Source organism: Lacrimispora sp. 210928-DFI.3.58 (genome assembly GCF_020554865.1).
Lineage (GTDB): Bacteria > Bacillota > Clostridia > Lachnospirales > Lachnospiraceae > Enterocloster.
In genome coordinates this window covers 1-57,671 of sequence record NZ_JAJCIC010000003.1, presented here as the reverse complement: position 1 = coordinate 57,671, position 57,671 = coordinate 1, and the positions used below count along the sequence as shown (strand labels likewise).

The 57,671-nt window shown below is 41.2% G+C and carries 58 protein-coding genes (1 of these 58 running past the window's edge); 4 read left to right on the top strand and 54 right to left on the bottom strand.

Going from position 1 to position 57,671, the window contains the following annotated elements:
* The 18 genes from LIZ87_RS02780 to LIZ87_RS02695 form a co-directional block, all read right to left on the bottom strand.
* Positions 1 to 54, bottom strand: partial view of a tyrosine-type recombinase/integrase gene (locus tag LIZ87_RS02780; protein WP_022146408.1) — the start only. 1,188 nt of this gene lie to the left of the window's left edge; 54 of the gene's 1,242 nt are visible here — the first part of the coding sequence; the start codon lies at positions 52 to 54; its stop codon lies beyond the left edge, outside the window.
* An 11-nt stretch (positions 55 to 65) separates the two neighbouring features.
* Positions 66 to 320, bottom strand: coding sequence for an excisionase (locus LIZ87_RS02775; RefSeq protein ID WP_024853349.1), 255 nt, complete (start codon positions 318 to 320; stop codon positions 66 to 68).
* Between the two features lie 11 nt (positions 321 to 331).
* Positions 332 to 550: an excisionase gene (locus LIZ87_RS02770; RefSeq protein ID WP_022146406.1), complete on the bottom strand. Its 219-nt coding sequence runs from the start codon at positions 548 to 550 to the stop codon at positions 332 to 334.
* A gap of 12 nt (positions 551 to 562) precedes the next feature.
* Positions 563 to 781, bottom strand: coding sequence for an excisionase (locus LIZ87_RS02765; RefSeq protein WP_022146405.1), 219 nt, complete (start codon positions 779 to 781; stop codon positions 563 to 565).
* Positions 782 to 874: 93 nt separating this feature from the next.
* Positions 875 to 1,096: an excisionase gene (locus LIZ87_RS02760; protein WP_022146404.1), complete on the bottom strand. Its 222-nt coding sequence runs from the start codon at positions 1,094 to 1,096 to the stop codon at positions 875 to 877.
* Positions 1,089 to 1,649: a type II toxin-antitoxin system PemK/MazF family toxin gene (locus LIZ87_RS02755; RefSeq protein ID WP_195993838.1), complete on the bottom strand. Its 561-nt coding sequence runs from the start codon at positions 1,647 to 1,649 to the stop codon at positions 1,089 to 1,091. Before LIZ87_RS02755 ends, LIZ87_RS02760 begins: the two co-directional genes overlap by 8 nt.
* A gap of 105 nt (positions 1,650 to 1,754) precedes the next feature.
* A complete protein-coding gene (locus tag LIZ87_RS02750; RefSeq protein WP_055291085.1) occupies positions 1,755 to 2,342 on the bottom strand; it encodes a hypothetical protein in 588 nt (195 codons plus the stop codon).
* 556 nt (positions 2,343 to 2,898) lie between these two features.
* Positions 2,899 to 3,624, bottom strand: coding sequence for an ImmA/IrrE family metallo-endopeptidase (locus LIZ87_RS02745; RefSeq protein WP_002594700.1), 726 nt, complete (start codon positions 3,622 to 3,624; stop codon positions 2,899 to 2,901).
* Positions 3,625 to 3,754: 130 nt separating this feature from the next.
* Complete coding sequence (lexA, locus tag LIZ87_RS02740; protein ID WP_015530046.1) at positions 3,755 to 4,330, bottom strand: transcriptional repressor LexA; 576 nt, start codon at positions 4,328 to 4,330, stop codon at positions 3,755 to 3,757.
* 212 nt (positions 4,331 to 4,542) lie between these two features.
* Positions 4,543 to 5,310, bottom strand: a complete 768-nt coding sequence (locus LIZ87_RS02735; protein WP_002594697.1) for a zinc ribbon domain-containing protein — start codon at positions 5,308 to 5,310, stop codon at positions 4,543 to 4,545.
* A gap of 240 nt (positions 5,311 to 5,550) precedes the next feature.
* Entirely contained in the window at positions 5,551 to 6,552 is a 1,002-nt protein-coding gene (locus LIZ87_RS02730; RefSeq protein WP_227145192.1) for a helix-turn-helix transcriptional regulator, read from the bottom strand.
* Positions 6,553 to 6,572: 20 nt separating this feature from the next.
* Positions 6,573 to 7,001, bottom strand: coding sequence for a hypothetical protein (locus LIZ87_RS02725; protein WP_008118560.1), 429 nt, complete (start codon positions 6,999 to 7,001; stop codon positions 6,573 to 6,575).
* 47 nt (positions 7,002 to 7,048) lie between these two features.
* Positions 7,049 to 7,468: a nuclear transport factor 2 family protein gene (locus LIZ87_RS02720; protein WP_003864537.1), complete on the bottom strand. Its 420-nt coding sequence runs from the start codon at positions 7,466 to 7,468 to the stop codon at positions 7,049 to 7,051.
* A gap of 69 nt (positions 7,469 to 7,537) precedes the next feature.
* A complete protein-coding gene (locus LIZ87_RS02715) occupies positions 7,538 to 8,008 on the bottom strand; it encodes a hypothetical protein (protein WP_015530037.1) in 471 nt (156 codons plus the stop codon).
* A 26-nt stretch (positions 8,009 to 8,034) separates the two neighbouring features.
* Positions 8,035 to 9,561, bottom strand: coding sequence for a Y-family DNA polymerase (locus tag LIZ87_RS02710; protein ID WP_173746323.1), 1,527 nt, complete (start codon positions 9,559 to 9,561; stop codon positions 8,035 to 8,037).
* Between the two features lie 53 nt (positions 9,562 to 9,614).
* The gene (locus LIZ87_RS02705; protein WP_015530035.1) at positions 9,615 to 10,550 is read right to left on the bottom strand and encodes an Mrr restriction system protein; all 936 of its coding nucleotides are present in this window, start codon (positions 10,548 to 10,550) and stop codon (positions 9,615 to 9,617) included.
* A complete protein-coding gene (locus LIZ87_RS02700) occupies positions 10,551 to 13,691 on the bottom strand; it encodes a type I restriction endonuclease subunit R (RefSeq protein WP_035402033.1) in 3,141 nt (1,046 codons plus the stop codon).
* A 31-nt stretch (positions 13,692 to 13,722) separates the two neighbouring features.
* Positions 13,723 to 14,595: a hypothetical protein gene (locus tag LIZ87_RS02695; protein ID WP_008118517.1), complete on the bottom strand. Its 873-nt coding sequence runs from the start codon at positions 14,593 to 14,595 to the stop codon at positions 13,723 to 13,725.
* 57 nt (positions 14,596 to 14,652) lie between these two features.
* On the opposite strand from LIZ87_RS02695, the gene LIZ87_RS02690 reads away from it, so the two are divergent.
* A complete protein-coding gene (locus LIZ87_RS02690; protein WP_055215134.1) occupies positions 14,653 to 15,264 on the top strand; it encodes a restriction endonuclease subunit S in 612 nt (203 codons plus the stop codon).
* Here LIZ87_RS02690 and LIZ87_RS02685 read toward each other — a convergent pair.
* Positions 15,253 to 15,777, bottom strand: coding sequence for a restriction endonuclease subunit S (locus tag LIZ87_RS02685; protein WP_117460451.1), 525 nt, complete (start codon positions 15,775 to 15,777; stop codon positions 15,253 to 15,255). The genes LIZ87_RS02690 and LIZ87_RS02685 overlap by 12 nt on opposite strands.
* Before the next feature lie 10 nt (positions 15,778 to 15,787).
* Entirely contained in the window at positions 15,788 to 16,771 is a 984-nt protein-coding gene (xerA, locus tag LIZ87_RS02680; RefSeq protein ID WP_055161155.1) for a site-specific tyrosine recombinase/integron integrase, read from the bottom strand.
* Between the two features lie 118 nt (positions 16,772 to 16,889).
* Here xerA (LIZ87_RS02680) and LIZ87_RS02675 point away from each other — a divergent pair, with 118 nt between their 5' ends.
* Positions 16,890 to 17,525, top strand: coding sequence for a restriction endonuclease subunit S (locus LIZ87_RS02675; protein ID WP_066559564.1), 636 nt, complete (start codon positions 16,890 to 16,892; stop codon positions 17,523 to 17,525).
* On the opposite strand, the gene LIZ87_RS02670 is transcribed toward LIZ87_RS02675, so the two are convergent.
* Complete coding sequence (locus LIZ87_RS02670; protein WP_015530032.1) at positions 17,522 to 18,043, bottom strand: restriction endonuclease subunit S; 522 nt, start codon at positions 18,041 to 18,043, stop codon at positions 17,522 to 17,524. The two genes, LIZ87_RS02675 and LIZ87_RS02670, sit on opposite strands and share 4 nt — an antisense overlap.
* 10 nt (positions 18,044 to 18,053) lie before the next feature.
* Positions 18,054 to 19,037 (bottom strand): site-specific tyrosine recombinase/integron integrase, encoded by a 984-nt coding sequence (gene xerA, locus LIZ87_RS02665; RefSeq protein WP_023920531.1) that lies wholly within the window; start codon positions 19,035 to 19,037, stop codon positions 18,054 to 18,056.
* Positions 19,038 to 19,155: 118 nt separating this feature from the next.
* On the opposite strand from xerA (LIZ87_RS02665), the gene LIZ87_RS02660 reads away from it, so the two are divergent.
* Positions 19,156 to 19,695: a restriction endonuclease subunit S gene (locus tag LIZ87_RS02660; RefSeq protein WP_211237381.1), complete on the top strand. Its 540-nt coding sequence runs from the start codon at positions 19,156 to 19,158 to the stop codon at positions 19,693 to 19,695.
* On the opposite strand, the gene LIZ87_RS02655 is transcribed toward LIZ87_RS02660, so the two are convergent.
* From LIZ87_RS02655 to LIZ87_RS02635, 5 genes are all read right to left on the bottom strand, one after another.
* Complete coding sequence (locus LIZ87_RS02655; RefSeq protein WP_023920528.1) at positions 19,684 to 20,208, bottom strand: restriction endonuclease subunit S; 525 nt, start codon at positions 20,206 to 20,208, stop codon at positions 19,684 to 19,686. The genes LIZ87_RS02660 and LIZ87_RS02655 overlap by 12 nt on opposite strands.
* On the bottom strand, positions 20,192 to 21,763 hold the full coding sequence (locus tag LIZ87_RS02650; RefSeq protein ID WP_023920526.1) for a type I restriction-modification system subunit M: 1,572 nt from the start codon (positions 21,761 to 21,763) through the stop codon (positions 20,192 to 20,194). Before LIZ87_RS02650 ends, LIZ87_RS02655 begins: the two co-directional genes overlap by 17 nt.
* A 19-nt stretch (positions 21,764 to 21,782) precedes the next feature.
* The gene (locus tag LIZ87_RS02645) at positions 21,783 to 21,992 is read right to left on the bottom strand and encodes a helix-turn-helix domain-containing protein (protein WP_002587820.1); all 210 of its coding nucleotides are present in this window, start codon (positions 21,990 to 21,992) and stop codon (positions 21,783 to 21,785) included.
* 186 nt (positions 21,993 to 22,178) lie between these two features.
* Complete coding sequence (locus LIZ87_RS02640; RefSeq protein WP_023920524.1) at positions 22,179 to 22,394, bottom strand: hypothetical protein; 216 nt, start codon at positions 22,392 to 22,394, stop codon at positions 22,179 to 22,181.
* 154 nt (positions 22,395 to 22,548) lie between these two features.
* Positions 22,549 to 22,884, bottom strand: coding sequence for a helix-turn-helix domain-containing protein (locus LIZ87_RS02635; RefSeq protein ID WP_002594686.1), 336 nt, complete (start codon positions 22,882 to 22,884; stop codon positions 22,549 to 22,551).
* A gap of 226 nt (positions 22,885 to 23,110) precedes the next feature.
* On the opposite strand from LIZ87_RS02635, the gene LIZ87_RS02630 reads away from it, so the two are divergent.
* Positions 23,111 to 23,563 (top strand): hypothetical protein, encoded by a 453-nt coding sequence (locus tag LIZ87_RS02630; protein ID WP_008118497.1) that lies wholly within the window; start codon positions 23,111 to 23,113, stop codon positions 23,561 to 23,563.
* 64 nt (positions 23,564 to 23,627) lie between these two features.
* Here the strand turns inward: LIZ87_RS02630 and LIZ87_RS02625 are convergent, their stop codons facing one another.
* From LIZ87_RS02625 to greA, 27 genes are all read right to left on the bottom strand, one after another.
* A complete protein-coding gene (locus LIZ87_RS02625; RefSeq protein WP_023920522.1) occupies positions 23,628 to 25,331 on the bottom strand; it encodes a lysozyme family protein in 1,704 nt (567 codons plus the stop codon).
* A gap of 39 nt (positions 25,332 to 25,370) precedes the next feature.
* Entirely contained in the window at positions 25,371 to 26,138 is a 768-nt protein-coding gene (gene srtB, locus LIZ87_RS02620) for a class B sortase (RefSeq protein ID WP_023920520.1), read from the bottom strand.
* Between the two features lie 6 nt (positions 26,139 to 26,144).
* Positions 26,145 to 26,546, bottom strand: a complete 402-nt coding sequence (locus tag LIZ87_RS02615; RefSeq protein ID WP_023920518.1) for a DUF6075 family protein — start codon at positions 26,544 to 26,546, stop codon at positions 26,145 to 26,147.
* A gap of 13 nt (positions 26,547 to 26,559) precedes the next feature.
* Positions 26,560 to 28,890 (bottom strand): VirB4-like conjugal transfer ATPase, CD1110 family, encoded by a 2,331-nt coding sequence (locus LIZ87_RS02610; RefSeq protein WP_023920516.1) that lies wholly within the window; start codon positions 28,888 to 28,890, stop codon positions 26,560 to 26,562.
* Positions 28,883 to 29,248 (bottom strand): PrgI family protein, encoded by a 366-nt coding sequence (locus LIZ87_RS02605; protein WP_023920514.1) that lies wholly within the window; start codon positions 29,246 to 29,248, stop codon positions 28,883 to 28,885. Before LIZ87_RS02605 ends, LIZ87_RS02610 begins: the two co-directional genes overlap by 8 nt.
* 135 nt (positions 29,249 to 29,383) lie before the next feature.
* A complete protein-coding gene (locus LIZ87_RS02600) occupies positions 29,384 to 30,220 on the bottom strand; it encodes a hypothetical protein (RefSeq protein WP_023920512.1) in 837 nt (278 codons plus the stop codon).
* 73 nt (positions 30,221 to 30,293) lie between these two features.
* Positions 30,294 to 30,656: a hypothetical protein gene (locus LIZ87_RS02595; protein WP_015512775.1), complete on the bottom strand. Its 363-nt coding sequence runs from the start codon at positions 30,654 to 30,656 to the stop codon at positions 30,294 to 30,296.
* 19 nt (positions 30,657 to 30,675) lie between these two features.
* Positions 30,676 to 32,484 (bottom strand): VirD4-like conjugal transfer protein, CD1115 family, encoded by a 1,809-nt coding sequence (locus LIZ87_RS02590; RefSeq protein ID WP_227145190.1) that lies wholly within the window; start codon positions 32,482 to 32,484, stop codon positions 30,676 to 30,678.
* Positions 32,471 to 32,674, bottom strand: a complete 204-nt coding sequence (locus tag LIZ87_RS02585; RefSeq protein ID WP_008789327.1) for a hypothetical protein — start codon at positions 32,672 to 32,674, stop codon at positions 32,471 to 32,473. Before LIZ87_RS02585 ends, LIZ87_RS02590 begins: the two co-directional genes overlap by 14 nt.
* Before the next feature lie 12 nt (positions 32,675 to 32,686).
* A complete protein-coding gene (locus LIZ87_RS02580) occupies positions 32,687 to 33,571 on the bottom strand; it encodes an LtrC-like protein (RefSeq protein WP_227145188.1) in 885 nt (294 codons plus the stop codon).
* A gap of 6 nt (positions 33,572 to 33,577) precedes the next feature.
* Positions 33,578 to 34,372, bottom strand: coding sequence for a PcfB family protein (locus tag LIZ87_RS02575; RefSeq protein ID WP_015530022.1), 795 nt, complete (start codon positions 34,370 to 34,372; stop codon positions 33,578 to 33,580).
* Complete coding sequence (locus LIZ87_RS02570; protein WP_227145186.1) at positions 34,356 to 35,741, bottom strand: relaxase/mobilization nuclease domain-containing protein; 1,386 nt, start codon at positions 35,739 to 35,741, stop codon at positions 34,356 to 34,358. The genes LIZ87_RS02575 and LIZ87_RS02570 overlap by 17 nt, the downstream gene beginning before the upstream one ends.
* Positions 35,732 to 36,073: a plasmid mobilization protein gene (locus LIZ87_RS02565; protein ID WP_002594670.1), complete on the bottom strand. Its 342-nt coding sequence runs from the start codon at positions 36,071 to 36,073 to the stop codon at positions 35,732 to 35,734. Before LIZ87_RS02565 ends, LIZ87_RS02570 begins: the two co-directional genes overlap by 10 nt.
* Positions 36,036 to 36,194 carry a DUF3789 domain-containing protein gene (locus tag LIZ87_RS02560; protein ID WP_087203228.1) on the bottom strand — a complete coding sequence of 53 codons (159 nt, stop codon included), beginning with the start codon at positions 36,192 to 36,194 and terminating at the stop codon, positions 36,036 to 36,038. The genes LIZ87_RS02565 and LIZ87_RS02560 overlap by 38 nt, the downstream gene beginning before the upstream one ends.
* Positions 36,195 to 36,329: 135 nt before the next feature.
* Complete coding sequence (locus tag LIZ87_RS02555) at positions 36,330 to 36,749, bottom strand: DUF3846 domain-containing protein (protein WP_002594669.1); 420 nt, start codon at positions 36,747 to 36,749, stop codon at positions 36,330 to 36,332.
* Positions 36,746 to 37,708, bottom strand: coding sequence for a DUF3991 and toprim domain-containing protein (locus tag LIZ87_RS02550; RefSeq protein WP_227145184.1), 963 nt, complete (start codon positions 37,706 to 37,708; stop codon positions 36,746 to 36,748). Before LIZ87_RS02550 ends, LIZ87_RS02555 begins: the two co-directional genes overlap by 4 nt.
* Before the next feature lie 20 nt (positions 37,709 to 37,728).
* On the bottom strand, positions 37,729 to 45,048 hold the full coding sequence (locus tag LIZ87_RS02545) for an N-6 DNA methylase (RefSeq protein WP_330663449.1): 7,320 nt from the start codon (positions 45,046 to 45,048) through the stop codon (positions 37,729 to 37,731).
* Between the two features lie 25 nt (positions 45,049 to 45,073).
* Positions 45,074 to 45,349 carry a hypothetical protein gene (locus LIZ87_RS02535; protein WP_002594666.1) on the bottom strand — a complete coding sequence of 92 codons (276 nt, stop codon included), beginning with the start codon at positions 45,347 to 45,349 and terminating at the stop codon, positions 45,074 to 45,076.
* 12 nt (positions 45,350 to 45,361) lie between these two features.
* Positions 45,362 to 45,658, bottom strand: a complete 297-nt coding sequence (locus tag LIZ87_RS02530; protein WP_015512770.1) for a hypothetical protein — start codon at positions 45,656 to 45,658, stop codon at positions 45,362 to 45,364.
* Between the two features lie 161 nt (positions 45,659 to 45,819).
* Positions 45,820 to 50,070 carry a SpaA isopeptide-forming pilin-related protein gene (locus tag LIZ87_RS02525; RefSeq protein ID WP_227145179.1) on the bottom strand — a complete coding sequence of 1,417 codons (4,251 nt, stop codon included), beginning with the start codon at positions 50,068 to 50,070 and terminating at the stop codon, positions 45,820 to 45,822.
* A 285-nt stretch (positions 50,071 to 50,355) separates the two neighbouring features.
* A complete protein-coding gene (locus LIZ87_RS02520; protein WP_055057186.1) occupies positions 50,356 to 51,306 on the bottom strand; it encodes a ParB/RepB/Spo0J family partition protein in 951 nt (316 codons plus the stop codon).
* Complete coding sequence (locus LIZ87_RS02515) at positions 51,263 to 52,087, bottom strand: ParA family protein (RefSeq protein ID WP_227070168.1); 825 nt, start codon at positions 52,085 to 52,087, stop codon at positions 51,263 to 51,265. Before LIZ87_RS02515 ends, LIZ87_RS02520 begins: the two co-directional genes overlap by 44 nt.
* A gap of 534 nt (positions 52,088 to 52,621) precedes the next feature.
* A complete protein-coding gene (locus tag LIZ87_RS02510; RefSeq protein WP_002594660.1) occupies positions 52,622 to 52,801 on the bottom strand; it encodes a hypothetical protein in 180 nt (59 codons plus the stop codon).
* Entirely contained in the window at positions 52,798 to 54,183 is a 1,386-nt protein-coding gene (locus tag LIZ87_RS02505) for a zinc-ribbon domain-containing protein (RefSeq protein ID WP_148885532.1), read from the bottom strand. The genes LIZ87_RS02510 and LIZ87_RS02505 overlap by 4 nt, the downstream gene beginning before the upstream one ends.
* A gap of 147 nt (positions 54,184 to 54,330) precedes the next feature.
* Positions 54,331 to 54,708 carry a hypothetical protein gene (locus LIZ87_RS02500; RefSeq protein WP_008374225.1) on the bottom strand — a complete coding sequence of 126 codons (378 nt, stop codon included), beginning with the start codon at positions 54,706 to 54,708 and terminating at the stop codon, positions 54,331 to 54,333.
* 225 nt (positions 54,709 to 54,933) lie between these two features.
* Entirely contained in the window at positions 54,934 to 56,880 is a 1,947-nt protein-coding gene (lysS, locus tag LIZ87_RS02495; protein WP_227145177.1) for a lysine--tRNA ligase, read from the bottom strand.
* Positions 56,881 to 57,006: 126 nt separating this feature from the next.
* Complete coding sequence (greA, locus tag LIZ87_RS02490; protein ID WP_178315672.1) at positions 57,007 to 57,489, bottom strand: transcription elongation factor GreA; 483 nt, start codon at positions 57,487 to 57,489, stop codon at positions 57,007 to 57,009.
* Positions 57,490 to 57,671 lie beyond the last annotated feature (182 nt).

Here is a 57,671-nt window from a genome sequence, read left to right as displayed (position 1 = left end):
TTCTCCCGTGCGAAGAACTGTCCTTGTTTTATCTTTTCGTTTTGGTCTTGCCACGGCTGTTCCTCCTATATTTCATTCCTGCTATTTAAAAATTCCACAAATTTGTCGATGATGACATACACCTGATAACCGTCTGTCGTCATAAAATTGCAATCTTTCCTTTTCATCAGCTCTCGTATTTTTCCCCTTCCGATACCTGTATAAGCGGCTGTTTCATTTACCGACAAACATTTCTTTTTCCAAAATGGCTGCTCTTTTTTCTTTTCTATAAGGCTTTCCCGATAAGCAATCATTTCTTCATCTGCAAAATCCACATTCATCGTTCCACCTCCTAAATCTCATACATTTTTTCAATGTACTCATCAAACAATTCTCTTTTTATCATTCGGCGTTTTCCCACCCATAACACAAATGGACAGTCAGCAAACCTTGTCATTTCACGAAGTTTTTCTCTGCCAATGCCGGTATAGGCAGTAGCTTCATCAATGGTCAGATACGGCTTATGCCATATCGGTACTTCTAATCTTTCTTTTTTTACTGGATTACTCACAATAATACCTCCTCATATCGAATACTGCTTTTTTATAAATTCAACAAATTCTTCTCTCTTGATAAGTCGCTTTGAGCCATTCCATAAAACGAACGGACATCTTTCATTATCGGTAAGCTGTCTGATTTTTCTGCTTCCAACACCTGTATAAGCTGCGGCTTCATCAATTGTAAGCATTACTTTCTCCCAAAGTGGGACATTATAGATTGTTTCATCTTTTTCGTTGTTCATATGCTGTAACCTCCTTTGCGTGGTTACAGCATACTTAAAAATCTACGCTGAGCCAACGATGCGAATTTGCTCATCGCAGATTTGACTTTTTCATTAAATAGAATACTGATTTGCAATATATTCCTCAAAAATTTTTCGCTTTATCATTCGGCGGCTTCCTATCCAAAGTACAAACGGGCAATCTTGCTTTTCCGTCATTTCATAAAGTTTTCCTGTTCCAATATTGGAATATATAGATGCTTCTTCAATCGACAAATTAGGCTTATGCCAAAGAGGTACATTATAACTCAGCTTCTTTACACTGCTATTAGACATTCTTGCACCTCTTTTCTTTCTTGGATGAATATCTGTCGGTAACAACATAATCCCAACCATCCCCATCACACTTATCACATCTGTCTTTTCGCTTTGCAAATGGGTCAAGTCGCCTTACAATATAGTCCGGATTGTGGATGTAATCATTCAGGCACTTCGAGCATAGACAACGAATATTTTCTTTCCCCTCCGGCTTGTAAACCCAAAGTCCAAAAGTCTTTTTCAAAGTTGCGTTTATCTGCCTAAAAAGTTTATCGTCATCTACCGTACCTATGTATTCACGCAAATCCTCTCTATTGACTGTCCGTATCTGCTCCAGAAGAACCATTGACGGTTTCTTCAGTCCAAACTCCTCGCCAAGAATAATGTGTGATGGCAAATATCTTTTCTTGATTACACTTGTAACCGCTGCAACAATAATCGTTGGAGCATTCTGGTTATAATCGTCTGCCTGAACGACAAGCACCGGACGCTCTCCGCTTTGTACTGAACCACTGTTATCTCCAAAGTCATAGTAGAATAAATCCCCACGACAAATCATTTTTTCTTTCATATGCATAACCTCACAAGAATCTAATTTTTAAAGTGTCATTCGTATCCGGAATGAAATAACCCCTTCACTCATTTGGACAAAGGGTGCTGAAATGCACACCCAAAATCAGAGATTTTCATAAAATTTGATAAAGTTTTTCTTCGCCGCTGCAATAGACTTATCTACGGAGCTGTAATATACGCCCTCCTGCTTTGCAATCGCTCTGGAACTCAGACCGCAGCACACATTCTTCATAAGGCGTTCCCTTTGAAGTGGCTGCAACATTGAAAGTGCTATCCTTGCTTTCCTGATTTCACACTGACGCAATTCTTCTCTTTCCAGTTCAAGCCTTTCTTCCTCTGCTCTTTCAAACGGGTCGTCAAACATAATGGCAAGTTCTTTATGGAACTGTGAGGACATTTCATCGTCATATCCATAGCAGTCAAGTGTGCGACTGCTTCTCTTTGCATACTTGTCCTCATTTCGGTTTGCATCGTCAATTACCTCTCCCTGTGCAATGGAAAGATGAACAAACGGAGAATATCTTTCTATAACAAGGGGATACTTCTCCCAAAGCTCTTTTACCGATAATTCCGTAATAATCGCCCATCTTTCAGCTCCGGTATAACCGTTATATTCGTATTTAAGATTTATCAGTTTACAATCCTTTACAAATAATTCTTCTTGTTCTGTTAATGTAAGTTTGTTTTTCATTTCCGTAATCTCCTTTGAATTTTGAAAAATTGATAAGTTTCAAAATTCGGAGATTACGGGTACTCAGCTATCTGGCACTGCCATACGTTATAAAACATAAAAGTCCTTTCCCAAGTAAGGGAAAAGACCTAATACTGCACGAAGCATAATCGAATAAAACAGCAACAAAAAAAGCACCGTCGAATCTGGACAGCAAAGAATACTTCTATTCTTCACTTATCCGGCTTCGTACGGTGCTTGGTAGTTTAGCAAATAAATTGCTTATCTCCGCTTACTCGATTAGAAATCGTTTCGATATTTACTTGTAATCTTCATCGCCTGCAATTCCTGCCATATCCGTTCCTACGGATTCTGCGGAAGTAAGCGAGATTTAAGATATGGACATTCTTGCATTTCTGACACTTCACACTCAAATGTCCGGTTGCGTCTGAAAAAACTCTTTGTATCCTGAACCCACAAGTCGGGCAGAGAATATCACGCTCTTTCAGACTTTCTGCTTCTACTCTTGACAGAAGCAATCTCTTTTGTATTTCAGGTGCTACCTGAGTCTGTAACCTCATTGTGAAACACCTCCCAGATTTAACTCATTGGAAATGTACTCAAGGATATTGTGATACTCAAATAGCCCCATATCTCTCAATCTGATAACCAAGGCTGTATAAGATACTCCGATATAAGCTGCCATTCTGCGGATAACTGCTTTATCCTTTGAAGTAATGGTATTATCGCCATAAACTCTTATCGGATTTGACTGATTATATTTCGCCAAGGCATTTTCAATAATTCTTCTCGGCATAAGAAGCGAAGCTCCCATTGTATCTGCCTGCCACTCAACAGACGCAAACATCTGAGCCAGTTCCTCTTTGGAATAACTACGCTCACTGTCATACTCTGCATGAAAGCGTCCTTCACTCGGCATTGCATACATCTTACTCAAGATATGATGTGACGCTTCGTGTGCCATTGTAAATCTGCGACGTCCCTGCTCCTTTTCAGCAAGAAGAAATTTATCAAGTACGATGGTATCTTTCGGGAAAACAAAGGGAATAATTTTTCCGTCCTGATGTACCAGCAGTGGTGTTGCTCCATCTGCCAGAAAACCAATCCTGCCTGCATCATCTTCTGCGAAAGAAGCGTATTCAATTCGTAACATAAGAAATTCTGTAATGAAATGTTCTATGTCGATGGATTGAATCACTCGATTGCTAAACTTATTAGCATAAGCTGTTATCAAGCCTTCGCTGATTTCTTCCAACTCGGCTCTTGACATATAAATACTCAAGTTGTGTCCACCTCCGACTCCACCTTGTCCGGCGGTGCAACTCCTCCGGCAAAGTTCTGTTGTATTTCCGCACTATCCAAATTGATTAGATAGCGAATTCCTTCAAGTGTTCTCATTCGTCTGTCCTCTGCTATAGTTCTTTGATGATGTGACAAGCCACACCCTGAATGCAGCACTCATCTACAATGATGTCTTTCATCTTCTTATTTTCCGGATGGAGAATGATTTTCTTATTCTCATCATCTCTGAAGTAACGTTTCAATGTATTCTGATTATCCACAAGGGCAACTACTATATCGCCCTCATTGGCTTCTACCTGCTTTTTGACAACCACAAGGTCGCCGTCATCAATCCCTGCTTCAATCATAGACTGACCGCTTGCTCTTAATATAAAGAAATCTCCTTTGCCGAAAATAGCAGTAGGAAGTGATACATATTCTTCAATATTTTCTTCCTCATACTGAGGACTACCACAAGGAATAGAACCTACAATCGGTGTCTGTGTCTGTTCGCCACTGTACTTACGGGTCACATTGGTGCGAATCTCCTGCCCGTCGTACTCAATCATATTCTTCTCAGCCATTTCTACCAAGTATTTGTATGCTGTACCTCTGGCAATACCAACAGCTTCAGCAATCTTTGTAGTCGATGGGGATTGTCTGTTTTGCAGGTAATAATCCTCGATATATTTTTTTATCTCACTCATAAGTTCAGGACTCTTGCTTCTCATACCTGCACCTCGCTTTCTTTTCTATCGGAAGCAGTTTGCTTTCGATAGTTTTATTATACCTGATACGAAAAATTTTTCAAGTAGGTTTTTCGCAAAAGAAAAGAGGTGTCGCAATTTGCTAACACCTCAAAATTTCTTTGCTTGCACTGAAATCATTAACTCCAATGGCTTACTATTTTTCTCTATCCTCATCTTTTCTTATACAATACAAGTTCCGGATTCTTACCGTCTTCTTCATAAGTGCAAATAAGAATAAAATCCATATCTGCAACAACGCCGAAACATCTATCGCCGCCGTATTCACATTCAAGCTGATTGCCCAGATATGTCTTTGCCTCATTCAAAAACTTAGCCGCTTGCCCATTCGGAAGCCGGTACTCAAGATTCACATACTTTCCCACAAGGGTATTCAGTTTTTCCACCTTTGGCATTCCGTCAACATTCAATTCGTTAATTTCATTGATTAACTTTTTCTTGAATTCTTCAAACTGACCGTTATCACTAAGCTCATCATATTTCTTCCAGTAATCCAAAGTAGGAAGCAGCTCTTTCATATAAGAACGGGCTTGTTCCTCCGTGAAATTCTCGCTTACCATATTCTTAACACAAACTTCAATCAAATCGTCCATATCATTGTAAGTATATGTTCCATCGGCATAACACCACTTACAATAGTCCTCGTTGAAAGAACCGTCGTGATTGTGTCCGATAATATCATCATCTTCAAGCGGCATTCCGCAGCATTGACAAATAAGCTTTCTCGGTGAGCCTAAAAGTGTATTTATGGAAACATCTAATACTTTTGACAGCAATTTCAATGTTTCCGTATTCGGAACTGTTTCTCCGTTTTCCCAACGTGAAACTGCCTGACGACTTACAAAAACTTTTTCTGCAAGCTCATCCTGCGACATTCCCTTTTGAGTGCGAAGTTCAAGTATAACCTGTTTTGTATCCATTATGCAGTACCTCCCTTACACCTTTATTATAGTCTCACGCATTATCTCAAACAAGCAACTCGCAGTTGCTGTCCTTATTACTCAGCTTTTTCGTTCACGGCTAACAAATTTTCACAATAATAGTTTGGGTCGGTTGTATCCGCAGACGGATAAACTTCAAACTCCACGCCCTCGGCATATTCATACTGCGAGCTTTTCAAGAAGATTCTGCCGTTTCTTGACATCGTATGCTTTGGAGTGTTAGATTTCCTGTTCTTTGTTTTCTTTTTGCTGCATACCCTCATCGGCTTGTGCAATCATCTGCCTGTACTGTTCTTTCACACTTTCCGGTGCAAGTATTTGTACCTTGCCATTAAAGCCAAACACCCAACCAAAAAAGGTCGGACTGGCTGATACTTCGGTCTGTACTCTGAAAGAAGTCATATCATACGCAAGAGTTGTCACATCTTCTCCAAAACGGTCAACCATTGTTTTCATCAAGCTGTTATCACACCGTAAATCCACAAGAACTTTCTCGCCTGAGAACATAAAGAAAACTTCCTTTGTGTAATTCTCAATATCAAAATCATCCGGCATAGGAATAATATCTTTATCCAATATCTCCGGCTTGGAAGCAATACGGTCTACCCTGAAATTGATAACCTTGCTTTTCTTCTCTGAATATCCGAGAACATAATAATAGTCCCCACACCAGAGAAGTTTATACGGGCTGAGCTTATACACTTCGCCCTTGTTCTTCAGAACCTTTTTCTTTAATCCGGTATAATCATAATACTGAAAAGAAATCTGTTTACCTGTATTGATGGCATCGTTTATAGCGTCAATGATATAATATATCTGCTCATTATCCGGCTTAATTCGATTGACCACATAGTTATTACGCTTCAACTTTGCCACCTGCCCCGGACTGGTCATCGTATGTATCTTCTCAATCAGCGTTTTGCTTTTCTTCTTTGTAATAAACTTCGATGACTCCACTGCATCTATCAGCAGTTTCAGTTCCGGCAATTCAAACTTACGACTGGCTACAAAGTATTTGCTCTGAGTAGAATGGATAGTAACAATATCCATTCCAAACTCCTGAAGTGCAGCAATATCTTTTGTGACCGTCGTTCTATGTGCAGATATTCCGTATTCATCATTCAATATATTGATTATCTGCGTCGTCGAAAGCGGATGTTCCTCGTCCGTTCGTTCCTCTAATATTTTCTTTAAGTATAATATTCTCGGCTTTGTTTCCATTGTTTGCCCTTTCCAAGCTATTACTCATATAGTCCTTTGAACATTTCTCCCTGTATCACGCTGATTTGTTCAGTCGGAATTACTGTTTCATCCTGCATAATCAGTTTGCGTTCAAATTCATCAATCTTTTTCACTATGCCGGAATGCGTGAGATATGCTCCTCCGGATTTTTTATCATCAGGCACGAAATAAGTTATTGATATTTCCTGTTCTGTGCCGATATTATCTCTAATCATATTTAATTGGTCATTTAATTTCATAATGACTTCATCGCTTAACTCTAACCGTTCATCTGTTAGCCTTGCAGTCTCTTTAATGGCTGCATCGTGTCCTGTAAGTGCCGCAAAAGGTGCAAACTGTGCTGCTCTGTCGTGAAGTGACATACGAGGATGGTTCTTCGATGTCGGATTCGGCAGATTGATTATATCGTCATAGGAATGTTCATCCATCTGTTACAGCACCTCCTTTGCTCGACAAACTTGAATTTATAGTCCTCTCAAAACCAATTTGCTTTTTCTTCTCGAAATACGGGAATATCACTATCTCGATATGGATTGTAATTATGAAGATTGCAACCAAACTCTTTTAATGATTTTATTTTGTTATCCTGTGTCCATACAATTAAAGATATTCCGTCAAATTCTTCAACATTTCCATTATTCATTTTGCTTTTAAAATACCACTCCACGATTGTTTGATTTCCTTGATGAAAAAATTGCTTAATCTCCCAGACAAGAACACTTCCGCGTGTATTCCATTCGTCAAACCAGTGCTTTACCGTTTTGCGGTTTTCATATTTAGGACTCCAACTCTCAGTATATACAACATCATCTGTAAAAATATTGTCAATTCCTAAATCTGCTTTCTTAATCCACATATCAAACCATAATCGGATAATTTTTTCTCTCTCGTTCATAAAGTACCTCCATAACTTTCGATTTTTCGTTCTCAGCGACTTTCCAATAAATGGGAATTTTATAACTTATCAATCCCAATATAATATTATCATATGGTCTATCTTCTTGCGGTCAGTCAACTCTATAATATGAGGATTATTCTCTTCCTGAGCTATAATCCATACTTTATAGTTTCCACATTCATCACTATCTCCAACAAAAGAAATATTACTTGGTTCAGCAACACCACTTTTTTCAATATATCTCTCTATTTGGGAAATAGGTAAAACTGTGTCAATCCAAAGAGCATCGGCGTATGTTGATTTTTCTCCTTTACTATTTGTGATTTCATAGCCATAAGTAGATACATAAATTACACTATCTGAGTCAGCAGACTTAATCTGTGCTACAAAGTTTTGTAAAGGATTAATATCTTCTTCGTCTAAACAAAAGCTATTATAATCCTTACTTTTTTTATCAAAGTAATTATCAAATCCCATCAGAACATCATCATTCAAATCAAATTTTCTTGAATTAAAAACTATTTCTAATATGCCCATATTTTATTCCTCAAATTTCAGTTTGTTTAAGCCTTATGACCGCCGATTTGCTCGTTTCGGTCTTTGGCGGTTGCACCTTCTTCAAGGTTCATTCCCTTCAACACAGCATTCTTGCCAAACTTCTTTTTGATACTCAGCATTGCTTCTTGCATACGCCTTTCTCGTTCTAATTTTTCTTCTTCCTCCGCCTGCTTCTTCCTCTGTGCTTCGTAATCGGTAAAGAGGTCGAGTTGCTGGTATTCATCTTCCTGCTTGACGGATTTTTCATCAACAAGTTTATTCGCTGTGATTGTTATTCTGCGTACAAGCAAATGCTCGTCAACTATCCTGTCATACAAGTCCATCACGGCGTTGGTAATCAATCGAGTAGAGGAAGTCTTTTTCTCAAGATTCGCTGTTCCGTGTGCGTGCTTTGGAACTTTGCGTCCATATCGGTCAATCGTAACCTCGCCTTTGTATTGATATTTTAGGTTCGGATTACTTAAATTCTCAATATCATAGCCGATTGTCAACACAAGCTGGTCAGTTACAAGTCCTTTATCCACCAAATCAAGCACCATTTGGTCGGTCATTTCTTTTACAATCAACTTTGCCTTTTCGTAATCATATGGACAGTGCAACACCTGACCGGAAGATACACTGTTTGTTTCCGGCTTATATGCTTTGACCTGCTCCATTGTGCAAGGCTCATATCCCCAAGCGTGGTCTATGAGCAGTTCCGCATTGATACCGAACAGCTTGTACAGCAATTCCTCGTTATACAGTTCATTCGGCTTTCCGATAGAACATCTTGCAATATCGCCCATTGTATAAAGTCCGTGTTCCTCTAACTTCTTCGCATAACCATTTCCGACTCTCCAGAAATCGGTTATCGGGCGATGACTCCACAATTTCCGGCGATATGACATTTCATCCAATTCAGCTATTCGCACACCGTCCTTATCCGGCTCAATATGCTTTGCCACAATATCCATCGCAATCTTACACAAGTACATATTCGTGCCGATTCCGGCTGTTGCTGTGATTCCAGTCGTTTTCAAAACATCCTGTATCATCGTCATGGTAAGTTCCCTTGCGGTCATCTGATAGGTATTCAGATACTTTGTTGCATCTATAAATACTTCATCAATCGAGTAAGGGAAAATATCTTCCGGAGCAATGTATTTCAAGTAAACACTGTAAATCTTGGTACTGTACTCCAGATAGTATGCCATACGAGGTGGTGCAACGATATAATCAATCTCCAATGCTGGATTCGCATTTAATTCTGTACTGTCATCAGATGAACCAGTAAATGTACGATTTGGTGCTTTCCATCTTCGGTTGTTATTAGCTTCTTTTACCTTTTGCACGACTTCAAACAAGCGTGGTCTGCCGGGTATCCCATAACTTTTTAATGACGGAGATACCGCAAGGCAGATGGTTTTCTCTGTCCTGCTTTTATCTGCAACCACAAGATTTGTTGTCAAAGGGTCACGATTTCGCTCTTTACACTCCACAGAAGCATAGAATGATTTGAGGTCAATTGCGATATAGGTCTTTTGCTTTGCCATCATTCTATGCTCCCTTCTAAAATTCCTTCGAGTAAATTATGCTATCGTTAGTGTCAATCCTCGGTATAAAAACCATCCAATACATATGTTGTGACTGGTGTTATATACAATTCATATTTAATAACCAGTCTGATTAAATCATTTCCGTCAATCAGTGTTATCGGCGTACCTTCTCTCGCAGCCTCTCTTGCCTTATTGGTAAATCGGCTATTAGTAATAAATACTCCATAATCGGCTTGATATTTGTTCATCGCCCCAAGAAATTGATTGATATCCGGCTCACTCACTGGATTTGAATTAAATCTTTTACACTGAATAACCACTCTGGTTGTTCTAAAATCATCGGCATCTACGTGATATCCATAACCATCAATACCACCATCATTTGACACCTGAACGCCTTTGTTGGTAAACTCCACTCCCATCTTTGTAAGAAGTGCTCGTGAAAATTGTTCAAACTTTGCTGGAGACATATTAGCGATTGCACTCTGAAGTTTTACCTTGAAATCATCTAACAATTCGTCATCTGTGGATTCATTCTCCTCGTCTTCAACCTCCAGTGTTTCTACTGGCTTGTTTTTCGATTTGTTCTTAGTCGAATGTTCCTCCCAATAGCTTCGAGCCTTATCCCTTACTTCTGTCTTAACATCAAAATCTGTTAAATCTACATTTGCTCCATCTTGAGTAAGTGTAATCTTTGGATTGAATTTCACATAAGATATGAGTCCGACATAACTAAGCTCTTTAATAGCAAAATTAAACTTAAAATCAAATTTTTTGTACTGATTTCCTGTTTTATTAGATGTATATAGTTTCTGTTCAAATTCAGCAATATGCTCATCTAACTCACTAATTCTGTCTCTAATTTCAGAACGCTCTAACTGTCCACCTGCTTCCTGAAGGACTTGAAGGATTGGTTTAATAAGGTATGATACTTGTTCTTCTGTATTTAAATCGTCATAAAACATATTTACATTTACACCTCTCATTTACTGTGCATACTTCTTGAAATTCTCTGCCTGCTCAAGAACTTCCTTGTAAACATCATCAATGGTTACTGGCGGATAGCCGAACTCATCAAGCAGCAATATCAAATCCACTTGCAAGTTTGCCTTAATATCATCACGGGCAGACCAATCAGTATAGCGTGACTTATCATCAACAATCAACTTTATCCTCTTGGATAGTTCAATCATTTTATCGTCCGGATATTCAAACTCAAACTTCTTGGAAACTGCTTTCAAAATATCATAGAAAGCTTTTTCTTCATAATCTATACCCATATTCTTGAAGGAGTTCTTTTCTGTTTTCAGTTCAGACAACAACTGTGCAAGCTGCTCCGCAACATCATCAAGGACTTCGTTGGCATACGCTTCATCACGACGACGGTTATTATACTCATCAACAACTTTCTTGAGTCTGTCTGCAAATTCCACACCCATAATCTTATTGACTTTCTTAAACTCGTCAATCGCCTGAGAAAGAAGTCTTTGAAGTATCTTGATTTTCGTATTCGGCAACTGAATAGCATTTATCTTATCCATATACTCATCGCTGAAAATGTCCACCGATATATGCTTTCCGGTTTCAAATAATTCCTCAATGCCATCAGACTGAATTGCACCCTCAAGCATTTTGCGGACACGAGCGTTCATCTGCTCAATATCCGGTGCATCGCCTTTTGTCAGCTTGAAAAGGATAGAACGGACAGCACAATAAAAATGGATATAATCCTTATCTTCATCAGAGAATTTCTCACTTGAACTACAAAGATTAAATGCCTGCTTCATTCTCTTGACTGCTGCCATAAATCTTCTTTCCAGTTCTTCAGACAACTGCACATACTCAACTGCACGATTCAGGCAGGCAAGCTGTTCAGTAGGAGAACCGTTGAAGAAATCACTACTGTTAAAGTTGTGGAACATCTGACCAAGAACTTCTAACTGGTCTTTTACAATCGTGATAGACTGCTCCACACCTTCAAATTCTTCGCTCTCAAAATTCGTATATTTCTTGAGGGCAGTGTTCATATTTTTCTTAATACCTATGTAGTCAACAATTAAACCTTTATCTTTGCCCTCGCATACACGATTTACACGAGAAATCGTCTGAATAAGGGTATGCTGCTGAATAGGCTTATCAATGTAAATCGTATCAAGCTCCGGCACATCAAAACCAGTCAGCCACATATCTACAACAATGGCAATCTTAAAGTTTGATTTCGGATTTTTGAACTGACGGTCAAATTCTTTCCTATCCTCTTTTGTGCCAAGCATATCAAATAAGTCTTTTTCATCATCTTTATTACGAGTCATAACCAACTTGATTTTTTCCATTGGCTTCAACTCTTTTTTATCTTTCTCACTCAGAACAACACCATCATCACAAATCTTCTTTTCTGTCCATTTCGGTCTGAGTTCCTTTACTATCTTATAGAAATCGTATGCTATATTTCGGTTGGAACATACAAACATTGCTTTGCCTGCTACGGTTGCACCTTCTGCCACACGGGTTTCATAATGCTTGATAAAGTCCTCTGCAACAGCACGAAGTCTATCAGGGTCGCCAATAATAACTTCCATTTTGGCAACTGCTTTCTGACTTTCTTCTACTTGATGTTCATTTGCTCCCTCAAGCTCACACTGTGCATAATATTCTTCAATCTGTCTTACCTTGTCCTGATTAAGCATAACCTTAGCTGCACGACCATCGTAAACAAGATTAACTGTAATACCGTCCTTAACAGCTTCCGTCATTGTATATGCGTCTACAACACCACCAAAGACTTCGATTGTTCCATCAACCGGAGTTCCGGTAAATCCAACATAAGTTGCATTTGGTAAGGAGTCGTGCAAATACTTGGCAAAGCCATAGGTTTTCTGAACACCTGACTCTGTAATCTTAACCTTTTGGTCGAGATTGATTTGGCTTCTGTGTGCTTCATCAGAAATACAAATAACGTTCGTTCTGTCTGTAAGAAGCTGCAAATCCTCTGTGAATTTCTGAATGGTAGTCAGATAAACGCCGCCACTCTCTCGTCCTTGAAGCTCCTCACGAAGTTTCTCACGGGACTCAATACTTACAACCGTTTCATCCCCGATATATTTCTTTGAACCTACAAACTGTTTGGAAAGCTGGTCGTCAAGGTCTGTTCTGTCCGTAATAATAAGAATAGTCGGAGAAGAAAAGTATTTGCTTTTCATCAGCATACGGGTAAGAAAAAGCATTGTATAACTCTTGCCGCAGCCTGTCGCTCCAAAGTATGTACCACCTTTACCATCTCCTTCGGGGCGAAGATGAGCCTTGATATTCTCATACAATTTATTTGCCGCAAAGAACTGTGGATAACGACACACTATCTTCAAATCCTTATCTGAGTTATCCGGAAAATAAATAAAATCTTTAATAACTTCAAGCAAACGGTCTTTTCGGAAAAGTCCTTTTACCATTGTCACAAGGGAATTGATACCGTCCAGTTCTTTATCGTCTGAGTTTATCTTTCTCCACGCATAGAAGAAATCATATGGGCTGAAGAAAGAACCATATTTATTATTTGCTCCATCACTGATAACAACAAACGCATTGTATTTGAAAATCTCTGGAATATCTCTACGGTAACGGATTGTAAGTTGCTTATATGCGTCCATTATGGTCGTATTCTCTTGTACCGCACTCTTAAATTCAAGAACAACAACAGGAATACCATTTACGAACACAATGCCATCCGGAATACGCAACTGATTATTTACGCCTTCAATTTCAAACTGATTAACCGCTTTGAAAATATTGTTTTCGGGAGTGTCGAAATCAATAAGTTCAATATAGAGGTCTTTCTGCGTTCTATCCTCACGGTTAAGAATAAATCCATCGCAGAGCAACTTAAATACAGCTTTGTTTGCTTCATAAATTGTACCGGAAATATTACGCAGCATTAGAATGACACTATCCACCTCACTCGGTGTGATACCATCTTTCGCATAGCGATTATAGAGGTATTGCTTCAGGTCGTCCGTAAGCAGAACCTCCGTCCTTTCTCTGTGTATCTGGTCGCCACTGACATAGGTGTACCCCTCGTCTTTGAACAACTCCATTATTGACATTTCCAATGCGTGTTCATTAAAATTTGCCATTGCGTTCACTCCTTTGGTATTCTGCATCAAATTATGATGCAACTACACTTGTATAATAAGCATTATAAAGTGCTTGTACTGTTTCATAATATTTATCTTCATAAGTTTCTGCTTGTGCGTCGGTATACTCTAAGAAAAACTGACAATCAACATCTTCGCCAAACTTATTATTTATAATTGTTGCTATATTCTCAACAAGTTCCATCATCCACATACAAACGGTTTCTTCTCTTGTGTGTGCTAGACTTTGATATTCCCATACATAATCAATCGGAGGTATAGGTGTTTCCTTATCAAAATCCATTTTTTTATCTACGAAATAATAGAAATATTCATCAATATACTCTCCAATAGATATTTGAGCCACATTCAAAATCATCATCAGACGATTTTCTTTATTTATAGGTTCAAAGATATTAGGAGTGCCGTTCCATTCTAATTCTCGGTATCTATCATAGCTTCGATGAAAATATTTTGCTCCATCATACAAATAATCCCTTCCCAAATTATATTTCTCTATATCTTGCTGAAGTTTATCTATACATCCCTGTAACCAATACTTTCCCGTAAATTGTTTAATCTTATATCCGGCTTGATTTAATATCTCATTTTGTAATTCTTCAGAACACCGGCAGTATTCCGAATAAATTTTCCTTGTATGCTTTTCAAGCGGATATAGATTAGCTGCTATAATACACCACGGCAAATAATCTCTTTCCTCTTGATTATCAATTAGAAAAAGTCGAGCTTTTTCTTGCAATGCTATACGTTCCTTTTCGCATTGCAATTTCTGTATTTCCTTTTCATGTCGTGATTGCAACCAATAAATCAAAAAAGAAACTGCTATTGTTGCCACCAGTGACAATACTCCGATTATAATCTGAATTATATCTGCTAATGACATAGGTTCCTCCTTGTAAATGATAATTTAGTTGCAACTTTACAGATTATATATAAAAAAATGTTTTTGGAATCACAAAACACATATATAACAAAACCTCTTGCAGATTTATGTTCCAAAATAGGTAGTGGTGCAACTCCTAAAGGTGGAAAAGCTGCATATTTTGATAAAGGAATATCGCTAATCCGTAGTATGAATGTTTTTGACTATTTCTTTTCGTATCCGGAGTTGGCTCATATCTCTCAAATTCAAGCAAATGCGTTGGCAAATGTGGAAATACAACAGGCAGATGTATTATTTAATATAACTGGAGTATCAGTTACCCGATGTTGTGTAGTTCCTGATGATGTTCTGCCCGCCAGAGTCAACCAACATGTAATGATTATCCGACCATATAAAGGTAAAAATATGAGCTATTATATAATGTGTACTTTATGTACATCTGAAAATAAAGCAAAATTACTTGGTATTGGTCAATCCGGTTCGACTCGTGAAGCAATAAATAAACAAGAACTTGAAAGGTTTGAAATTCCTGTACCTTCAGATGAGGAACTTGAAAGGTTTGGGGAAATAGCCACCAAAATTTATGCTTTAATTTTTTCTAATACAAATGAAATACGAATGCTTTGTGATATGAAAGATACACTTTTAACCAAATTATCAAGCTACTAAATTATCATTTATCTTCTGTTTCAAAGCTATTCTATCGGTTATTGTCTTGTAGGCTTTCACGATTTTTCTCTGCTTTTCAATATCTGGTACTGGAAGTTCCACCTTACACATTTCCTCCCAATCCATTACTTCACGTACACTGCCGTGCGATTTAAAACGAGCATATCTATCAAATTCAGGGCGGCTAAACCACAACATTAAATATTCCGGCAAAAGTTTCTCTGTATCTATCACCTCAAATACTGTATAAACATTGCTTACAAGCCCTTCTTCATAATCTTCAAGCAATGCAATAGCGATTTTATCTCCTCTACGAGAGGTATCTGGTATATATGTGAATTGTCCTTTTTTAACTATCTTATACTTTGTAAAATCTGTCCCAACAGTATTTGCAATAGACTGAATAAACTGCTTTTGTACAGAAACACCTAAGAGATTTTCTTTTTTTCCTTCCTTATTGCGAATATCTACCTGTCGTATATATTCCCCAAGAAATCTGTATCCTTCTTTCATTCCTACCACCTTAACCAATGTATTTTCTATGAGCAATTTTCACATTACTCTGCTTAACCATTGCATATTGCAATGTAGTATCTATTCTTTTATGTCCCAAGAGCTGCTGAAGCTGCTCTATTGGCATTCCTTTGTCTATTGCCATTGTCGCAAGTGTTCGCCTGAATTTATGAGGGTGTACCTTATTTAGTCCCAATCGTTTTCCAAGCTGTCGTAATCTCACTTCAATACCTCCGATATTCATTCGATTATACGGAAATTGTAATGATACAAAAAGTGCCGGATTATCGTCCTTTCGGCTATTCAAGTAGTTCTGCAAATGTATTTTTGTTCTTGCATCAAAATAAACTATTCGCTCTTTATCCCCTTTACCGAAAACAACACATTCTCTTTCGTTAAAATCTATATCCTCACGATTTAGCAACACCATTTCTCCGACACGCATACCCGTTGAGGCAAGCATATCAATCATTGCCAAGTCCCTGAGTTCCTTGCAATTATCCCTCATCAATTCAAGTGCTTCATCAGAGTAGGTTTCTTTAATGTTCGTTCCGGTCTTAACCTTATGTATTCGCCTGACCGGACTTTTCAAAATATAATCCTCGTCCTCAAGCCAAGAGAAAAAACTGGAAAGTATTCGTCTTATATTATCTATCGTAACCTTACTTGATTTTTTCTTAGCCTGATACTCGGTCAAATAGCAACGAATATCGTCGGTCACAATATATTTGATACCCTTTCCAATGCCATCAAGCATCGATTGTATCGTTGCATTATAGTATTTCAAGGTTTTCTCCGAACAGCCTTCAATACGCTTTGCCGATAGGAAAGATTCTACTAAATTCTGTTCTGAAAGTTCCTTATCTCTTTCTGTCTTTGTTACCTCATAATCAAAAAGTGTATGCTGCAACACCTCTTGCAATCTTTCTGTCTGTGCGTTATTCAGGTAAGGTAACATTCCTTGAATAACATCTGTAATTAGGTTCTTTTTCATAGTCAATTCTCCTTTTGTTTTTTAAGAGAACGACTACCAGTGGCAGTCCCTTGTTTTAACTCCCGCCACTGATGGGAGTTCTATTGTAAATGATAATTTAGAAGAAACTGCTCAATCATTGTTTCAGGAGCAATTTGCAGCTTTTTATAATGAAAATGAACTACCAGATGGTTACAGTATTGCTACATTAGATAGTCTTTGTTCAATTAAAGGTGGGAAACGACTCCCTGCCGATGGCGAACTGCTTGATACTCCAACCGCACACCCATATATCCGTGTGCGTGATTTGGGAAGCAATCGGTATGTGTGTCTGACCAATCAATTTCAATATATTGATGAAGAAACACATTCTGCTATATCACGGTATATTGTCAATACTAACGATATTGTTATTTCTATCGTTGGAACTATTGGCTTGATAGGAAAAATACATACTTCGCTCAACAATGCAAACCTTACTGAAAACTGCGTTAAACTGGCTAATATTCATACGGTTACCCCTGATTATCTTTACTATACTCTTTGCTATAAAAAGCAAATAAAAGAGATTGAATTATTAACAGTTGGTGCAGTTCAATCTAAGTTACCGATGTACAATATACAGTCAATGAAAATCCTCGTACCCCCAGCAGAAGTTATAGAGGACTTTCAACATAAATTCGATATATTTAATGAGCAAATCGAAGCAAATACTATCGAAATTCAAAGACTTTATGAATTGCAATCTGTTTTATTGGCAAAGCTGGCATATTAAGCCGCTAAATTATCATTTATCTTCTGTTTCAAATCTATTCTATCGGTTATCGTCTTGTAGGCTTTCACTATTTTTCTCTGCTTTTCAATATCTGGTACTGGAAGTTCCACCATACAAAGCTCATTCCAATCGAAAATCTCTCTTACGCTTCCGTGTGACTTATACCTTGCATAACGGTCAAATTCTGGTCGGCTGAACCAAAGCATAAGATATTCAGGGTCAAGTTCCTCTTTATTTTCAACTTCAAAAACTGTATAAGAGCTTGAAATGATACAATCTTCTTCATCTAAATAAGCAATAGAAATTTTCTCTCCATTTCGTGAAGTAACGGGTCCGTATGCAAACTGTCCCGTTCTGACTATCTTATAATTCGATAAATCAGTTCCTACAATATTTGCGATTGAAGGAATAAATTTTTTACTTATACTTACGCCAAGCAACTTTGTTACGGCTAAATTCTTATTACGCTCGTCCACAAGTCGAATGTAATTGCCTAATATCTTATATCCTTTTTCCATTCCTACCACCTTAACCAATGTATTTTCTATGAGCAATTTTCACATTGCTCTGCTTGACCATTGCATATTGCAATGTCGTATCTATTCTTCTATGCCCCAAGAGCTGCTGAAGCTGCTCTATTGGCATTCCTTTGTCTATTGCCATTGTTGCAAGTGTTCGCCTGAATTTATGAGGGTGTACCTTATTTAATCCCAAGCGTTTTCCAAGCTGTCGTAATCTCACTTCAATACCTCCGATATTCATTCGATTATACGGAGATTGTAATGAAACAAAAAGTGCTGGATTGTCGTCCTTTCGGCTATTTAAGTAATTCTGCAAATGTATTTTTGTTCTTGCATCAAAATATACTATTCGCTCCTTATCGCCTTTGCCGAAAACCACACATTCTCTTTCGTTAAAGTCTATATCCTCACGATTTAGCAACACCATTTCTCCGACACGCATCCCCGTTGAAGCAAGCATATCAATCATCGCCAAGTCCCTGAGTTCTGTGCAATTATCTCTCATCAATTCAAGTGCTTCATCTGAATAAGTTTCCTTAATGTTTGTTCCGGTCTTAACCTTATGTATTCGCCTGACCGGACTTTTCAAAATATAATCCTCGTCCTCAAGCCAAGAGAAAAAACTGGAAAGTATTCGTCTTATATTATCTATCGTAACTTTACTTGATTTTTTCTTTGCTTGATACTCTGTCAAATAACAACGAATGTCGTCAGTTACGATATATTTGATACTCTTTCCAATACCATCAAGCATTGACTGTATCGTTGCATTATAGTATTTCAGAGTTTTCTCAGAACAGCCTTCAATACGCTTTGCCGATAGGAAAGATTCTACTAAATTCTGTTCTGAAAGTTCCTCATCTTTTTTTATCTTTGTTACCTCATAATCAAAAAGTGTATACTGCAACACCTCTTGCAATCTTTCTGTCTGTGCGTTATTCAGATAAGGTAACATTCCTTGAATAACATCAGTGATTAGGTTCTGTTTCATAGTCAATTCTCCTTTTCTTTTTTAAGAGAACGACTACCAGTGGCAGTCCCTTGTTTTAACTCCCGCCACTGATGGGAGTTCTATTGTAAATGATAATTTAGACGATACTGCTCAAACATTGTATCAAAAATATTTTGAGTCCAACTCAGATAAATCTTCTTGGAAACAAGGCACTGTTGGCGATGTGTTGCAACTACAAAGGGGGCATGATTTACCTCGAACTGAAATGACTGGTGGTAAATATCCCGTTGCAGGTTCAACCGGAACAATTGGGTATCATGATGAGTTTACTGCTGAAGCTCCTGTTATTGTAATGGGACGAAGCGGCAATATTGGCAACCCAAGATTGTACCTTTGCAACTGTTGGACACATAACACATCGCTCTATGTAAAACAAATTTATGAAGCAGAACCGTTGTGGGTATTTTATTTGCTCAAAAATCTAAATTATGATGGCTTTGTTGGTGGTAGTGCAGTTCCTACATTAAATCGAAACGATGTTCATGCTTATGGAATAGCAATTCCACCACTTGAATTACAGAAATCTTTCTCCCAAAAGGTTATGAGCCTTATTTATTGCAAAGAAGAAAATCTTTCTGAAATAGAAAAACTGCAAGAATTGCAGAAAATAATTCTTACAACAATGTCAAGCCGCTAAATTATCATTTATCTTCTGCTTTAAAGCAATTCTCTCCGTAATTGCCTTATAACTGTTCACTATTTCAAGCTGGTTTTCAATAGGCGGAATAGGCAATTCTAGTCTGCATATATCATCCCAAGTAATCCCACCACGAACGCTCCCGTCAGTATGTAACCAACAAATTCGGTCAAATTCCGGTCTGCGAAACCACATCATCAGATAATCTTCATTCAAAATGCTGTTATCTACTACCTCAAACATAAAATACGCCGGAGAAACAATAGCAGGTTCTTCTTCATCATACAATGCAACCGGAAGTCGTTCATCACGACCAACGTGCATTGGATTACACGCAAACTTTCCTTTTGTTATCAGTTTATATTTACTCAAATCCGTACCAATGACATTTGCAACCGACGGCATAAAGAACTTGTCTATGTTAATTCCCAAAACTCTGTCTGTTATGCTTTCTCTGTTCCGAGTATCAATCAGTCGGATATGGTTTCCTAAAATATCATAATTCGATTTCATATCCCAACTCCTTAAATACAGCAAGCAAATCTGATTTAGATTTTTCCTCTTGAGCAAGAAGTTCTTTGAGTTCTCCCTGCAATGATTTCATTTTGGTATCAAAGTCGATGTTCTCATCACGGTTGACAAACTCAATATATCTGCTCGGTACAAGAGTAAATCCTTTTTCCTTTACTTCATCAAAAGAAGCAGAATAGCAAAATTCCGGCACATTCTCATAAGTTTCCTCATAGCCTTCCTGCTGCCAGTTATGATATACACTTGTAACTTTGGCTCTATCTTCCTCTGTCAATTCAATGTACTTCTTCTCATAAGGACTGCCCATCTGTCGTAAATCCATAAAGAGTATTTCATCTTCTCGATTACGATAGCGTTTTAGCTTTCCATTCTGTTCCACGACACGAGCCTTTTTATTCTTATTGAGTACCCAAAGGGTAACGCTGATGTCTGTGGTATAGAAAAGGTTTCTCGGAAGAATAATGATTGCTTCTACCAAATGATTTTCTATAAGCTGCTGTCTGATTTTTAACTCTGTACCATCATCAGATAATGCACCATTGGCAAGCAAGAAACCTGCTACACCGTTTTGAGAGAGTTTGGAAACAATATTCAGTATCCAACCATAGTTTGCATTACTTGTCGGCGGAACTTCATAGCCGTTCCAACGAGGGTCATCTACAAGCTCATTTTCGGCTCTCCACTGCTTCTGATTGAAAGGCGGGTTTGCCATAATGAAATCTGCTTTAAGGTCTTTGTGCTGGTCATTGGTAAATGTATTGGCTGCCATTTCTCCAAGATTTGCAGAAATACCACGGATAGCTAAGTTCATTTTTGCCAGTTTGAAAGTGGTATTTGTGTATTCCTGACCGTAAATAGACACTTTCTTTTTATTACCGCTGTGTGCTTCTACGAACTTGATGGACTGCACAAACATACCGCCCGAACCGCAACAAGGGTCATAAAGTATTCCATCGTAAGGCTCAAGCATTTCGGCAATCAGGTTTACAATACACTTTGGTGTGTAGAACTCTCCTTTACCTTTTCCTTCTGCAAGAGCGAACTTACTAAGAAAATACTCATATACACGACCTATAATGTCGTTCTCTTTATCATCAGTGTTGATACGATTGATTTCATCAAGCAAAGAAGCCAACTTTGCCGTATCAATATGTAAGCGGGAGTAATAGTTATCCGGCAAAGCACCTTTCAGTGCCGGGTTGTTCTTTTCAATCGTATAAAGTGCTGTATCTATCTTCAGGGCAATATCGTCCTGCTTTGCATTTTCAATAATGTACTTCCAACGGCTTTCTTCAGGAAGATAGAATACATTTTCCTGAGTATAAAACGGCTTCATATCCGCATACTTTTCGCCGTGTGTAGAAATAATCTTATTACGGCATTCCTCAAACTTGTCACTGGCAAATTTAAGGAAGAATAAACTCAGAACAACGTGCTTATACTCCGCAGGCTCAACAGAACCTCTCAGTTTATCAGCACTTTTCCAAAGTGCTTCTTCCATTGATATTTCTTTCTTTGGTTTAGCAGCCCTTGCCATCTATAATTACCTCCGTGTTTTAATCTTCGTCTAAAATAACTTCGCATATATCTCCAATATCACAATGAAACACCTGACATATCCTCATCAGTACTTCAAGAGATACTGGCTCATTCTTATTTATCTTCGTTGCAGCGTATGATGTAATTTCGGCTGCACGCATTAAATCCTGTCTTTTCATTTGATTGTCAATCATAAGTTTTTGAAGTTTGTTATAGCATATCTTCATCAGTAACACCTCTTCATCTTATAATTCTTCTTCGTTACAGTTAACCATTTAACATTATATATTAAATTTTCAGGCATTTCAAGATTTCAGACAGAAATGTAACCTTTCAGACACTAAGGTGTCACTTTTTGCAAACACCTAATGCAACTCTTCTAAAGAATAATAAAAAAGAGATGCCGAAGCACCTCAATTATACATTCTATTATTAACATTCAACGCAATCATTGCTATGACCTTTTCTATCGGCGGCTCTTTTCCGTCCGGTGCAACTGCTTTCCAAAAAGCGATTGCTTCCGGTTCAGCACTTTTCATTGCTTCCCGAATGGCAAACTTCATTTCCTCTTTTACTGCTTTTTCGGTTGTTCCATTTTCTTTTGCTATTTGTCTGAAAATGTCGTTCACTTCTACTTCCTCCTATGTCTATTAGTATGTGTCTATCACTGACAGTTGTTGTTATAGCATATTCTCTCTGTCGAAGTCCCGAAAAATTTGTCGATAGCAGAAATTTTTTATACCGAAAAAAGAAAGCTCGTCGATTAGGACGAACTTCTGTGTTTTATGGAAGTATTTGCTTTGATTGCTTCACAAGTGTATCTATAACTTCATAAATTCTGTTTCTATCTTCAGGAGCAAGTTTTTCAAGCTTCTCATTAAGCATTGAGTTCTTGACTGTATATCCCGTTTCCAGGACATCAGTAAGAACCATATCCGATGATACACCTAAAGCATTTACTATCTTTATGAAAGTTTCGAGTGACGGAATTTTCTCTCCACGCTCAACCATACCAATATAATTTGTTGTCAAATCTGTTTTCTCAGCCAAATCTTCTTGGCGTAATTTCCTCGCAAGTCGGAACTTTCTTATATTCTTGCCGATTGTATCGAGCTTCATCACATCACCTCCCTTAGTGTGTTTCCATAACTAATAGTATAGGTTAAGTTGATTTCAAATCACACGCACCCAAAGGAAGTCAAACCAACTATTAGTGATGATTCCAAACTGTTTTTATGTTATACTATAAAAGTAGTAATTCACGATTGTTAATGGCGAAAGACAAATCACAACCCAAGAGCCAAGTTAAACAATCTCCATAGAATAAACTTAGGGGTAAAAAGGAATGGACGAACAAAAGATAATATTCAGTAATCGGTTTGAAAAAGAGAAATTTGAGGATTACAAAACAGATTTGGGAACTGGCAACACAATCACTCCTGACTTTACGGAAGCTGATGATTTTTTAAAATTTATACAGAAGAACCGCAGAAGTGTTCCAAGTAAAGAGCGAATTGCTGACAAGGATAAATTTATCAAAACCGTTTACGAACTATCCAATAGCTTTGAAATTGACGCTGACCTGATAGAATTTGCCGAGGGATATATCGCCAACATCTATGTAGATTATGCCTGCTACACTGGATATATCAAGAAGCTGTTAGCAATTCTTTTTATCCTTGCCGATGATATTTCCTTTTTAGACGGCAGTAAAGAAAATGCCGATATGCTTTTTAGCTTCACTTATCACACACACCATATTTTCCTGAATAACAGAGAAACAACTGATTTCTCATAATGTACCCGATGGCTACTCAACTGAGCAGCCATCTTTTCAATTTTCCAGACACCGTCTGGAATTTTTAATATGCCGGAATACCGTATCCATAGATATTGCTGCTTCCGACTGCGTACTGTCTTTGCTTGCAGGCGTCGCCTGAGTTGCCCTCTACGGTATAAACTGTGCCATTCTCACACTTCTCTACGATACCAACGTGGTCTGTTGTACCGTCGCCTTCCCAATCAAAGAAGATAATATCTCCTACCTTTGGTTCATAAGTGCGGTCTTGCCATTTCCCATTTGACTTAAACCAGTTTGCACCATCCACGCAACCTGCAAATTTCGGAACAAGTCCGCTTTCAATATACCCGCATTGGTCAGCACACCAAGATACGAAGCAGGCACACCATTCCACTCGACTATTAAAGCCGTACCAGCTCCAGTAAGGTTGTCCGCCCTGATTGCCTAGCTGTGTCAAGGCAACCTCAACAATCGCCTGATTACCTCCGGCAGTAAAGGCTCGCCCATACGGATAGTATCTCAAAACGTGAGCCGGATATTGGGTATCTCCATAACTGTCCCAACCAAGCCTTTGTGCCTGCTGAGTGGAAAACTCCACTGCATTGGCATAAGAATAACCGCCATACTTTGTTTTTGCCCAAGAAATATACCCATTACCGAAGTTGTAGCCTTGCAAGGCAAGTTTGATATGCTCCATATCTATCGGACTTTCCACTTCTGCCGAAGTAAGAGCCGCTTTCAATTCCTGAACTCCACACTGGATAGAATATTCAGGGTCTTTAATTCCATTAGGTTCGTGCGGATACCTTGTATTGAAACTTCCCTCTGCTGCCTGCATAGGGTCAAGTCCTCTGCCACCGCTTTCCTGCATCATAACCGCCTTGATAAGTTCCACATACTCAGGAATGCCGTACTCTTTGGCATACTTCTGTATGATGGGTTCATAGGCTTCTACCTCTGCACTTACCGGAGTATAGGAATTACTGTCACTTCCTCCTCCAAACATTGCTACGGCAGCACCAAACAGCACGACAATCATAATAATCAGAACCGCTATCCAACCGCCTGCGGCGATTGCTGCTACAAGTGCTTTTGTCCCTGCAATAATCGCTTTGACTGTCGCAACAGTAGCTTTCGCTGTGGCTTTAACGGTATCTGCTGTGGCTTTCGCCGCTTTCTTTGCCGTCTGAGCCGCTTTCTGTGTTGCTTTGGCTGTTGTTTTTGCTGTTTTCTGTGCTATAATGGCAGCTTCTTTGGTGGTCTTAATAGAAGTCTTTGCCGTTTGTTCTGCGGTCTTGACCGACCTTTGAACAGTATTGGTTGCACCTTTCGATACGGTCTTGACTGTCGTATTTCCTGCCGACCTTGCAGACTGTTTAATTGTTTTCTCCGTACGCTCCAGAGTTCGGATGCTCTGTTTTCCGACAGGATTGACCGATTGTTTCTGAAGCTGTTTCTCTGCACGCTTGGTCTTGAAATTCTCAATTCCCGTTTTGGCTTTCTGATAATTCTGCCTTGTTTCACGCACACCCCATCTGCCGACTTTATCCGCACGGTATGCAGTTTCGTGAACAGCCCTATCCGTTGCCGCTTCGATTTTATCGGAAGCATATTCCTCTGCGGAATTTTCCGAAGCATTGGTGGAATGTTCTGCCTTATCTTTCGTCATCACATAGGCTTTCTTCATTCGCTCCGTGGCAACTGCTGCCTTATTTATGGTCTTGATTGTACCTTTGCTTGTATCTCTTGTTTTTATATCAGCCATCGGTTTCCTCCTTTCTCGAAAAATAATAGAGAGTGGGGTTTAATCCACTCTCTTAGCGACAACAACAAGCCTGCCATTGTTTCTTGAATATTCACAAGTAGAAAGAGAAATCAGCTTGTCGCCATATTCTGCCGATACTCCGGTATCATACAAAGAAAGTTCCTTGCACTTAACAACATACGCATCAAACTCTGCCGCATTTTCTGCGTCCGTAAACTCATAATACTTAAAGCTATCGGAGCTGTCTGTATAAACGACTGTCTTAAAGACTGCAATCACTTCATACCGGTGTCTGTCCGTCAGTGTATCAAAGGTAATCGTCTTATGACCTTCCCAAAAGCTCTTGTTTCTGTACTTCATCAGTCCCGTAAACATCGAGCCGTCATTCATATGGTGTCCGTATATAATGATGTTGTCTGAAGGTTTCTGCACATCACAATTTTCCTGCACATATGGACAGCCATAAGCGGAATAGGTCTTATCAAACTTGTGCTTCAGGTAGAAGTTCGGCTCATTTACAGACTGCACGACCGGATAGTTGATATTGGTATCCTCAACCTTTATCCAACCCACCATATCCTCATTCTGCCGATAGAGTTCAAGATATTCCGCAAGATAGTCCTTATCTTCCGAAAACGTCACGCCCTCATTTTCCTTTTGCGGCTCGTCCTCCACAACCTCCGCAAGGTTATCATAGACTTCATTCTGCTTGGCAGAGTCAATGTGATTACGGATAATAAAGAAGGTGCTTACAGACAACACTACCGTAAACACCATTGCAATAATAATATAGATTTTTCTGCTCATTTTCTCTTACCTTTCCATATCATTTCTCTTAGGTGGAGTCAAATCTCTGCAATACTCCGGATACCTCAACTTGATACCCTCCATAAAATACGGAGCATATCCGCAACAGAACAGTTCCTCCGGTGTATAGAGATTTTCCCTGCCTTCTTCCGTAAATCCATTCCAGAGATTAAAGGCAAGGTGGCAGACCTTGACTGTGCCACTTGTCTGCCAACCGCCGTGCATACCTTCCGGTATGATGCAATCCCTCTTAAAATCAAACATCTTTCCGATGTTCATTCTTGTTTCTTCTGAAATACCCATCACATAGAAAAATGCTCTGTGATAGCAGTCGTTGACTTTGCACTTATCCAGATTTTCCAATACAAAATCTCTGTGTTCAGCATTGCGAAATTGAATCTTAGACATTGTAAATCCCTCCTTATGCTTCGCCTGGTTTGGTTGTCATCAGTTTATAAAGTTTCGTGTTCTTAGGGAATTTGTTTGCAAACGGTACAAGCGAACTTCCCACCTTGATAAGTCCGTGTCCTGCTTCCACATTCGTGATATAGGACATCTGGAGGTCAGAAATGTTCAGAAGTTTTGCAAGCTCAAGCCTGTCTGTGGAAGCCTGATTCAGCATAATGATGAACTCTGAGTTTGCAAGCATTGTTCTCGCTGTGTGGCTCTGCAAAAGGTCATCGACATTCTGAGTGATTCCACTTGCGTATGCACCGTATTTTCTCACACGCTTCCACAAGGTAAAGAGGAAGTTTGCAGAGTATTCGTGCTGGAACAGAAGATAAATCTCATCAATGAAGATAAAGGTGTTCTTACCCTTTGCACGGTTCTGTGTGATACGGTTCAGGATAGAGTCAAGGACAACAAGCATACCAATCGGCATAAGCTGTTTACCCAAATCAAGAATGTCATAGCAGATAAGGCGATTATTGGTATCCACATTCGTCTGCTTTGCAAAAGTGTTCAGAGAACCATGCGTAAAAAGCTCAATGGCAAGTGCCAGTTCCTTTGCTTCCGGTTCGTCCTGCTGCAAAAGTTCTGCCCTGAAATCCTGCAAGGTCGGTATATGTCCCTGATAATCATTCTGCTGATAACTGCGGTACACGCTTGCCGTGCAACGGTCAATGATAGACTTCTGCTTTGCTCCGAGATTTGTTCCGCCGATAAGCTGTTCACAAAGGGACATAATAAACTCGGATTTCAAAATGACAGGGTTTGCACCGTCGCCGTAATCCTTATTCATATCCATTGCATTGATGTGATTGTCGGAAGTAGCAGAAATATTGATTACTTCTCCGCCCATCGCATTGACAAGCTGTGAATACTCTCGTTCAGGGTCGATGATGATAATATCCGCATCTGAAGAAAGCACCTGATTGATGATTTCTCCCTTTGCCGCAAATGACTTACCGCCACCAGATACACCGAGAATAAAGGAGTTACCATTCAAAAGCTGCTTACGGTCTGCGATAATCATATTTTTGCTGATAACATTCTGACCGTAATAGATACCGTTCTCGTGGAAAATATCCTGCACCCTGAATGGGATAAATACCGAAAGGCTCTCTGTTGTAAGTGTTCTGAACGCATCAATCTTTCTTGTTCCAAACGGCATTACCGTATTGAGTCCATCTACCTGCTGAAATCTCAGTGTTGCAAACTGGCAAAGATGTTTTCTTGCTGTGGTAAGCAACGCTTCCGTATCATTCTCAAGCTGTTCCTTACTGTCTGCTGTAATAACCATTGTGATAACAGCGAACATCATTCTTTGGTCACGGGTCGTAAGGTCATCGAGGAACTCTTTCATTTCTTTCTTCTGCTGCTCCATATCATACGGAACAGTTGCAGAGAAGTTGTTATTGGCATTCTGCCTACGCTGCCAGTTTGTGATATTGGTTTCCACACCAAGCAGACGGTTCTCTGCTTCCTTTACTGCTTCATCAGTTGGAACGGGAACAATATCAATGGACATCATCAGATTTCTGTTCATATCCGTAAGTTCCGCTACCATACTGTCTTTGATATAGGACGCATATTCACGAAGAAAAAGGACTCTTCCATAACGGTTTCCCATCTTGAAATAGTCCTTTTCAAATTCCATTGTGTCGGGGCAGATATAATCCTTAAAATCGTGTCCCTTTTTTCTTGTTTCCTTAATATCAAAGTGAAAAGAACTTTCGTCTCCCACACGATAGAAGTCGTGGAAAATACGAAGTCTTTCGTCTGTTTCCAGTTCCACACACTTACTTCCAAGCCTGCCGAAGTGAGCAATCAAATCTGCACCGACACGGGCAAAATATGTTCTTGCGTCCTCCACGCTCTTTTTATTGATGGAAATGGTAATATACTTATCCTGAACAATGGAGTTTGCACCCGTTGCCTTATCAAGAAGCATTTTGTTATATTCCTCTCGATACTCGTCCAGATTATCTCCGGTTGTCGGAATAAGGATTGTCTGCTCAAAATCCAGTCTGTTGAGCCGACGATTATTGATTGTGATTTTTGTCGTTGCACCACTGTCAAGAGAGTTCAGAAGTTCGGAATATTCAAGGAACATCGCTTCCTTATCCTCACGGCTCGCCACTGCATAGTTAATATCCGTAAAGCGGTAGGTCTTTGAATATTTATCCTTTCCCACTTTGAAAATGCCATCATCAAAGATAGCTGCCACGGGAATCACGTCCTGCACCCCTTTCGGTACAACAAATTTTTCTTTATCCTGCTTAAACAAATTTGTAAGAGTCTTAATCATTTGACTTCAATACCTCCTTCTGCTTCTGTTCAATGCTTGGCTTCATCAGTTCGTAATAAACATTGGTGGAGTGAAATACCAGCTTCTTCGGCATTAAAAACTCCGATTTTATCCACGCATAGATTGCTTTCTCTGCGGTCATACCGTTGTACTTCACAAAGCCCAGTGCCGCAAACGGTGCAGCACCCAAAATGCACACCCACGATACGGTTTCCGTGCCAACATACGGTCTGAGCAAGAAATACAGTCCTACCGCAACGCCACAAGCGAGAACAGAAAAAATGAACTGTCTGAGCGACAGTCCAAAAAACATTGACTCTGTATAATTTCTGATTTCTCGGTTAATTTTTACTTCCATATCTGTTTCCTTTCCTGCGGTTTCGGTCTTTCTCCCTCACGCATTTATCATTCAGGCAAAAGACTTTGCCTTTTCGTTTACCGCCATAGTAAACGCATTTCTTACAATCTCTTTGGTTCATCTCAAAATCTCTCCTTAAAGTCCCATCATCTCTCGGATAATACGGTCAGACATTTTCACTGCACCGACAAGAACAAGCATATTAAATACCAGTTCCCCAATATATGCCCACACTTGCGTAACTGCTGCTGCGTCAGGATTCACTACTGGCGGCGATGAAGCAAATACGGAGAAAATAATACAAGCAAGTACAATGACTGCCCCTTCAAGCAGAACTGCACAATAGCTCTTGATAAAACTCTTGCCGACATTCTGTGTCGGTTCTCCTGCAAATGTGGAAAGCGGTATCGGTGCAAGTGCTGTGTACATATACAACTTGAAAAATCGTCCATACACTGTCATTATCAGAATAAACGACAGCACCGTGATAAATAATCCTCCAATAAGCGTTACCGCCCACAAAGGGATACTCTCGAAAAATCCGCAATCCTCTATGGTCGTTACCATCTCTGCGGGCAAAGTCGTCTGTTCCGGAGTTCCAAATCCGGCAGCATTTATAATGGTTGAAATCGTACCTTGCACGATATTAAATAATGCAAGCATAAGCTCCATTCCGTATGTGATAACACCTTTCGCCAGTGCAAAACGAACAAAGAGTTTCAGAGCGTGTTCCGGTTTCTTCACATCTGTAAAACTTCCGCAGGTCTTTACCATACCTATCACGAAAAACAATACAAGCAAGGCAAGCCCGATAGCCTGAACCGCACCGTTGATGTCAACGATAACCTTCCAGATATTCCCGCCCTTAAAGTTCTGCGGTGTAGTTGTGATGAGCGTCCATATTTCTGACAGTTTCTCATTCCAAGTTTCAAGGGCATTTTCAAGATTTTGAACTACCCAGTTATCACTCATTCAAAGCACCTCCTTACAATTAAGGGGTGTACCTTAACTTGGCACACCCCTCGATAACTGTGTAACTCTTATCTTAGCCTGTGATAAGAGTAAGGATTTCTTTCGCAAAAGTGATAATGACACCACCCGCAAGAGTCAGGAAGCCATTGGCTCTCTGAGAAGGGTCGTGAGATTTGAGTGAAAGACCGACCTGCACGATACCAAAGCCAAGCAAAATCATACCGATGGCACGGATAAGTCCGAAGATAAAATCGGACAGATTATTGACTACGGTAAGCGGGTCATTCGCTGCAAATGCAGTCGTTGTCATTCCAAGTGCCAACGCACCGACAATGACCATTGTGCAGTAAGCACGGAAGCCTTTCTTAACCTTTCCGGTCATAGGCAGTTTCTTTGTTTCCTGAATGTCAGTTGCTTTTTTCTTAAAAATAGTCATAGTTGAATACCTCCAAAATTTAATTTGTTTGATTGTTTATGAACAGAGCTTCCATCTCCTCCTCGGAAAGAAGTTCCCAGTTCGTTTCTTCCATTTCCTTTTCAGGAAGTGTTGCAGGGTCAATGTCCCAAATGGCAATCGAAGCAATATCTTTTGTGACTTCTCCATGCTTATAAGGACTCGCCTTTCCGTCTGTGGTAAGTGCCACATTCGGGTGTTTCATAATGTCATATTTGAAATCCATAATGGGTCTTTCCCCACGGATAAACAAAATAGCGTACTGATTATCGAGCATACGCACCTCATCAGGGGTAAGTAACTCTCTGCCGCTAATCTGATAGTTGGTGGAATAATTACCGCTTCTTCCGGTACTCTTTCCGAACGTGTTGGTATCAATGGTTTCCTTGCCCAACAGCTCCGACACATATTTATGGGTTGACTGCTCATTTCCACCAAGGTAAAGAAATTCATCGCAGTTACCCACAATGCTCTCCCACTGTTTTTCAAACAAGGCTTTAAGCTGTGCCAAGTTCTGTAAGATGATGCTTACAGATATCCCACGGGAACGCATAACCGACAGTATCTTGTCGAAGTCGTCCGGCAGTGAAACATTGGCAAATTCGTCCATCATAAAATGAACAGGCATCGGCAAACAGCCGCCGTGGATATGGTCGGCTGCATAAAACAACTGCTGAAAGAGCTGTGTGTAAAGAATGGATACCAAGAAGTTGAAACTGGAGTCGTTATCCGGTATCAGTGCAAACAGAGCCACCTTTTTCTCTCCGAGTGACTGCAAATCCAGTTCATCGGCAGAAGTAAGAGCAGCAAGACTCTCCAAGTTGAACTTTTCAAGCCTTGCTGCAAGGGTTATCTGTATGGATTTTAATGTTTTGGAAGAACCGGAATGATAAGAGTGGTAATACTTCAAAGCAATGTGGTCAGGATTATCTATCATCAAATCTGAAAACAGATTATCAAGCGGAGAAGGACTTGGGTCGTCCTCGTCCTCAATCGCCCCGGCTCTGAGCATTTCCATTACCATTGCAAAATTCTGTTCTTCCGGCGGTGCTTCATAATGCAGATAAAATACAAGTGCAAGCAGAAGCATTGACGCTGCCGTATCCCAAAATGGGTCATTGCTCTGTGAACCTTTCGGAGTGGTACTCTTAAAAAGATTGGTTACGAGCTTCTGCACATCATTGTCATTCTGCAAATAAACAAAAGGATTGTAACAATGGCTTTTCTCCATTGAAATCAAATCAAGCACACGCACTTCGTAACCTTTCTTCTCAAGAAGATGTCCCGTATCTCGCAGGATTTCCCCTTTCGGGTCTAATATCACATAGCTGTTTCTTGCAGCGTTCATAATATTAGGCTTTGCATAAAATCTTGTCTTACCTGCACCGGAGCCACCGCACACAAGCGTATTCAGATTTCGTCTGTGCTTCTTGGCATTAAGTCCAATGCACACATTCTGAGTCATCAGCTTATTTTCTGACAGCGGCTTTTGTCGGTACTTTTTATCAATGGCTCTGACATTGCCCCATTTGGCAGAACCGTGTTCCTCTCGTCTGCGGTAATTCTTTCTTGTTGAGAAATAAATCCCGATACCCATTCCATAGCATAAAAGTAAAATGAGGACAGTTTTTAAGCTGTCCCCACATAATTTTATGGAAAATGGATTATCAAAGAGTGTCGCAAGATTGGCTGCTATCTCCGGCAATCCTCCGCTTATGGAAGGTGCAATCAGAAGTGCCAGCCATATGACCGGAACGATACCGACAATGGATAAAATAATGGCAGTCTGCCTGTCATTATCTCGCTTCATCTGAGCGTTTCCTTTCAATTACTTTGAACTTTTTCAATGGGGCATTTCCGACTTTTACAAGCAGGTCGTCTACTGCATCTGCGGACTTGCCTTCCTCCATCAACTTTGTTTTCTCATCGTTTAAGGAGCGAATGACAACACCGTGTTCGTAATCGTCCAAAGCAATGTGGTAGAGTTTTTCTTTTTCCATATCTGCCCTCCGTTATCTCTCATAGTCCTTTGAACGCTCCTGCTTTTTGCGGAACATTTCATCAGAGATATGACTATGAATTTCTGCCATTGCATTTCGGGTCTTGGAAAGCTCCGCACGGATTTCTTTCGGCTCTTTGGAAGCCAGTCCCTCCGGAATACGGTTAATCGCAAAGTTCTGTGTATCTACGCCATACTTCTTGCAAAGCATATATCCGATACACACTGCCTGAAATCCCATATCCCTGCGGCTGTAACTTTCACTGTTGATAGAAAGCTGTGCGTGTCCGAGTTCCTGAGCGACACACTGAGCAACCGCTACGCTGTCACCCACATTACGCTTCACATACAAGGTCTGCTTTTCATTATTATAGAAAGCTGCCATATTCGGATACGGAAGTTCATCGGTTGACGCAACCTCCACCGGAGATACATCAAGCATTGTCGTGATAAGTGCTTTCGGGTCACGGTTTGCTGATACCGCCGGAGCTTTTCTTCCATTTGTCTGTGTAACATCAAATACCTTTTTGACATTGTAGGAAATACCCGGAGAGCCATCTGCTCTTGTATATTCCACTGGTTCAAGAATAGAAACACTCTTTGCCCCTTTGGTAATCTTCACATTGTCCTTACCCCAATCATTAAAATCTTTAAGCTGTGTTGCCTGCGGATACTGACTGTAAATAAGGAGAGCATTTGCTGCGGAATATCTGTCCATTCGACTCTGCGTATCAAGAAAGCTCTTGAACTTCTCAGAGTCACTCACAATCTCACGGGCAGCGTCATCAATCATCTGATAGATCTTTTCTTTTTCTGCTCGCTTCTTTTCCGCATACTCCTCTTTAGATAATCTTGGCTGATTACCGCCAGCCTTTGCGGGTTTGAAATCATTTGTCATAGTGAATTACCTCTCTTTTGTTTTGGGTTTCTTCTTCGGCTGACGGTGTACCGTCTGACCGTTTTTCTGCTGCGGCTTCTTGCCATCTTTCTTAACCTCCGGCTCTTTACGCTCTGCTTCTTTTTGCTGTTTTGCCTGTGCCTTATAACGGTCAAGTTTCTCTTTGACCGATGGCTTTTCCACTGGCTTTGCAACACCCTTATCAGATTGCGTTTCTACCGGCTCTGAGTTTTGCCTTGACAGAGGGCTTTTGTCTGTTTTGGCGACTGAGGGGTTTGCGTTTGCTCGCTCCTCTTTCTGCATTGGATTTCTGACCGCTTCTTCCATAATGATTTCACTCTTGGATTTGGTCGGCTTTTCTTTTTCAACCGCTTCACGGTCTGCGATAGCTTTCTCTGCTTCACTGACAATCGAAGCCTTATCCACCTTGCCAAGTTCAAATCTTTCAACGATACGCTGAATTTTAGAAGCGTCCTCTGCTCTTGCAATAATATCTACCGGAGCATTCTCTCCCTTTGTGTTCTTATCTCTGAGGACACAATAAAGAACGCCATAGCGTTTTGCCTGTTCGGTAAACTTCTTCAAATCCTTTTGCGGAATGGAAAAGACTTTCAGCTCCTTGCCTGACTTAATCATATTGGTAAGCCTTGCTTTGCCCTTCGTCTTTTGCTCCTGCTTCAGAACCGATACCAAAAGCAATGCGATATTCTTCGCCGCCGAACCGCTTAATCTTGCAGCAACTTCAAATCCTTCAAGCGAAAGCCTAACGACCTGCTCTGCTGCGTCACCACCGTTGTTCATAGCGTGATTTCTCCTTTCTCTGCTGTTTTTGTTCCTCTGTTTCGATATGCTCAAGGTTTTCTTCCATAACCTTTGACCTCTCCGCAATATCCTCGCAGAGTTTTACTTCTCGTCGGAGTTTTTTCAATTCTCCATTGATAGAAGCGATTTCATCTTTTGCCGCCTGAAGCTGACCATCATCAATATTTGTTCTTATCTTTTTTCGGAGATGTGTTCTTCCGGCAACAAGATTTTTCATCTGCTCCTCTAAGGAAGTCTTATATGAAAAAAGCTGTTCGTCCGTGGAAATATTTTCTCGTCCGAGCAGCCTTACTTCATCAGTAATCTTATCGAGCTTCATTAAATCATCTTTCAAGAGATAATGAAGCCTTGCGTTATTCTGTTTCTTATACTTTGGCAGATAACCGAGTCTGTAACAGTAATACAGATACAGCCCATAAAGTCCGCCTTTCTTTTTCAGCTTCTGTCCTCTGGTCTGCATACGGTACTGTCTTGGTTTATAAGTCGCCCTCTGGAACGGCTCAATTTCTGCCCATCTATCACGATTTTCTTTGATACGCTCTACAATCCGGTCATTGGTATAATCAGCTCCGAGATTTTTCAGTCGTATCGGCTTATCGTATCCCTTTGGAATGACCGTCCAATATTTTCGGCTTGGACTCAGGTTATAGGCATATCCCATTTCCTTGAGTGCAAACTGAAATTCTTTCAGGGTCTTGCTGTGGTCGATAGCATAATCAATGGCTTCTTTTGCAACCGAGTAGCGTGTCGGCATACCTGCCTTTTCTTTCATCGTCAGATAATCCGACTGCTTACTGCGGTTCGGATTCGGGTCATAGTAAAGTCCGTACTTCTCACAAATCCTGTCTGCAACTTTTCGGAATTTGAACCACGCTTTTTCCTCTCCCCATAAATGTTTCCCATCGACGAAAGAAATAGAGTTGATGACAAAATGACAGTGCAGGTGCTTTGTGTTCAGGTGGGTTGTCACAACGACTTGAAATCTTTTACCCCACACTTCATTTGCAAACTCCATTCCGATTTTCTGTGCCATCTCAGGAGATATATCTGTTTCCTTGAAACTCAAATATCCGTGATAGGCTTGGATACCGTCTGTCTTTTGGTACTGCTCCTTAACCGTTATGAACTGGTCACGGGCAATCGCCACATTACAGTTGATACCCTCAACATAGAACTCACGCTCTGTTTTTTCCTCGTCCTTTGCATAAGCAATAACATCTGCAAGAGCCTGATACTGTTCCGGCGAAAACTCCCTTTTGATTTTTGCAGAAGTCTTTTCGGGATTGGTCGCATAGTCAATGACCTGACCGAGCCTTTCTGTAACCGACCACAACTTTGTTACTGCCATTTCATTTCGCTCTGATTTGGACGAAGATATGTCCTCTCAATCTCTGACTGGAACTTATTCCACTTCGCAGCTTCATTCTTCAGCATAGGTGCGTCAATGAAACCAAGCGTATTAGCTTTAGCCGCAAGCTGATTGATGTTATTACCGATAGAGGACAGTTCCCTCATCACATCATAGAAGCGGTCATCGGGTTTCTCTTTCGGTTCGTAACCTCTGATAAGTAAACGGATAAGTCCTGCTTCGGAAAGGCAAGCCTTCTTTGCCTTTGCTGCCAAATCCTGTGCTTCCTTGCGGTTAAAGCGTACAATCTTCTGAATGTTTCTCTTTCTCATAATCGGTATCTTCCTTTCTCTTTACTCTGCAATCTTTGTTAATCTGGAATAAGCACATCATCGTAACGCCAAGACAACTGCCGAGCAGTGTCCCGGCGGCGATAAGTAATAACTCTCTCAAATCAAGTTCTCCTTTCTCACGGGGTATTAGGGGCAACCCCTAACGAGCCTTTTACCGTTTGGGAAACTGTGTTTATCCAAATGGTCTGCTCGCTAAGAATAAACATCTCCTCCGGGTTGCCCCGTTCTCAGTCTACTATCTCTCATAATCCTTTGATTTCGGCTTAAAAGGTTCAGCCACGATATTACCGCCCACTTCCTTAGAAAAGCGTTCAGGATACTTGAACTGTTCCTTGTATTTCTTCATCATATCGTCCGGCAAGCTCTGAAAACTCTCACTCTCAGGCGGTGCATAACAGATAAAGAATTTGCCGCAGATAATATCTACCATCTCTTTCTTATCATTGTCCTGCACATAAACTGCACGGTTAAGCGGAAGTCCTCTCATCTTTCCTTCCTCATTACAGATGATTGCAACGTCATCGTCATAGGGCATATATTCCTCAATGTCCCCGCCGACAACCTCCTGCATTGCTTCCAGACTGTCGTCGATTACAATTTCCTTCGGGTACTTTTCCGGTTCTACCAAGAGAACTTTAATCTTAGAATCATTCATCGTTCTTCATTCCTTTCGTGTGTTTTTTTATTGTAAATTCCCATCCGCATACAAAGAAAATCGTTGAAGTCCTTACCTACTTTTGGTGGCTCATCAACGATTTCATACTTATCCGGCAGAATAGTTTTTAAGGTCTGTGCTGCCTTTCTGCCCGCTATATCATTGTCAAAATGGATACGGATTTTCCTGACAGATGGGTTACTGTCAAGATACTTTTCCAGTGCAATCGGCACTTTACTGTCCTCAATTTTCTTTGCCGGAGAATACACCCCGGACAGCGAAACAAAGCTCATTTCTTTCCAATCCTTCCCGTTCAGCTTCGCAAGTGTGGCATAGGATAACAAGTCAATGGCACACTCAAAGAGGTGTACTTCCTCCAAGTTTTCCTTACCAAGCCGAAAAGAATAATCTTTTTTACTGCCACTGCAATCGCCCATAATCCTACGCTTATTCGTGGAACGGTAGGCTGCATATTTCGGTTCTTTCTTCTCGTCATAGCCTACAAACACAACGTTGTGATACGGCAGGCTCTCAAAGATAAGGTCATTAGAGATACAGTAATTGATGATTTCAAAATCTATTCCTCTCCCGAAAAGATACTCTGTAATCACTCTGTTGGAAGCACATTTTTCAGGGAGAAGAAGCGGTTTATTTTCCTCTTTTGGCTGTGGCTTTTCATAGACCGGAGCCTGAATCGCTGTGTGTCCGATAATGGTTTCCACCGCTTCAAGGAAGCTGTAACCTTTGACCTTAATCAGATAATCCAAAGCACTCCTGCCGCCAATACCTCTCGACCACCATATCCATTTCCCGTTTGAAATTTTCAAACTGTCGTGGGTTCTGGTGCAATAGGTGTTACCTGAAAACTTAACCAGCTCATACGGTTCATAGTTTTTCAGATAAGTTAATAAGTCCATCTGTTTCGCCTGAATGATTAACTCAGGTGCGATAAAAGGCATATCGACCACCGCCTTCCTGTTTATCTCTCATACGATTTCTCCTTTCTGCCGCCGACAGCTTCGCCCTCATCAGGCTCTCCGCCGACAATCTCATTTTCCTTTTTATCCATATTGAGCAGGATATTCAGCTCATCAAGTCGGGCAGTTTTTGCCCTCAATTCTTCCTCCTTTGCAAACGGCTTTTCGATTTCCTGCTTCGCTGTTTCAAACTGCTTCTCCGTATTTTCAAGACTGTTTTTCGTATCAGCAAGTGCTTCCTCAAAGCGTTCTATGCCGTTATCTATTCTCACGATATTACCGTGAGCATCATCGCCAAGCGGTACATCTCTGCTTGTTTCGCCTTTTAATTTCACAACATAATTACGCTGAACCGTATCAAAATACAGTTCCATTTGAAAGCCACGGTACTCGCCAAGTGGTATCGCATCAGGACTGTTCATTGACTTGCAGGCATTGATGATTGCCTGACCTGCTTCGGCTTTTTCGGAATAAGAAACACCCGATACCATCATTCCAAGCGGCTGCTCGTCTATCGGTTTCGGGTGTAATTTTGCTGTTTCAACATCTTTTGTAAGTCCCTCTACACGGGATTTCAGGTAAGCAATCTGTTGTGGGTAGAACTTGATGACCTTATCCTCCAGTCCGTATTTCTCCGATAAGAAATTGGATTTTAACATCTTTAGCTTCTGTACTTGAATGTCTAAGTCCATCTTTTCTTTGATATATGGATTACCTGTTGCAAGCATTTTTATCTCTGCATAGGACAGTGCGGTTTCATCAATATCCTCTGCCGACCTAACCGGAGATTTGCTCGTCATAATCTGACTTGCGAACTTCTGCTTACCTTCCACAAGCTGATAGAGGTATGCATCAAAGGTCTGCTCTGTTACATAGCGGTAAATATCTACCTGCGGATTTTCATTGCCCTGACGGACAATTCTACCGGAACGCTGCTCCAAATCTGAAGGTCGCCACGGACAATCCACATCGTGAAGTGCGATAAGTTTATCCTGCACATTCGTTCCTGCTCCCATCTTCTGAGTAGAGCCAAGAAGCACCCTGACTTCTCCCTTGCGGGTCTTTTGGAACAGTTCTTTTTTCTTCATATCCGTGTCGGCTTCGTGTATGAACTTCACTTCACTTTCAGGAATACCTCTCTCAATCAGCTTCTTTCTGATGTCGTTATAGACGGAAAATGTGCCGTCATTCTTCGGCGTGGAAAGGTCACAAAACACAAGCTGTGCTGATTTCTTGTCGGCATTTTCTTTCCATATCCGATAGATGTTATCGACGCAGGCATTGATTTTACTGCCCTCAAAATCAGGCAGCATATCGTTTAGCATACGCTGGTCAAGAGCCAGTTTTCTTCCGTCATTCGTGATTTTCAGCATATTATCTACGCTTGAATCCACACCGCCGCCACGCACCTGCTCGGCTCTCTCTGCAAGGGAAGCAACCATTTCTTTCTGCATTTCTGACGGCTTTACTGCAATGTTATGGTACTTTGCTTCCGGTACTGGCAGGTTCAACATATCCGCTGTCTTAATGTCCGCTATCTCCTTGAACATCGCCATTAGTTCAGGCAGGTTATAGAATTTTGCGAACCTTGTCTTTGCTCTGTATCCTGTTCCTTCCGGTGTAAGTTCCACTGCCGTAATGGTTTCTCCGAAAGTGGAAGCCCAGGCGTCAAAGTGCTGCAACCCATTTTTCACAAGTGTGTTGTACTGCAAATATCGCTGTATCGTATAGAGTTCCACCATGCTGTTTGAGATAGGTGTACCCGTTGCGAATACGGTTCCTCGCCCTCCGGTAATCTCGTCAAGGTAACGACACTTCATAAAGAGGTCGGAAGATTTCTGTGCTTCCGTCTGTGCGATACCGCCCACATTACGCATTTTTGTATAAAGATAAAGGTTCTTGTAATAATGGCTTTCATCAACAAAAAGCCTGTCTACACCAAGTTCCTCAAAGGTTACAACATCATCTTTTTTCGTCTGGTCATTGAGTTTATCAAGTTTCTGCCTGATAGATTTCTTTGACTTTTCAAGCTGCTTTATGGAGAAGTTTTCCCCTCGGTTTCGCTTGAGTTCTGCAATTCCTCCGGTTATCTCCTCAAGCTGCTGTTCTAAGATTGCCCTCTGTCTTTCAATGGACATCGGGATTTTTTCAAACTGTGAATGTCCGATGATAACTGCGTCATAATCTCCGGTTGCAATCCTGCCGCAGAACTTTTTACGGTTCTTGGTTTCAAAATCTTTCTTTGTTGCGACAAGGATATTTGCCGCCGGATAGAGCTGCAAATACTCAGCCGCCCATTGTTCGGTCAAGTGATTTGGTACAACAAACAGTGACTTATTACAAAGCCCAAGCCTTTTCGACTCCTGTGCTGCCGCTACCATTTCAAAAGTTTTTCCTGCTCCGACTGCGTGTGCAAGAAGCGTATTTCCTCCGTAAAGAATATGGGCAACCGCATTTTTCTGATGTTCCCTGAGTTCAATTTCAGGGTTCATACCATTGAAGATGATATGACTTCCATCATACTCACGAGGTCTGACGCTATTGAATTTCTCATTATAGGATTTGCAAAGTCTTTCCCTTCGTTCAGGGTCAGACCATATCCAGTCCTGAAATTCCTGCTTAATCATTTCCTGCTTCGACTGAGCAATCGCTGTTTCCTTTTTGTTCAGGACAGCCTTCTTCTTTCCCTCATCATCTTCGATATAATCAAAGATACGCACATCTTTTAAGTTCAGCGTTTCCTCGATAATCTTATAGGCATTGATGCGGGAAGTTCCGTAAGTGTTATATGCCCTTACATTTCCTTTGTCATAGGATTTGCCCTCAATATTCCACTCACTCGTAAATGGGGAGAAGTGAACTTTGATATTCCACTGTGCATAGCGTGGTGTTTCAAGCAAATGAAAGATAAACTCCTGCACATCGTCCGGTGGCAGCCAAGTTGCACCAAGTCGCACGGAAATTTCACTTGCAGTCAGGTCTTTCGGTTGCACCTTTTGAAGTGCTTCTACATTGACCTTATAATCTTCCGGATAGAGTTCTGCCGACTTCTTTGCAATCCTCAGCTTTTCCCTGACATTACCCGAAAGGTATTCATCAGCCATCAGATACTTCGGTTCGTAAGAATTTCCATACTCATAAAGCGGGTTTAGGAAGATAACACCCTTTAAGTCCTCAAAGATTTCATTCTCCGATTTACCGGAAAGCTCCATCATATAGTCCATATCAATCGTGGCTTTTTCTCCAAGAGATACCGCCAACGCTTCGCTTGCCGTATCAACAGAAGTAACCGGAGTATGCGGCTTAATTGTCCTCTTAGAAAACATATCAGCCTTACGTTCCAGTTCTCCGTCCTCTCCGATTATCTCCAATGCAGAAAGCAAAGAGAATGAACTGTCCTGCGAAAAAGCAGAGGTATTTGCACGGCTGTTAATGAGTCCGTACTTACCTGAAAAGGTATCATAAAGTCTGTTTAATCTCTCCTGCTCCGCTTTTATTTCGCTGTCAGGGTAATCTTCTGTCTGCAATTCAATCAGCGTTCTGACGGAATTTCTAATGGCAATCATACCCTTAATTCGGTTCTCTGCGGTTGCCGACACCTCCACCGGAGTCATACGGGAATTTTCTCGATAGTAGATTTTATCGTCCACCACCGTATAGGAAAAGTTTCTCACTGTTGGGTCTGCCGGAATAGAATTATCTTCCTCCTCCAGTTCTTCCTCGGCTTCATATTCCGTGATTTCTCCGTGAATGTTTGCTACTGCTTCATCAAGCTGTGCTGCAAGGTCTGCATTTTCATACGGCACACAAGTTGCTTCCATACCGAAACGCCCCGATACCATTTTCATTTCTCCAAGTATCATTTCGGGGTGCTGCACAAAATAAGAGTTCATCTTAATTCCGTTCTCATCGGTATCAAGATGAACCCAATCCGGCTCAATATCTATCAGTCTGTCACGCTTTTGCAGGATAAGAATATCCGAAACGACTTCCGTTCCTGCATTACCCTTAAAGGTATTATTCGGCAATCGGATTGCTCCAAGAAGCTCTGCTCTCTGTGCAATATACTTTCGTACTGCTAAAGTTTCCTTGTCCATTGTGCCTTTGCTCGTTACAAAAGCCATCACACCGCCGGGTCTTAACTTATCGAGGGACTTTGCAAAAAAGTAATCGTGTATCAGGAACTTATGCTTGTCATACCTTTTATCCGATACCTTAAAATCTCCAAAAGGCACATTTCCGACAACGCCATCAAAGAAGCTGTCCGGTAAATTGGTTTCTTCAAATCCCTGTGCCGCAATGGTTGTTTTCTGGTAAAGCTGCTGTGCAATGCCTGCGGAAATCGTATCAAGTTCCACACCGTAAATCTTACTATCCTGCATTGAGTCAGGCAGCATACCGATGAAATTACCAATACCGCAGGACGGCTCTAACAAATTGCCCTCCTTAAAGCCCATTTGCTCCATTGCCTTATAAATGGCTGTGATAACTTCGGGCGGCGTGTAGAACGCAGTCAATGTGCTTTCTCTTGCCGAAGCGTATTCCTCTGGTGTTAATACCGAAGAAAGTTCCAGATATTCAGTTGCCCACGCTGAATTATTTTCATCAAAGGCTTCTGAAAGTCCACCCCAACCGACATACTTTGATAAAACAATCTGTTCTTCAGGCGTGGCAAATCTGTTTTCTTCCTGACATTTTTTGAGAAGCTGTATCGCCATAATATTTCTGCGGAAGCGTTCCTTTTTACCTACCGTTTCAACCTCATTTTCTCTGAGATTAAAGGTATGACGGTCTGCCATAGGCACATCAGGGTGCAGGTCAAAGCCTTTGACCTTTTTCTTCTGCTCCCAAGCCGGAACTACCGGCTCAGGCTCTTTATCATAACCGTTTCCTATGCGATACCCCTGACGATGCATCTCATCATAGCTGTCAAAGCCTGACTGTGAAGCTACTATCTCTCGATAATCCTCAATCGGCATACTGCCCATATTGGTCTGAACTTCTTCCGCTTCATTTCTTTCTTCAGCAGGTTCTTCCTTCACAATCAAATGCTCATTCATCGGGTTCTCTCGCACTTTTCTGTCAAACTCTGTGCGTGAAAATTCCTTATTGAACAGTGGCATATCATAGTCATAGAGCATTACTCTCTCATCATCAACAGATAAGATTTCATACTCAGAAGCACCGATATACACCTTATCGCCAAGATGATATTCATACTGCACATCTTGCGGCTGTTCTGCTTCTTCAGGTTCTTTTTCGGTTGGTTCAACCTCTTGTTCCGGCGGTGCATTAGAGAGTATCTCACGATTTCTTTTCGTTTCCGCAATTTTGGTTCTGCGTTCCTCTTGGCTTTCAAGCCATCGAGGATAGTGTTCTTTTTCCTTTGGATTTAAGTATCTGTCCATTCGGATAAGTTCCCCGATACGCTTCTCCACCTGCGACCACGAAAGTGTAATATGTGGATTTTCTTTACCGATACCTTTCGTAATCGTAATACCTTTTCCGTCGTGGCTCTCATCAATTCCCGCTCCGATTATGACGGGATAAGAGCCTCCCCAACCGTACTCATTTTTCAAAAAGTCTGCATTCTCTTTTGCAGAAAGGCTTTTTTCAAACTGTTCATAGATACGCATTTTACCCTCAGAAAATCCGCTTCCATTCGTAAGAACAGCGTCGATAATCTCCTGAGAAAAAGTAAAGGCAGAGGGTTTCTTTTCCTCTGCCTGACCGTCTAATATGAATGTCATCTGACCGTCCATCGACGGTAATGGTTTTATGCTGTCGCTTAATTCTCCCAGTAATCGCATAGCTTCAAAGTGTCGGGCAATAACAGCCCAATCATAAAAGCTCTGTGCGGTTCTGCTGTCATATTTGCCCTCCCACAAATGCAGAACATTTTCAAAGGTCTTATATCCTACTGTCCTGCCGTCCTCTAGGGTAAGCTCTGTATAATCATTATTGAAAATGCTCTTTATATACTCTGTGCGGTCTTTGTTATCAAGATTGCGTTCATAATAATCTTTGATTTCTTCCAGACTTGCCGACAAATGCGGTGTTGTTCTGAGAATTTCATTGATTACCTCATCACGCCCAAAGAACGGAAGGCTTTTGTCCTCGTGAGTTCTATCGTAATACTCTAAACGAATATCACTTCCGCTTTCACGATTTCCTGTGCCGAGCTGCGAAGAGCGTTCATCAGACGAACCCATTTCATCATATCCTCTGCTTTCATCTGCTCGGTCACTCCCTCTTTCTGTGCCATCTGGCTCAGGATTGTTTCTTCCATCTTGCTGGCTCTCTGTTCCACTTCCGCCAAGTGCTGTGTCAGTTCGCCCCTCGTCAGGAGATTGTAGTAAAGGACTCTGTGATGTTCCTTCAGAAACTTTCTCCTCATCTGAGCGTATCTGCCCAAAGTCACTTCCGGCTGCTGTGGAAGTTTCAGGTTCGGAAGGCTGTAATCGCCCACCATTGTGTAGGTCAGTTCGTTCATTGTCCAAACTCCTTTCGTCGTTATTTTCAACCTTATTGTATTCATTTCTGTCCTGACCGACAATTATGCGATTTTGACGGTTAAGTGCGGTAATTGTTTTAGATACTTCCGTCAATCCCATTTCTGCAATATCACTGGTAGCAAAGCCAAGTGCATTGAGTGTTTCCTGCGTATTGAAGTTGGTAACATCTCTGAAATCATCAAGTTCAAAGTAACCGTCTGTATCAACACCAAGCCTTGACATCATCATATATGCCACACTGTTTGCTACAACATTTTTATAAATGGAAGCCACAATATCATTGTCCACTTCCTCAAGGAAACTGCCTTCGGTTGCATAGTAAAGGTCTTGCAGATAATCAGGGATATTATCCTCTGCCGCATTTCTTGCTGCTCCCATAATCGCTTCGGCAAGACTGCTCTTATTCTCAATCTCTCCGAAAGTGCTTTCCAATGTTTCAATCACATCTGCTTCGTATTCCTGACGCATATCCCAAATCGGAACTGTTCTTGAATATCTGCTTTCGTGGGTATCTGAAATATCAAAGTAATGTGTCAGTCTTTGCCTTGTACGGTTTTCATCAGCAAAAACAGCAATACCTCTTGCACCTCGGTTGACCCATCTGCCGAAAATTCTATTCCACTGTTCTATCTCAAGAACTGCTGTTGCGTCAGGTCGCTGTGCATATACAAGAAGCTGTTCGTCATAGCGTAACTTATAATTTCGGCAAGCCGAAGCCAAGAATGCCTGCCAGTTCTGAGGATTTGATACAACCGTTTTGCAGGTGCGGTTGTAAAGCTCAGAAATAAGGTCATATTTTCGTGCCATTACCCTTGCACCTCCTTATCGTTTCTTATCTCTGCTCCTGCATAGCAGGCTCTTTCTTCTCATTGTTACCTTTATTTTTTACTGCTTCATCAGAACCTCCGCCCAAATACGAAAAGAGTTTACCGGACTTTGTATTCTTCTGAAGCTCCATAATCACACCCATATCAGGAATCGTGATATTCGGGATTTTCAGGATTGCTTCCATATCAAGCTGCTGCAACTTTTTCTCCGTATCACAACCGGAGTCAAAGAGTTTATTCAGCACCTTGACCTTATTCTGAAAAGTTGCTTTGTCTTTCACGAAAATACCTCCTTAGCTAATGTTGATTACAATAGAAATACTGCCGCTCTGTTCTTCTTTCTGCGGATTACGTGAATACTCAGGAAAAAGGGACTGTACTCTCTGCCTTGCCCTGCGTATGGTTTCAAAACAAGGAAGTCCGTATGCTCGGTAATTAAATACAATATCCTCAAGCGGAAGATTTCCGGCAGGTATATATCCGTATTGGTTGTAATAATGCAGAATGAGAAGCATATCATCATACCTCGACATCGGGCATTCCTTTAAGATTTCAAGCACTCGGCTCTCCACCGTTTTCTGTTGTTTCATAATGTTCCTCCAAAAAATTAAAGGGACAGAGTTTTTACGCTCTGCCCCGACTGGTTAATGTTCGCTTGTTACTTACTTCTTACGGTTTTTAACCTGAAGAAAGATAAAGCCGCCGACAATAACGGCGACTAATGCGATAGCGATAATTGTCTTTGCTTCCATTACTCGTTACTCTCCTTTTTCTTCTTTTTGTGTGCAACAACAGAAGTTACAGCGATACCGACAGCAGAAAGTCCGGCAAGGACATACCAAAGTTTCATATTGGTATCATCTCCTGTTTTCGGCGTATCTCTTAACTCATTGTGCATTTTTACAACGGCTGTTTCATCAAGTTTGATAGTAACATTCTGGTCGGCAGGTGTGATATATGCGGCAGACGCATTGTTTGCCACTTCTGATACGGTATATTCGCCAATACGAAGTCCCTCAATCACGATTTCGCCATTCTTATCTGTTTCAAATGTCATATCATACCCGTTTGCTCCGGTTACTCTGAACGCAAAACCTTTGACCTTACCGTCTGAAGATGTCTTAACGATTTTCAGTGTTCCACGCATAGCTTCATTGATAAATCCAACTCCAGCCTTATTCTCAACGGAATAAGTTGTTTCGTCTTTCTCAATGAAAACAGAGTATTCTCCCTTATCAAGCAGGAAGCCCTCCGGTGCTTTTGTTTCACGGACAATATATTTTCCGTAAAGCAGCTCTTTCATCTCATAAATTCCGGTTTCGGTTTCTTCAAGATTTCCGATAAGTTCATCGCCATCATCAATCTTTCCATTCTCATTGGTGTCCTTATATACCTCAAAGGTTGCACCCGTAAGTTTGTTATCTGGATATTCAGCGTCCATCTTCGTGAGTCTGATATTGCCGTGAACATACTCATTGACAATCTCAATTTCAACTACCTGCTCGGCTTTGCTGATATTGACCTCATACGCTTTTTCATCAAGAACAAATCCCTTTGGCTGCTCGATTTCTCTTACAATCCATTTGCCATAAGGAACTTTTGCAAAAGAAAAACTACCGTCTTTTGCAGAGGTAGTCGTCATAAGTGCAGTATCCTTTGTAAATTCTGTTTCTTCGGCTTTGAAGATACCGATAACAGCACCCTCAAGTGCTGCTCCATTCTCGTCAATCTTCTTACCTGATACAGAACCATAGATAAGTTCATTCTTGATTTCTTTTCCGTCATTCACTTTGATTTCAACCGTTGCGGTATCCTGACCTGCGTATTCAAATACAACCGGATACTTCGTATCAGAGAGAATATAATGCTCATCGGTTGCAATCTCTTTGACATAGTATTTGCCAAACGGAAGGTCTGACTTCATAACAGCAGTTCCATTTTCATTTACGCTGATAATCTCAATCAGTCCATCAGCCGGAATAACGGTACCGCTTGCAGATACAATATCTTCTGCGGCATAAAGACCAAAGCTGATATTTTTGATTTCTCCGTTGTCGCCAATACCAAATGTCTTATCCTTTTCAATGGCTTTTGCAAGGCTTACCTGAACTTTCTGTCTTTCGTTATAGAATGATATGGAAGTTTCGGTAACAGAGATATTCTGACCTGCATAAGTAAGCTCAACCGTATGTGTTTCGCCACTGATTACCATTCCATAAGGTGCGGTAATTTCCTTGACCTCGTATTTTCCGAGATAAAGTTCTTTGCTCTTAACAAATCCATCGGAGCTTGTTGTGATAGTATCTACCACTTCGCCCTTTGAATAGCGGAGTGTACCGTCCGGTGTACTAATATCTTCCGCAGCACGGACTTCATAAACTGCACCCTCAAGTCCTGCCACTTCATAAACAGGCTGATAAATAACATCACTGTCCTCAGAACCACTTACATTGACACCACTAAATACTTCTCCGGTCTTTTCAACCGTGATAGTACCTTTCTGTGCCATATTCGGCTTATTGACTTTCACAACAGTTACGCCGCCTTCCTCTGTGGAATTTTCTTCGGTAATATCAAAATATACCGGAGTATCATCAAGTACATATCCGTATGGAGCTTGTACCTCTACGATGGAATATCCCTTGCCGTAATCTAATTTCTCAGGTGTTACAAGAGAACCATTTGCGTCGGTATAGAACACATCAATCGTGGTCGGTGTCGGATAAGTAAAGGTCATTTTGACCTGATTGCCCTGTGGGTCGTAAATCTTAAATCCTGCTCCTGCATACGGAATACTCTTTCCGCTTTCTGCGTCCACCTTGACTACATTGACAAAGCTCTCAAAGTTACGGTTATTGATAAGATAACGGTAGGTCTGTGCGTTCTGTGAAATGAACACATCAAAATCATCCATCATCTCTCTGCCTTCCCAACCGGAAGTCTGGTGTACGGTATAAATACCATACGGCATATCTTTTGTCTGACCGAAGCCATTTTCATCGCAAACGATAGTATCTCTCTCGTCTTTATTGGCTGCGTCATAGCTTCCGGCAGATTTCAAATAAATCTCAAAGGAAGCACCCTTTTCAGGAGTTTCAATCTTTGTTTCTCCATCATCAGTGTGTTTAATGATAGCCACGTTACCTTTGATTACCTGCTCGGTTACATCATTGGAAGTAAGGTTGTGTTCCACCTCATAAAGTTTCGGGTCTGCACCTACTTCATGGATAGTCTTATCAAGCAAATATCCCTCTGACGGTGTAATTTCTCGGATTGTCCAGTCGGTATCACAAACATATTCTTTGGTAGTGAACTGACCGTTTTCATCAGTAACATACTTATCTACAAGCGTTTCTCCCTTATAGATACCGTAAACTGCTCCCGAAAGTTTGGCATTGCCCTGTGCTTCGCCTTTCTCAGCGTCGCTCTTTGTTACTGTTACAGTAAATTTTTTCAAAATGTTATTGAAGTTTCTTGTAGTTACTTCTTTCCACTTCACCGGTGCAGTCTGATTTTTTGGCACAACATAACGGATAGCTGTGTCTACTTCTTCAAGGGTATACGGTTCAGAACCACTGATAAGCACATCTTTGAAAGTTGCCACACCGTCTTTGTCCGTAACTGCATACTGGTCAACAGCATCACCGGAAAGAGAAGTACCGAAAAGATGGAACTTCACACCTTCAACAAGGTTATCTTCTGAGGACTTCACTACCTGAAGGTCGCCACGCTTCAATTTGTTATTGAAATTGACCTTTGCAACCTGTCCTGCTACAACAGTAACTCTATGCGTTTCCTGCGGCTCGTACTTATCGTATGCCTGCTCGGTTACGGTATAGATACCCGGCATAAGGTTATCAATCTGAAACTTACCGCCATTAGCTGTTGTAACTGTCTGATTGATACCGTTTCCGGTAATCGTGAAGTTGATACCGTCAACCTTGCCGTCCTCACTGGTCTTTACAATCTGACAAGAACCATAGCTGACTTTCATCTTCACATAACCGTTGATACTGTCGCTTACTTCCTGAGCATAGCTGACAACATCCTGCACACTGGAGTTCTGACCGTGTTTACCCTCTGACCATACAACCACACCTCTGCGGACTGCATTTTTCTTCGTTGCGGTAATGGTAAATTCCTTGCTCGGTGCAGTATCCATAGAAACAGTAAGTTTGTTACCATTCACAGAAAAACTTACTCCACTGATACTTGCCTTGAAATTATATTTAGACAGCACATTATTGGAGTCTGTCAGAGTAGTTGTGTACTTACTTCCGTTCCACTCAAGCTCTATTGTCTTTGCCGAACCGGATGATTTATTACAAAAGCTCGGTATGGTCGCATGGTTCTGTACACTCTGCACCATACTGTTGTAATAACTGAAAATCTTATTGCGGAGCGGATGCTTTGCATTGATGACATCTTTCACATTGCTGCAACCACTGGCTGCTACATGATTGAAGTTCACATCACGCTCTCCGATAACAGTTTCCCAGATAAGAAGCTGTGTGGCATAAGCCTGTGCAATGCTGTTTGCTGCCGCTTCATTCTGTGACCTCCAAGATGTCGAGATTGTCCCACGATAGCCATACTGTAAAATACGACCAACGAAAAGACGGATTTCATCTCCGGAAATAACCCCGTTGGATGCAAGGTTATTAAAATAATTTTCGTCATACTTATTCATTGTCTGACCGACCTTGAGCGAAATTCCCGGCTCAATACAATAAGCAACATTGCCTGAGTATGAGCCAATAGCCTTAAGATTGGTAAAATTGGAACGTCCGGTATGCCAACCATTTTTCAAGGTCAAATTGCTGTGTCCCCATACCCCATCGTAATTAGCATCGCCATCACGAGGGAAATCGACCATATAAACATCGGCTTTTTCTCCCGAAGCAGCATATGCTGTTGTCGAGCTAATGCCTGCAAAAGTGGTCACACACATAAGGGTCGCCAAGAAAAGCGACGTGACTCTTTTGAATTTTGACTTTATCATTGCGTTTCCTCCTGTAAAAATTGAAAAACACACCGTATCTCTACGATGTGCCTTTGTGGATTTTCTTTTACGACAAGATTTACCTGCCGAAAAACAAATGCGGATTTTTCGTTAATTTTTCATTTTACCATACACCTCCAGTCCGTTCATACTGTGCGATTGCCCCTTAGAGATAGACATATACTTTGAGATAGTTATATTCAAGTGAGATAATATATATCATTTTCGGTAGGTAGAAGTATAACTAAGGGGTTAGAGTGTGAGAAAGGGGAACTGTAACTCAGCCTATCTGCTGTCACGTTCTGCACGATTACGCAAAAACTTGTTGTAATGCTCCAATGCTTTGCAGACAAAATCCTCCGTCTGACTGACGGGAATGTTTTTCGGGATAAGCTGTCTTACTCTGTCGCCCCTCAACACGATTTTTTCCTTTTGGTTCGGCTTTTCCTCAGACATAACAGCGTGGATTGCTTCGGTTGTAAGGTTGCCCTCGTTGAATAACTTTCGCATACGGATTGTCTGGTCGTGTGACGGGGTTGCGTCATTTAGGTCGATTTCGTCAACCACATCACGCTGGCAATCTTCATCAAGATAAGAAAGTTCCACGGCAGGACGCATTTTAATACGCCCCTCATCAACAAATTCAAGCAATTCAGGAACAAGGTTTGTCAGACGAATATACCTGCGTATTTGTTCACGACTTTCCCCTACTTCTTCTCCAATACGAGAAACCGAAAGGGCATCTTTACCTGCCAACTTCTCCACCAGTGGTGTAGAAGTTAAATCTGTTCTTTGTCCCTGCCTTTTCATTGCTTCCAAACGCATTTTATAGGCAAAGGCTTTTTCACTCGGCAATATCTCTGACCTCTGGAAATTACTTTCAACCATTAAAATGGTCGCTTCATCTCTGTTCAGGTCTACAATCTCACTTCTCAGGGTTTCAAATCCTGCCAGTTCACAAGCTCGCTTTCGTCTGTGTCCTGAAACAAGTTCGTATCTGCCGTCCTCTTTCTGCCTTACCGTTGCCGGAGTAATAACTCCTCTTTCCTTGACACTCTCCACAAGCTGCATCATATCTTCATCGTCCCTGACCTTAAACGGGTGGTCGGGGAAATCATCAATCAGCTCTAACGGAATATCTCGGATTTTTGAAAGCTGTTCTTCATCTCTCTGTGCCTGCGTGGTAAATAAATCATCGAGCTTCGTGAGAGTGAAGTCGCTCTTTCTTCCTGCCATCGGCTAACACCTCCTTTGTAAATTCAGCGTATGCCTTAGCCACTGTGCTGTTTGGCTCATAAGCATAAATGCTTTTACCTTTGGAAGAAGTTTCAGCGGCTTTTACGGCAATCGGGATTTGTGTTCGATACATCCTTATCTGATTACCGAAGTTTGCCCTGAGTGCTTCCACCGTACTCTTTGCAAGGTTTGTTCGGCTATCCACCAAAGTAAGCAGCATACCGTCTATCTTAATATCCGGATTGATATACTTCTTTACTTTTGAAATGGTCTGCACAAGCTGTGTCATACCCTTTGCAGGCAAATACTGAGCCTGAACCGGAATGATAACACTGTCTGCCGCCGATAAAGCATTGAGAGTAACCATACCAAGTGAAGGCATACAGTCTATAATTACATAATCATATCTGTTCTTCACTTGACTCAGATAATTCTTGAGTGTAGTTTCTCTGCTCATTGCGTTCACAAGGTTAAATTCCATTGCTGAAAGCTCAAGGTTTGCCGGAACAAGGTCAACACCTTCTTCGTGGTGCAGGATACCAACCATAGGGTCTGTCATCGTTTCATTGATTACATCTGTGAGTTTCGTTGCAAGCGTAATACCCAAGCCGTCTGTATCCTGCCAACCAAGACAAGTCGTTAAATCTCCCTGCGGGTCTGCGTCTATGAGCAATACTTTCTTGCCCTGCATTGCAAGCCCGACTCCAAGATTAACTGTTGTGGTGGTCTTTCCGACTCCGCCTTTCTGGTTACATACGGAAATCGTTTTACAGTTTGACACTTCTTTTTGCCCTCCTTTCTGAAAATTCATAGCCACCGCATTATGGCTATGTACCTGACCGACTCATTTCCTAATCGGTCATAGCAATATTTGTTCTCAACACCCCTTGCCAAGCAAAATGCTTATGGGAAGTCACTAAGGAACAGACTGCTTATCTGTATCATAGGATTCTAACCTCTGCCGGGTACTCCGCCAGCTCCGTAGAGAAGTATCATTATCATTCTGACTATCATCGCCATATCAGGAGCAACCTGATACTCATAACCGGAGTTCTCGCTATTCTGAAATACAAAAATTACGGCGTACCTGCTAAAGTGGCTATCATCAGAAATAAAGTCTTAGTGAATGACTTATTCAATTTTCAAGCGAAAAGGCTTCCGTTTTTGCTATCCGGAATGAACCCCTTCACTCATTTGGACAAAGGGGTATGAAATGCACACCCAAAATCTCCGCTTTTCCGAAAATTTTTCAAAAAATTTTTTGAAATAAAAAAGCCGCCTGCTCCGGTTAGGAAACAGACGGCAAATCAACGTTCTAAATGTATTCAATTTTCAATTTCTTTTTCTTTGCTTCAAGCACTTTACATAGAACATCATCTACTGCGTCGGTGTATCGCCCCTGAGCTGCTAAATTGTTCTTCAGTTCGATGAGCGATTGTATCACTCGGCTTCGTTCTTCTTCATTTAAGTATAGATGATAGGTTTTCTCTCTCATTGGCTGTCCCTCCATCTTTCAAATGTATTTTTGATTATCTCCACATCTTCCTCGGTATCGGAAGAAATAAATATATGTACGCTCTGAAAAGCTTTCTTTAAATTATTGGCATAATCCAGTTCTGTGCCTTTCATCGGCAGCTTAATCAGCCTTATTCCTCTTTGCTTGCACATATATGCTTTCATTATTTCTAAATTCTCATCGGCACTTCCTGACTCAATAGCCAACTTTTCTGAAGGTATGTATGTTTCAAGCGGAACTCCAAGCAATCGGTCAGAACCAAGTTCTGCTTTCAAGCCTTTCTTATTAGAATAATAGCTGACAGCCAAAGCAGGAAATAGAGATAAATACTCCTGCTCACAAAATCGACAGCCTTTCTTCAATATCGTTCTTTCATTTATCTTCATACTCCACGAATGACCGTGCCTGCATTTCCACCACGCTCTCTTTGCCGAAGTTCGTGATACCTCTGTAGGTTTCAGTTTATTCTGTTCATAATCCCATTCGCTAAGAAGCTGACTGTCTGTTGTCGCCAAATCATTATATCCGGCAAGGACTTCTCTCTCTGCACAAACGGGGCATACCGTACCTTTCACACGGGCATTGATAACAGATTTCCACTCGTTACCGCATTTACTGCATCTCCACCAGACATTTTTCCTCGACTTTGCATTTACTTCATCAGGCTTCAATGGCAAGTTCTTCTCCGACCACTCCGAAGCAATTTCAGGGTGTGTTGTCTGCAAATCGTTAAACCCTTTCAGGAATATGTACCCACTGCAATACGGGCATTTACTGCCACCGGAACGAGTAGAAATAAGGGTGTTCCACTCTCTGCCGCAATCCTTACACTTCCACCAAGCCTTACGATTGGCAAAGACCGTAACCTGAGTCGGAAGTAACGGATAATTTCTGTCCGACCACTCGGCAGCTATATCCGGCAAAAGCGTTGCAAGGTCATTAAATCCTGCCAACACTTTATTATGGGAACAATATGGGCAACCTGTTTTATTTATTGTCCTGCTCTTAACAGCAGCTTCCCACTCGTGTCCTTTTTCACATCTCCAAATCACTTTCTTATGAGAACCAATAGAAACTTCTGTCGGTTTTATCTTATTCTTTTCCGACCACTGCTTTTCCAGTAGCGGCTCTAATGTTGCCAAATCGTTAATCCCTGCAATCACTCTTGCACCGGAACATATCGGGCATTTCTCTCCATTGGAACGAGCCTTAACGCTTGTCTGCCATTCATGACCGCAAGCACCTCTCCACCATACTTTTTTATTTGAACCGAAAGTAATCTCATCAGGTTTAAGCGGTAAGTTCTTCTCTGACCACTCAGGAACAAGTTCCGGGCGTACTTCTGCTAAACTGTTATTCATAGCCAAACCTCAACCTCCTTGTGCTTAGAGTATATGAAGTTTTAGCTTTATCTTGTAGTTTGCGAATATCCGTATAAATAGAAAAAGCCCTTTGAGAAAAGGATTTCTCCTCTCTCAAAGGGCAAATTGACAAACTTGAATTTGTAATTACATTCCATACATATTGGCATTCTTTACAAGTACTTTATCACCCTTTTCTAATTGTTCCTTGGAAATTCCTCGTAACCCAAGTCCAACATGCTCTGTTTTATATCCACAACCATTTGCTTTTCGTTCTTTTGTATGTACATCGACAGTAGTAATTCTGGTTTCTAAGATATCTCCATTTGCTTTATAAATACATGCATTTTCCCCTTCTCTGCACATCCCTGTTAATATGTTTCCTGTGGCAACTGTTCCAACTCCCATAATTGTAAATATATCATCAATAATCAATTCAAAATCTTCTTTTAAACACGATGGAACATCTAATCTGCTCATGTATTCTGTTTCTCGTTCTTTTTTGCTTTTACCAAATAATCCCATGGTATTCCTCCTTTAAAACTTCCGATTTGTATTTCTGTTTGTTTTAAAAATGGGCAATCCCGATTGGAATTGCCCACTCTTTGTACTAATTATGCGATTTTTTCTTGCTTGCACCGATTTCTGCATCAATTGATGTAAGTTTGATGTAAATCGCTGTTTTTTTAGTTTTTTATCAAATGAAGTACGTCCCGTCTATTCGGTAAAACGGTACATCTTTACATCATCTTAATAGAGCTTTGCACCTGCTGGAATGTGGTCATCAACCATCAGAAGATGAAGCTTTTCTTCGCCTTCTTCTTCATGAATAGCACTGAGGAGCATACCGCAAGAGTCAATGCCCATCATAGCTCTCGGTGGAAGATTTGTGATAGCGATAAGCGTCTTTCCAACCAGTTCTTCCGGCTCATAAAAGCTATGAATACCGCTTAAAATGGTTCTGTCTGTGCCTGTTCCGTCATCAAGAGTAAACTGTAACAGTTTCTTTGACTTCGGTACTGCAACACACTCTTTAACCTTTACTGCACGGAAATCTGACTTGCTGAATGTATCAAAATCAACAAATTTCTCAAATAAAGGCTCTACCTTTACCTTAGAAAAATCAATCTTTTCAGACTCAGTTTTTACATTTTTTTCAGGTGCTTCAGAAGCTGTATTATTTACATCATTTTTCTTATTTACACCATCTAATGACTTCATTGTCGGGAACAACAACACATCCCTGATCGCCGCTGAATCCGTAAGTAGCATCACCATCCGGTCAATGCCATACCCAATACCTCCCGTAGGCGGCATACCGATCTCCAGTGCATTCAGGAAGTCCTCATCTGTATGATTTGCCTCCTCATCACCAGCGGCGAACTGCTCTTCCTGAGCCTTAAATCTCTCCCTCTGATCAATCGGATCATTGAGCTCAGAATATGCGTTTGCCATCTCCCAGCCATTCATGAAGAACTCAAACCGCTCCACATACTCTGGATTCTCCGGCTTCTTTTTTGTCAGAGGTGATATCTCGATCGGGTGATCCATGACAAAGGTCGGCTGGATCAAATGCTCCTCCACGAACTCCTCAAAGAACAGGTTCAGGATGTCGCCCTTCTTGTGGCGCTCCTCGAACTCTACATGCTTTTCCTTTGCAATCGCTCTTGCTTCCTCTAAGGTGTGGATCTCGTTAAAGTCAACACCTGCATATTTCTTAACCGCATCCACCATGGTAATACGCTCAAAGGGCTTTCCCAGATCCATCTCGATGCCATTGTAGGTGATCGTTGTGGTGCCTAACACCTCCTGGGCTACAAAGCGGTACAGGTTCTCTGTCAGGTCCATCATGCCGTGATAATCCGTGTAAGCCTGGTACAGCTCCATCAGGGTAAACTCCGGGTTGTGTCTTGTGTCCAGGCCCTCGTTGCGGAATACGCGGCCGATCTCATATACGCGCTCAAGACCTCCTACGATCAGGCGCTTTAAATAGAGCTCCAGGGAAATTCGGAGCTTCAGATCCTCGTCAAGGGCGTTAAAATGAGTTTCAAAGGGCCTTGCTGCAGCGCCGCCTGCATTGGATACCAGCATGGGGGTCTCCACCTCCATGAAGCCCTGGCCGCCTAAGTATTTGCGGATAGCTGCGATGATCTGGGAACGCTTGATGAAGGTGTCTTTTACCTCCGCGTTCATGATCAGGTCCACATAGCGCTGACGGTAACGCAGGTCTGTGTCTGTCAGGCCGTGGAACTTCTCCGGAAGCACCTGGAGGCTCTTGGAGAGAAGGATGACCTCCGTGGCATGGATGGATTTTTCCCCTGTCTTTGTGGTAAAGGCAGTTCCCTTGATACCCACGATATCGCCGATATCCATCTTTTTGAATTCCTTATAGGGTTCCTCACCAATGCTGTCACGGGCCACATAGATCTGGATGCTGCCCTGTAAATCCTGAATATTGCAGAAAGAAGCCTTGCCCATCACACGCTTGAACATCAAGCGGCCTGCAACGCTTGCTTCCTTTCCCTCCCACTGCTCATAATTGTCTTTCAACTCCACGCTGTGGGCAGTCACTTCATATTTTGTGATCTGGAAAGGATCCTTTCCAGCTGCCTGAAGCTCTGCCAGTTTATCCCGGCGTGCCTTCAGTACATGGTTTAAGTCCTGTTCTGCCTGATTGGCCTTCTGCTGCTCTCCCACGGTCTACACTCCTTTGTTCTATAAAAATCCCGCCGCCGTCCAGGCGGCATAAGTTCAGGTATGCCAATTGCGCCCGCCAGGCTTTTATGGCGTAGTGGTACGTCCGCCAGCCGGGCGCATGAAGGTTTACTGTACTCTCTGGATTTCCAGCACCTTATACTGGATGATACCTGCCTGTGTCTCTACGTCTACCACATCGCCTACCACCTTGCCGATGAGGGCGCGTCCAACAGGCGATTCATTGGAAATCTTATTCTGAAGGCTGTTTGCCTCTGTGGATCCCACGATAAAGAACTCCATCTCCTCGTCAAATTCCACATCCAGAAGCTTTACCTTACATCCGATATTGATCTTGTCAAGGTCGATCTCGTCCTCAACTACAACCTCTGCATTTTTCAGAAGCTTCTCCAGCTCATCAATACGCAGCTCAATGTCTCTCTGCTCATCCTTCGCTGCATCGTACTCCGCATTCTCGGACAGGTCTCCCTGCTCTCTTGCTTCCTTGATCTTCTGGGCAACTTCTTTTCTCTTGACTACCTTCAGATTCTGCAGCTCGTCTTCATACTGCTTTAATCCGGCATAGGTCAAAATATGTTTCTTATCTGCCATGTCTACCCGCTTCCTTCCTTTTTCTTTCATTATAAATATTTATTGACATCTTACGTATCATTCTCAATTTCTCACACATTCAGTGTATTATATAAGAAAAAATGTCTATTGTCAAGAATCCTTTTTCTGTAGGATTACAATACATGTGTTACAACTGAATAATTAAAAAGCAGAGATGCTGC

What these genes read in the sequence shown, in the direction of transcription:
- LIZ87_RS02520 (WP_055057186.1), bottom strand. Translation starts at nt 51,306, where the DNA reads ATGGCAGGAAGAAAGAGCGACTTCACTCTCACGAAGCTCGATGATTTA.
- LIZ87_RS02720 (WP_003864537.1), bottom strand. Translation starts at nt 7,468, where the DNA reads ATGAACGAGAGAGAAAAAATTATCCGATTATGGTTTGATATGTGGATT.
- LIZ87_RS02505 (WP_148885532.1), bottom strand. Translation starts at nt 54,183, where the DNA reads ATGAATAACAGTTTAGCAGAAGTACGCCCGGAACTTGTTCCTGAGTGG.
- LIZ87_RS02705 (WP_015530035.1), bottom strand. Translation starts at nt 10,550, where the DNA reads ATGAGAGGTGTAAATGTAAATATGTTTTATGACGATTTAAATACAGAA.
- LIZ87_RS02735 (WP_002594697.1), bottom strand. Translation starts at nt 5,310, where the DNA reads ATGGATACAAAACAGGTTATACTTGAACTTCGCACTCAAAAGGGAATG.
- LIZ87_RS02715 (WP_015530037.1), bottom strand. Translation starts at nt 8,008, where the DNA reads ATGGGCATATTAGAAATAGTTTTTAATTCAAGAAAATTTGATTTGAAT.
- LIZ87_RS02630 (WP_008118497.1), top strand. Translation starts at nt 23,111, where the DNA reads ATGGACGAACAAAAGATAATATTCAGTAATCGGTTTGAAAAAGAGAAA.
- LIZ87_RS02550 (WP_227145184.1), bottom strand. Translation starts at nt 37,708, where the DNA reads ATGCCTTTTATCGCACCTGAGTTAATCATTCAGGCGAAACAGATGGAC.
- LIZ87_RS02585 (WP_008789327.1), bottom strand. Translation starts at nt 32,674, where the DNA reads ATGGAAAAAGAAAAACTCTACCACATTGCTTTGGACGATTACGAACAC.
- LIZ87_RS02510 (WP_002594660.1), bottom strand. Translation starts at nt 52,801, where the DNA reads ATGAGAGAGAAAACCTATCATCTATACTTAAATGAAGAAGAACGAAGC.
- LIZ87_RS02565 (WP_002594670.1), bottom strand. Translation starts at nt 36,073, where the DNA reads ATGAGAAAGAGAAACATTCAGAAGATTGTACGCTTTAACCGCAAGGAA.
- greA (WP_178315672.1), bottom strand. Translation starts at nt 57,489, where the DNA reads ATGGCAGATAAGAAACATATTTTGACCTATGCCGGATTAAAGCAGTAT.
- LIZ87_RS02750 (WP_055291085.1), bottom strand. Translation starts at nt 2,342, where the DNA reads ATGAAAAACAAACTTACATTAACAGAACAAGAAGAATTATTTGTAAAG.
- LIZ87_RS02710 (WP_173746323.1), bottom strand. Translation starts at nt 9,561, where the DNA reads ATGGCAAAGCAAAAGACCTATATCGCAATTGACCTCAAATCATTCTAT.
- LIZ87_RS02600 (WP_023920512.1), bottom strand. Translation starts at nt 30,220, where the DNA reads ATGAGTGATAACTGGGTAGTTCAAAATCTTGAAAATGCCCTTGAAACT.
- LIZ87_RS02500 (WP_008374225.1), bottom strand. Translation starts at nt 54,708, where the DNA reads ATGGGATTATTTGGTAAAAGCAAAAAAGAACGAGAAACAGAATACATG.
- LIZ87_RS02635 (WP_002594686.1), bottom strand. Translation starts at nt 22,884, where the DNA reads ATGAAGCTCGATACAATCGGCAAGAATATAAGAAAGTTCCGACTTGCG.
- LIZ87_RS02730 (WP_227145192.1), bottom strand. Translation starts at nt 6,552, where the DNA reads ATGGAAACAAAGCCGAGAATATTATACTTAAAGAAAATATTAGAGGAA.
- LIZ87_RS02760 (WP_022146404.1), bottom strand. Translation starts at nt 1,096, where the DNA reads ATGTCTAATAGCAGTGTAAAGAAGCTGAGTTATAATGTACCTCTTTGG.
- LIZ87_RS02695 (WP_008118517.1), bottom strand. Translation starts at nt 14,595, where the DNA reads ATGTCATTAGCAGATATAATTCAGATTATAATCGGAGTATTGTCACTG.
- LIZ87_RS02670 (WP_015530032.1), bottom strand. Translation starts at nt 18,043, where the DNA reads ATGGAAAAAGGATATAAGATATTAGGCAATTACATTCGACTTGTGGAC.
- srtB (WP_023920520.1), bottom strand. Translation starts at nt 26,138, where the DNA reads ATGAGCAGAAAAATCTATATTATTATTGCAATGGTGTTTACGGTAGTG.
- LIZ87_RS02575 (WP_015530022.1), bottom strand. Translation starts at nt 34,372, where the DNA reads ATGAACAACGGTGGTGACGCAGCAGAGCAGGTCGTTAGGCTTTCGCTT.
- LIZ87_RS02555 (WP_002594669.1), bottom strand. Translation starts at nt 36,749, where the DNA reads ATGAATGATTCTAAGATTAAAGTTCTCTTGGTAGAACCGGAAAAGTAC.
- LIZ87_RS02755 (WP_195993838.1), bottom strand. Translation starts at nt 1,649, where the DNA reads ATGAAAGAAAAAATGATTTGTCGTGGGGATTTATTCTACTATGACTTT.
- LIZ87_RS02650 (WP_023920526.1), bottom strand. Translation starts at nt 21,763, where the DNA reads ATGGCAAGGGCTGCTAAACCAAAGAAAGAAATATCAATGGAAGAAGCA.
- LIZ87_RS02610 (WP_023920516.1), bottom strand. Translation starts at nt 28,890, where the DNA reads ATGATTAAGACTCTTACAAATTTGTTTAAGCAGGATAAAGAAAAATTT.
- LIZ87_RS02580 (WP_227145188.1), bottom strand. Translation starts at nt 33,571, where the DNA reads ATGACAAATGATTTCAAACCCGCAAAGGCTGGCGGTAATCAGCCAAGA.
- LIZ87_RS02775 (WP_024853349.1), bottom strand. Translation starts at nt 320, where the DNA reads ATGAATGTGGATTTTGCAGATGAAGAAATGATTGCTTATCGGGAAAGC.
- LIZ87_RS02595 (WP_015512775.1), bottom strand. Translation starts at nt 30,656, where the DNA reads ATGACTATTTTTAAGAAAAAAGCAACTGACATTCAGGAAACAAAGAAA.
- LIZ87_RS02765 (WP_022146405.1), bottom strand. Translation starts at nt 781, where the DNA reads ATGAACAACGAAAAAGATGAAACAATCTATAATGTCCCACTTTGGGAG.
- LIZ87_RS02725 (WP_008118560.1), bottom strand. Translation starts at nt 7,001, where the DNA reads ATGGATGAACATTCCTATGACGATATAATCAATCTGCCGAATCCGACA.
- LIZ87_RS02545 (WP_330663449.1), bottom strand. Translation starts at nt 45,048, where the DNA reads ATGGCACGAAAATATGACCTTATTTCTGAGCTTTACAACCGCACCTGC.
- LIZ87_RS02615 (WP_023920518.1), bottom strand. Translation starts at nt 26,546, where the DNA reads ATGTCTAAGATTCAATTTCGCAATGCTGAACACAGAGATTTTGTATTG.
- LIZ87_RS02690 (WP_055215134.1), top strand. Translation starts at nt 14,653, where the DNA reads ATGTTTTTGGAATCACAAAACACATATATAACAAAACCTCTTGCAGAT.
- LIZ87_RS02655 (WP_023920528.1), bottom strand. Translation starts at nt 20,208, where the DNA reads ATGAAATCGAATTATGATATTTTAGGAAACCATATCCGACTGATTGAT.
- LIZ87_RS02530 (WP_015512770.1), bottom strand. Translation starts at nt 45,658, where the DNA reads ATGAAACAACAGAAAACGGTGGAGAGCCGAGTGCTTGAAATCTTAAAG.
- lexA (WP_015530046.1), bottom strand. Translation starts at nt 4,330, where the DNA reads ATGAGTGAGATAAAAAAATATATCGAGGATTATTACCTGCAAAACAGA.
- LIZ87_RS02645 (WP_002587820.1), bottom strand. Translation starts at nt 21,992, where the DNA reads ATGAAGATATGCTATAACAAACTTCAAAAACTTATGATTGACAATCAA.
- LIZ87_RS02605 (WP_023920514.1), bottom strand. Translation starts at nt 29,248, where the DNA reads ATGGAAGTAAAAATTAACCGAGAAATCAGAAATTATACAGAGTCAATG.
- LIZ87_RS02700 (WP_035402033.1), bottom strand. Translation starts at nt 13,691, where the DNA reads ATGGCAAATTTTAATGAACACGCATTGGAAATGTCAATAATGGAGTTG.
- LIZ87_RS02570 (WP_227145186.1), bottom strand. Translation starts at nt 35,741, where the DNA reads ATGGCAGTAACAAAGTTGTGGTCGGTTACAGAAAGGCTCGGTCAGGTC.
- LIZ87_RS02525 (WP_227145179.1), bottom strand. Translation starts at nt 50,070, where the DNA reads ATGATAAAGTCAAAATTCAAAAGAGTCACGTCGCTTTTCTTGGCGACC.
- LIZ87_RS02590 (WP_227145190.1), bottom strand. Translation starts at nt 32,484, where the DNA reads ATGAAGCGAGATAATGACAGGCAGACTGCCATTATTTTATCCATTGTC.
- LIZ87_RS02685 (WP_117460451.1), bottom strand. Translation starts at nt 15,777, where the DNA reads ATGAAAGAAGGATACAGATTTCTTGGGGAATATATACGACAGGTAGAT.
- xerA (WP_055161155.1), bottom strand. Translation starts at nt 16,771, where the DNA reads ATGAAAAAGAACCTAATTACAGATGTTATTCAAGGAATGTTACCTTAC.
- xerA (WP_023920531.1), bottom strand. Translation starts at nt 19,037, where the DNA reads ATGAAACAGAACCTAATCACTGATGTTATTCAAGGAATGTTACCTTAT.
- LIZ87_RS02625 (WP_023920522.1), bottom strand. Translation starts at nt 25,331, where the DNA reads ATGGCTGATATAAAAACAAGAGATACAAGCAAAGGTACAATCAAGACC.